This is a genomic window from Nocardia sp. GP40 (genome assembly GCF_050434125.1).
Taxonomy (GTDB): domain Bacteria; phylum Actinomycetota; class Actinomycetes; order Mycobacteriales; family Mycobacteriaceae; genus Nocardia; species Nocardia albiluteola.
In genome coordinates this window covers 170,014-226,578 of the sequence record NZ_JBNPVW010000004.1, presented here as the reverse complement: position 1 = coordinate 226,578, position 56,565 = coordinate 170,014, and the positions used below count along the sequence as shown (strand labels likewise).

Annotated in this window: 53 protein-coding genes and 2 pseudogenes (2 of these 55 cut by a window edge); 20 read left to right on the top strand and 35 right to left on the bottom strand. The window is 69.6% G+C overall.

All coding sequences use genetic code 11. The features are described 5' to 3' along the window. On the bottom strand, nt 1-1,150 hold the 5' portion of the coding sequence (locus ABH933_RS14230) for a molybdopterin-dependent oxidoreductase (RefSeq protein ID WP_429422818.1). The gene continues 548 nt to the left of window position 1, outside the view; only the first 1,150 of its 1,698 coding nucleotides appear in the window; its start codon is at nt 1,148-1,150; its stop codon lies off the left edge, out of view. 236 nt (nt 1,151-1,386) lie between these two features. On the opposite strand from ABH933_RS14230, the gene ABH933_RS14225 reads away from it, so the two are divergent. Beyond that, on the top strand, nt 1,387-2,622 hold the full coding sequence (locus ABH933_RS14225; RefSeq protein ID WP_429422819.1) for a S1C family serine protease: 1,236 nt from the start codon (nt 1,387-1,389) through the stop codon (nt 2,620-2,622). A gap of 90 nt (nt 2,623-2,712) precedes the next feature. Here the strand turns inward: ABH933_RS14225 and ptsP are convergent, their stop codons facing one another. The 4 genes from ptsP to ABH933_RS14205 all read right to left on the bottom strand — a co-directional run bounded on the left by ptsP (nt 2,713) and on the right by ABH933_RS14205 (nt 8,014). Beyond that, nucleotides 2,713-5,445 carry a phosphoenolpyruvate--protein phosphotransferase gene (gene ptsP / locus ABH933_RS14220; RefSeq protein WP_429422820.1) on the bottom strand — a complete coding sequence of 911 codons (2,733 nt, stop codon included), beginning with the start codon at nt 5,443-5,445 and terminating at the stop codon, nt 2,713-2,715. A 316-nt stretch (nt 5,446-5,761) separates the two neighbouring features. Next, nucleotides 5,762-6,382 (bottom strand): dihydroxyacetone kinase subunit DhaL, encoded by a 621-nt coding sequence (gene dhaL, locus ABH933_RS14215; protein WP_429422822.1) that lies wholly within the window; start codon nt 6,380-6,382, stop codon nt 5,762-5,764. 2 nt (nt 6,383-6,384) lie between these two features. Continuing rightward, nucleotides 6,385-7,386 (bottom strand): dihydroxyacetone kinase subunit DhaK, encoded by a 1,002-nt coding sequence (dhaK, locus tag ABH933_RS14210; RefSeq protein ID WP_429422824.1) that lies wholly within the window; start codon nt 7,384-7,386, stop codon nt 6,385-6,387. Nucleotides 7,387-7,399: 13 nt separating this feature from the next. Next, on the bottom strand, nt 7,400-8,014 hold the full coding sequence (locus ABH933_RS14205; RefSeq protein WP_429422826.1) for an MIP/aquaporin family protein: 615 nt from the start codon (nt 8,012-8,014) through the stop codon (nt 7,400-7,402). 156 nt (nt 8,015-8,170) lie between these two features. Here ABH933_RS14205 and ABH933_RS14200 point away from each other — a divergent pair, with 156 nt between their 5' ends. Continuing rightward, nucleotides 8,171-8,926, top strand: coding sequence for an IclR family transcriptional regulator (locus tag ABH933_RS14200; protein WP_429422828.1), 756 nt, complete (start codon nt 8,171-8,173; stop codon nt 8,924-8,926). Between the two features lie 117 nt (nt 8,927-9,043). Here the strand turns inward: ABH933_RS14200 and ABH933_RS14195 are convergent, their stop codons facing one another. The 3 genes from ABH933_RS14195 to ABH933_RS14185 form a co-directional block, all read right to left on the bottom strand. Beyond that, nucleotides 9,044-10,834 (bottom strand): AMP-dependent synthetase/ligase, encoded by a 1,791-nt coding sequence (locus ABH933_RS14195; RefSeq protein WP_429422830.1) that lies wholly within the window; start codon nt 10,832-10,834, stop codon nt 9,044-9,046. Between the two features lie 352 nt (nt 10,835-11,186). Then, nucleotides 11,187-12,017: an SDR family NAD(P)-dependent oxidoreductase gene (locus ABH933_RS14190; protein WP_429422832.1), complete on the bottom strand. Its 831-nt coding sequence runs from the start codon at nt 12,015-12,017 to the stop codon at nt 11,187-11,189. Next, nucleotides 12,014-13,525, bottom strand: a complete 1,512-nt coding sequence (locus tag ABH933_RS14185) for a flavin-containing monooxygenase (protein WP_429422834.1) — start codon at nt 13,523-13,525, stop codon at nt 12,014-12,016. Before ABH933_RS14185 ends, ABH933_RS14190 begins: the two co-directional genes overlap by 4 nt. Nucleotides 13,526-13,646: 121 nt before the next feature. Between ABH933_RS14185 and ABH933_RS14180 the strand changes: the two genes are divergently transcribed. Continuing rightward, complete coding sequence (locus tag ABH933_RS14180; RefSeq protein WP_429422836.1) at nt 13,647-14,261, top strand: TetR/AcrR family transcriptional regulator; 615 nt, start codon at nt 13,647-13,649, stop codon at nt 14,259-14,261. Nucleotides 14,262-14,390: 129 nt separating this feature from the next. Here the strand turns inward: ABH933_RS14180 and ABH933_RS14175 are convergent, their stop codons facing one another. The 3 genes from ABH933_RS14175 to ABH933_RS14165 form a co-directional block, all read right to left on the bottom strand. Next, complete coding sequence (locus ABH933_RS14175) at nt 14,391-15,992, bottom strand: MFS transporter (RefSeq protein WP_429422838.1); 1,602 nt, start codon at nt 15,990-15,992, stop codon at nt 14,391-14,393. A 6-nt stretch (nt 15,993-15,998) separates the two neighbouring features. After that, the gene (locus tag ABH933_RS14170; protein ID WP_429422840.1) at nt 15,999-16,499 is read right to left on the bottom strand and encodes a hypothetical protein; all 501 of its coding nucleotides are present in this window, start codon (nt 16,497-16,499) and stop codon (nt 15,999-16,001) included. Between the two features lie 276 nt (nt 16,500-16,775). Beyond that, entirely contained in the window at nt 16,776-17,777 is a 1,002-nt protein-coding gene (locus ABH933_RS14165) for a glycine betaine ABC transporter substrate-binding protein (RefSeq protein WP_429422842.1), read from the bottom strand. A 243-nt stretch (nt 17,778-18,020) separates the two neighbouring features. On the opposite strand from ABH933_RS14165, the gene ABH933_RS14160 reads away from it, so the two are divergent. The 4 genes from ABH933_RS14160 (at nt 18,021) to ABH933_RS14145 (ending at nt 21,516) form a co-directional block, all read left to right on the top strand. Continuing rightward, nucleotides 18,021-18,917, top strand: coding sequence for an ABC transporter substrate-binding protein (locus tag ABH933_RS14160; RefSeq protein WP_429423204.1), 897 nt, complete (start codon nt 18,021-18,023; stop codon nt 18,915-18,917). A 79-nt stretch (nt 18,918-18,996) separates the two neighbouring features. Then, nucleotides 18,997-20,142 (top strand): ABC transporter ATP-binding protein, encoded by a 1,146-nt coding sequence (locus tag ABH933_RS14155; RefSeq protein WP_429422845.1) that lies wholly within the window; start codon nt 18,997-18,999, stop codon nt 20,140-20,142. 4 nt (nt 20,143-20,146) lie between these two features. Then, nucleotides 20,147-20,827: an ABC transporter permease gene (locus ABH933_RS14150; protein WP_429422847.1), complete on the top strand. Its 681-nt coding sequence runs from the start codon at nt 20,147-20,149 to the stop codon at nt 20,825-20,827. Continuing rightward, a complete protein-coding gene (locus tag ABH933_RS14145; RefSeq protein WP_429422849.1) occupies nt 20,824-21,516 on the top strand; it encodes an ABC transporter permease in 693 nt (230 codons plus the stop codon). Before ABH933_RS14150 ends, ABH933_RS14145 begins: the two co-directional genes overlap by 4 nt. A 20-nt stretch (nt 21,517-21,536) precedes the next feature. Here the strand turns inward: ABH933_RS14145 and ABH933_RS14140 are convergent, their stop codons facing one another. The 5 genes from ABH933_RS14140 to ABH933_RS14120 all read right to left on the bottom strand — a co-directional run bounded on the left by ABH933_RS14140 (nt 21,537) and on the right by ABH933_RS14120 (nt 24,923). Beyond that, complete coding sequence (locus ABH933_RS14140) at nt 21,537-22,196, bottom strand: response regulator (RefSeq protein WP_429422851.1); 660 nt, start codon at nt 22,194-22,196, stop codon at nt 21,537-21,539. Next, a complete protein-coding gene (locus tag ABH933_RS14135; RefSeq protein ID WP_429422853.1) occupies nt 22,163-23,284 on the bottom strand; it encodes a sensor histidine kinase in 1,122 nt (373 codons plus the stop codon). Before ABH933_RS14135 ends, ABH933_RS14140 begins: the two co-directional genes overlap by 34 nt. Nucleotides 23,285-23,289: 5 nt before the next feature. Then, complete coding sequence (locus tag ABH933_RS14130; RefSeq protein ID WP_429422855.1) at nt 23,290-23,775, bottom strand: hypothetical protein; 486 nt, start codon at nt 23,773-23,775, stop codon at nt 23,290-23,292. Nucleotides 23,776-23,845: 70 nt separating this feature from the next. Beyond that, complete coding sequence (locus ABH933_RS14125; RefSeq protein ID WP_429422857.1) at nt 23,846-24,673, bottom strand: SDR family oxidoreductase; 828 nt, start codon at nt 24,671-24,673, stop codon at nt 23,846-23,848. Nucleotides 24,674-24,773: 100 nt separating this feature from the next. Further along, nucleotides 24,774-24,923, bottom strand: coding sequence for a hypothetical protein (locus ABH933_RS14120; RefSeq protein ID WP_429422859.1), 150 nt, complete (start codon nt 24,921-24,923; stop codon nt 24,774-24,776). On the opposite strand from ABH933_RS14120, the gene ABH933_RS14115 reads away from it, so the two are divergent. Next, the gene (locus ABH933_RS14115) at nt 24,922-25,416 is read left to right on the top strand and encodes a hypothetical protein (protein WP_429422861.1); all 495 of its coding nucleotides are present in this window, start codon (nt 24,922-24,924) and stop codon (nt 25,414-25,416) included. The two genes, ABH933_RS14120 and ABH933_RS14115, sit on opposite strands and share 2 nt — an antisense overlap. Before the next feature lie 40 nt (nt 25,417-25,456). Here ABH933_RS14115 and ABH933_RS14110 read toward each other — a convergent pair whose 3' ends face one another. Together ABH933_RS14110 and ABH933_RS14105 are read right to left on the bottom strand one after the other, a co-directional pair. Beyond that, nucleotides 25,457-26,653 (bottom strand): DUF1501 domain-containing protein, encoded by a 1,197-nt coding sequence (locus ABH933_RS14110; RefSeq protein ID WP_429422863.1) that lies wholly within the window; start codon nt 26,651-26,653, stop codon nt 25,457-25,459. A 15-nt stretch (nt 26,654-26,668) separates the two neighbouring features. Then, nucleotides 26,669-27,976 (bottom strand): DUF1800 domain-containing protein, encoded by a 1,308-nt coding sequence (locus ABH933_RS14105; RefSeq protein ID WP_429422864.1) that lies wholly within the window; start codon nt 27,974-27,976, stop codon nt 26,669-26,671. 103 nt (nt 27,977-28,079) lie between these two features. Here ABH933_RS14105 and ABH933_RS14100 point away from each other — a divergent pair, with 103 nt between their 5' ends. Together ABH933_RS14100 and ABH933_RS14095 are read left to right on the top strand one after the other, a co-directional pair. Beyond that, nucleotides 28,080-28,757, top strand: coding sequence for a response regulator transcription factor (locus ABH933_RS14100; RefSeq protein ID WP_215918238.1), 678 nt, complete (start codon nt 28,080-28,082; stop codon nt 28,755-28,757). Next, nucleotides 28,754-30,058 (top strand): annotated as a pseudogene (locus ABH933_RS14095) (sensor histidine kinase); the annotation flags it as partial. The gene ABH933_RS14100 and the pseudogene ABH933_RS14095, both read left to right, overlap by 4 nt. Before the next feature lie 102 nt (nt 30,059-30,160). Here the strand turns inward: ABH933_RS14095 and ABH933_RS14090 are convergent. The 8 genes from ABH933_RS14090 to ABH933_RS14055 form a co-directional block, all read right to left on the bottom strand. After that, entirely contained in the window at nt 30,161-31,642 is a 1,482-nt protein-coding gene (locus ABH933_RS14090; RefSeq protein ID WP_429422867.1) for a glycoside hydrolase family 27 protein, read from the bottom strand. A gap of 32 nt (nt 31,643-31,674) precedes the next feature. Continuing rightward, a complete protein-coding gene (locus ABH933_RS14085) occupies nt 31,675-32,871 on the bottom strand; it encodes an NAD(P)-dependent malic enzyme (protein WP_372452063.1) in 1,197 nt (398 codons plus the stop codon). Nucleotides 32,872-33,410: 539 nt separating this feature from the next. Beyond that, a complete protein-coding gene (locus ABH933_RS14080; RefSeq protein WP_429422871.1) occupies nt 33,411-35,015 on the bottom strand; it encodes an FAD-binding protein in 1,605 nt (534 codons plus the stop codon). A gap of 51 nt (nt 35,016-35,066) precedes the next feature. Further along, nucleotides 35,067-35,333 carry a hypothetical protein gene (locus tag ABH933_RS14075; protein ID WP_429422873.1) on the bottom strand — a complete coding sequence of 89 codons (267 nt, stop codon included), beginning with the start codon at nt 35,331-35,333 and terminating at the stop codon, nt 35,067-35,069. Nucleotides 35,334-35,373: 40 nt separating this feature from the next. Further along, nucleotides 35,374-36,228: a PHP domain-containing protein gene (locus ABH933_RS14070; RefSeq protein ID WP_429422875.1), complete on the bottom strand. Its 855-nt coding sequence runs from the start codon at nt 36,226-36,228 to the stop codon at nt 35,374-35,376. Between the two features lie 57 nt (nt 36,229-36,285). After that, a complete protein-coding gene (locus tag ABH933_RS14065) occupies nt 36,286-36,861 on the bottom strand; it encodes a suppressor of fused domain protein (RefSeq protein WP_215918233.1) in 576 nt (191 codons plus the stop codon). A 73-nt stretch (nt 36,862-36,934) separates the two neighbouring features. Beyond that, nucleotides 36,935-37,429, bottom strand: a complete 495-nt coding sequence (locus tag ABH933_RS14060) for a general stress protein (RefSeq protein ID WP_215918232.1) — start codon at nt 37,427-37,429, stop codon at nt 36,935-36,937. A gap of 12 nt (nt 37,430-37,441) precedes the next feature. Continuing rightward, nucleotides 37,442-38,398 (bottom strand): HpcH/HpaI aldolase/citrate lyase family protein, encoded by a 957-nt coding sequence (locus ABH933_RS14055; protein ID WP_429422878.1) that lies wholly within the window; start codon nt 38,396-38,398, stop codon nt 37,442-37,444. A gap of 303 nt (nt 38,399-38,701) precedes the next feature. Between ABH933_RS14055 and ABH933_RS14050 the strand changes: the two genes are divergently transcribed. From ABH933_RS14050 to ABH933_RS14040, 3 genes are all read left to right on the top strand, one after another. After that, nucleotides 38,702-40,252 carry a lytic murein transglycosylase gene (locus ABH933_RS14050; RefSeq protein WP_429422880.1) on the top strand — a complete coding sequence of 517 codons (1,551 nt, stop codon included), beginning with the start codon at nt 38,702-38,704 and terminating at the stop codon, nt 40,250-40,252. 111 nt (nt 40,253-40,363) lie between these two features. Further along, entirely contained in the window at nt 40,364-41,212 is an 849-nt protein-coding gene (locus tag ABH933_RS14045; RefSeq protein WP_429423206.1) for a lytic transglycosylase domain-containing protein, read from the top strand. A gap of 29 nt (nt 41,213-41,241) precedes the next feature. Then, entirely contained in the window at nt 41,242-42,378 is a 1,137-nt protein-coding gene (locus ABH933_RS14040; RefSeq protein WP_429422882.1) for an Mrp/NBP35 family ATP-binding protein, read from the top strand. Between the two features lie 205 nt (nt 42,379-42,583). On the opposite strand, the gene ABH933_RS14035 is transcribed toward ABH933_RS14040, so the two are convergent. After that, nucleotides 42,584-43,501 carry a phosphotransferase gene (locus tag ABH933_RS14035; RefSeq protein WP_429422884.1) on the bottom strand — a complete coding sequence of 306 codons (918 nt, stop codon included), beginning with the start codon at nt 43,499-43,501 and terminating at the stop codon, nt 42,584-42,586. Between the two features lie 5 nt (nt 43,502-43,506). Then, nucleotides 43,507-44,796 carry a hypothetical protein gene (locus ABH933_RS14030; protein WP_429422887.1) on the bottom strand — a complete coding sequence of 430 codons (1,290 nt, stop codon included), beginning with the start codon at nt 44,794-44,796 and terminating at the stop codon, nt 43,507-43,509. A 117-nt stretch (nt 44,797-44,913) separates the two neighbouring features. Between ABH933_RS14030 and ABH933_RS14025 the strand changes: the two genes are divergently transcribed. From ABH933_RS14025 to ABH933_RS14005, 5 genes and pseudogenes are all read left to right on the top strand, one after another. Beyond that, nucleotides 44,914-45,102, top strand: a complete 189-nt coding sequence (locus ABH933_RS14025) for a hypothetical protein (protein WP_429422889.1) — start codon at nt 44,914-44,916, stop codon at nt 45,100-45,102. A gap of 118 nt (nt 45,103-45,220) precedes the next feature. Beyond that, nucleotides 45,221-45,506 (top strand): annotated as a pseudogene (locus ABH933_RS14020) (DivIVA domain-containing protein); the annotation flags it as partial. A 901-nt stretch (nt 45,507-46,407) separates the two neighbouring features. Continuing rightward, complete coding sequence (locus ABH933_RS14015; RefSeq protein WP_429422891.1) at nt 46,408-46,992, top strand: DNA-3-methyladenine glycosylase I; 585 nt, start codon at nt 46,408-46,410, stop codon at nt 46,990-46,992. Nucleotides 46,993-47,158: 166 nt separating this feature from the next. Continuing rightward, complete coding sequence (locus ABH933_RS14010; protein ID WP_215918224.1) at nt 47,159-47,326, top strand: DUF3117 domain-containing protein; 168 nt, start codon at nt 47,159-47,161, stop codon at nt 47,324-47,326. Between the two features lie 24 nt (nt 47,327-47,350). Then, nucleotides 47,351-48,199, top strand: a complete 849-nt coding sequence (locus ABH933_RS14005; RefSeq protein WP_429422893.1) for a putative RNA methyltransferase — start codon at nt 47,351-47,353, stop codon at nt 48,197-48,199. Nucleotide 48,200: 1 nt separating this feature from the next. Here ABH933_RS14005 and glgA read toward each other — a convergent pair whose 3' ends face one another. After that, on the bottom strand, nt 48,201-49,355 hold the full coding sequence (gene glgA, locus ABH933_RS14000) for a glycogen synthase (RefSeq protein ID WP_429423207.1): 1,155 nt from the start codon (nt 49,353-49,355) through the stop codon (nt 48,201-48,203). Nucleotides 49,356-49,471: 116 nt separating this feature from the next. Between glgA and glgC the strand changes: the two genes are divergently transcribed. Continuing rightward, the gene (gene glgC, locus ABH933_RS13995; protein WP_429422895.1) at nt 49,472-50,686 is read left to right on the top strand and encodes a glucose-1-phosphate adenylyltransferase; all 1,215 of its coding nucleotides are present in this window, start codon (nt 49,472-49,474) and stop codon (nt 50,684-50,686) included. A 113-nt stretch (nt 50,687-50,799) separates the two neighbouring features. Here the strand turns inward: glgC and ABH933_RS13990 are convergent, their stop codons facing one another. The 6 genes from ABH933_RS13990 to ABH933_RS13965 all read right to left on the bottom strand — a co-directional run bounded on the left by ABH933_RS13990 (nt 50,800) and on the right by ABH933_RS13965 (nt 55,638). Then, entirely contained in the window at nt 50,800-51,027 is a 228-nt protein-coding gene (locus ABH933_RS13990; protein WP_215918221.1) for a hypothetical protein, read from the bottom strand. Between the two features lie 88 nt (nt 51,028-51,115). Further along, entirely contained in the window at nt 51,116-51,355 is a 240-nt protein-coding gene (locus ABH933_RS13985) for a hypothetical protein (RefSeq protein WP_215918220.1), read from the bottom strand. 156 nt (nt 51,356-51,511) lie between these two features. Further along, nucleotides 51,512-53,173 (bottom strand): ABC transporter permease, encoded by a 1,662-nt coding sequence (locus tag ABH933_RS13980; RefSeq protein WP_429422898.1) that lies wholly within the window; start codon nt 53,171-53,173, stop codon nt 51,512-51,514. Beyond that, nucleotides 53,170-54,111 (bottom strand): ATP-binding cassette domain-containing protein, encoded by a 942-nt coding sequence (locus ABH933_RS13975; RefSeq protein ID WP_429422900.1) that lies wholly within the window; start codon nt 54,109-54,111, stop codon nt 53,170-53,172. The genes ABH933_RS13980 and ABH933_RS13975 overlap by 4 nt, the downstream gene beginning before the upstream one ends. 33 nt (nt 54,112-54,144) lie before the next feature. Further along, complete coding sequence (locus ABH933_RS13970; protein WP_429422902.1) at nt 54,145-54,867, bottom strand: TetR family transcriptional regulator; 723 nt, start codon at nt 54,865-54,867, stop codon at nt 54,145-54,147. Nucleotides 54,868-54,990: 123 nt separating this feature from the next. After that, complete coding sequence (locus ABH933_RS13965) at nt 54,991-55,638, bottom strand: O-methyltransferase (RefSeq protein ID WP_308166654.1); 648 nt, start codon at nt 55,636-55,638, stop codon at nt 54,991-54,993. Between the two features lie 351 nt (nt 55,639-55,989). On the opposite strand from ABH933_RS13965, the gene sigE reads away from it, so the two are divergent. After that, nucleotides 55,990-56,565, top strand: partial view of an RNA polymerase sigma factor SigE gene (gene sigE / locus ABH933_RS13960; protein WP_215918434.1) — the 5' portion only. 63 nt of this gene lie beyond the right edge of the window; the window shows 576 of its 639 coding nt (coding positions 1-576); its start codon is at nt 55,990-55,992; its stop codon lies off the right edge, out of view.

The window sequence follows — 56,565 nt, the reverse complement described above, 5'->3', positions numbered from 1 at the left end:
GGGGGCTGCCCGCGGTGAAACCGTCGACGCTGCGCGAGAGCACCATGTCGGCGTCCGCGTGCGGCCCGGCCTCGGCGAGCAGATCCGCGAGCGGGTATCCGAGCCACAGCGCGTTGCCGATCAGATCGCCGCCCACCGGATTCGACACACACGTCAGGGTCACCAGCCGCTCGATGGGCTTGCGAGCCTTCAGATCCGCGTAGTTCAACCGGATTTCGCGATCGACCATGCCGTGCACGCGCAGCGACCAGGTCTCGGAGCTGACCTGCGGGACGATCAGGGCGGTGTCGATGCGGTAGAAGTCGTGATTGGCGGTGAGATACGGGGTCAGGCCGGGGATTCGGAGATCCGCCGCGGGATCGACCGCCGGCAGCGGGGTGGGGGGCGCGGGCAGCTGGACGGTGGCGCGTTCGGCCGAGACGCTGTGCAGCACGGAGCCGACGATCCGGCCCGCGATCTCGGCGGCGGCGGCCACGACGCCGACACCGACGATGCCGAAGAGCACTCCGCGGCGAGCCATGTCGTCCCGGCGTCCCGAAGCCGTTGCGCCGGTACCGGTCTCGGGCCGATCGGCGTCGGTGTCCGGTCCGGCCGCTTCCTCGAGACCGGTGGCCGGTCCGGTCGCCTGCCCCGCCGGGGGCGCGGCGGCCGCCTCGTACGCATCCACGCGCCGAATCAGCCAGCGCAGCACCACGATTGCCAACGCCACCCCGATCAGCGACGGCAGCGCCCACGTCCACGGCGCGGCGGGCCGATTCACGGCCACGTACGCGGCCACCACACCGAAGACGCCGAGCAATACCGAACCCAGCGGCCGGCGCTGCTGCTCGATGCGCCCGGCGAATCCCGCCACGACGACCGCAGCCGCCGTCATCAGGATGAACAGCACCAGCTTGTCGTTGGTGCCGACGATGCCGATGACCCATTCCCGCACCTTGTCGGGAGTATGGTCCACCACCGTGCCGCCCAGGGCGGTCATGGGCGCGCTGCCCGAGCCGACCGGCACCGCCACCAGCTCGGCCGCACCCACCGCAAGGCCCGCCGACACGATGCCGCAGGCCGTGCGGAATCCCGAGCCGGATCCGCCGCCCGCCGCCGCGGAGCCGGGCTTCCCGGCGCTACCGCGCAGGTCGAGGCCAGAAGACGTCATATGCCGAGCGTACTGCGGTTTTCCACCGCCGAGACCGGCTCACGGGACCGGAACCCGGGTCGTCACGGATTCGTCAGAAATACCCCCGCCCGCCCCGGATGAACCCGGGGGCGCCCGGCGTTAGTAGCCATAGCGTGTGATTCCACGCACCGTGGTCGTTGCACGGTGTCTCCCCAGCTGCCTCTCAGGAATTGCGCGCTTAATGGATCCAGAGGGTTCCTGACCAAAAGGACGTGATGACCGTGTATCCGAATCAGGGGAGCTGGCCCGGGCAGCAACCGGGCCCGTACGGAGCACCTCCCGGGCCGTACCCGGCCCAGGGTGGCCGCCGGCCCCGCCATGGGCTGAACTTCACCGCCGTGGCCGCGCTGGTGCTCGCCCTTGCCGTGGGTATCGGGCTGGTGACAGCGCGATTCAGCGTGCACAACACGTCGTCGCTCCCGCCGATGGCGCAGTCGCCGGGCATCGTCACCCAGCCCATCGGTAACCAGACCGGTTCGGCGGATCTCACCGCCGCAGTCAACAAGGTCGTCCCGGGCATCGTCATCATCAATACCGAGCTCGGATACCAGAACGGCACCGCCGCGGGCACCGGGATCGTGCTGAGCCCCAACGGCGAGGTCCTCACCAACAACCACGTTGTGGAGGGCGCCACCAAGGTCGCGGTGACCGACGTCGGCAACGGCAAGACCTATGCGGGCACGGTCGTCGGCTACGACCGCACCAACGATATGGCCGTGGTGCGCATGTCGGGCGCCTCGGGCCTGCAGACCGCGCCGCTGGGCAATTCGGACAGGATCTCGGTCGGCGACAACATCGTCGGCGTCGGCAATGCCGGCGGTACCGGCACCCCGACCGCGGCCGCCGGACAGGTCACCGCGCTGAACCAGTCGGTCACCGCGTCCGACGCCGGGGCGGGCACGGCCGAGCAGCTGACCGGGCTCATCCAGGTCGCGGCCAATATCCAGGAGGGCGACTCGGGTGGCCCGCTGATCAACAGCGCCGGACAGGTCGTCGGCATCGACACCGCCGCGTCGGCCGCGCAGGGCTTCCACCTCGGAGTGCCCGGCGGGCCGGGCATCAGCATCCAGAACGGACAGCAGACCGGCGGTCAGGGCTTCGCCATCCCGATCAACAAAGCGGTCGGCATCGCCAAGCAGATCCAGTCCGGAAACGCCTCCGGCACCATCCACATCGGGCAGTCGGCCTTCCTCGGGGTCGGGGTCGCCGACGCCAACGGCGGGGGCGCGCTGGTGCGCAACGTCTTCCGGGGCGGATCGGCCGCGCAGGCCGGCATCGTCCCCGGCGACGTGATCACCGGCGTGAACGGCACGAGCGTGGATTCCGCAACGGCACTGACGAATACGATGGACCAGCATCACCCCGGCGACAAGGTGACGCTGCGGTACACCGATCCGAACGGGCAGAGCCAGTCCGGGCAGGTCACCCTCGCCCAAGGACCGGTCGGGTAATCGATCCGGGGGGCCCGGCCATCCCGTGACATCCGGGAATCCTCCGATGTCACGGGATGGCGAGCCCGGCGCCCCGCGGCGCCCTCATCGTCAACCCGTACACCCCGGCGACGGCTCGGCGCTTCGGTGTGGTTTCATCAACGCCCGGACCTGCGCGGCCGATTCGAGCGTGAGTGCCCACCTGGCCAGTGTCGTGCACTCGGCGAGGGGCAGCTCGCGCACGGCCGCCTTGGTCAGCGCGACGGCCGGCGGGGCGACACTGAGTTCGGTGACACCCAGGCCCAGTAGCAGCGGGATCGCGGCCGGATCCGCGGCGATCTCACCGCAGACCGCGACCCGGGTGTCCCCCGCGCCCTGGCAGACCTGGTCGATCAGGTGCAACACACCGGGGTCGAGTGGATCCGCCAGGGCCGCGACGGTGTCGTTACCCCGTTCGGCCGCCAGCGCATACTGGGTCAGGTCGTTCGTGCCGATGCTGAAGAAATCCACGTAGGGTGCGAACGCCGCGGCCTTGGCGGCGACCGCGGGAACCTCGACCATGATGCCGAGCTCGATCGAAAGATCCTGCGGGACAAGCTCGTTCAGTAACTCCCGGGCGGCGCGGACCTCCTCGACCGCGCTGATCATCGGGAACATCACGCTCACCGGATGATCGGCGGCGACCCGGACGATCGCGCGCAGCTGATCGCGCAGCAGCGCGGGATGGGCCAGGGCGAGCCGGATTCCGCGCAGCCCCAGGAAGGGGTTGGCCTCGCGCGGCTGCCGGATGTACGGCAGCGGTTTGTCGCCGCCGACGTCGAGGGTTCGCAGAATGACCCGGCGATCGCCGAAGGTGCGCGCGATCTCCCGGTACACCCGCTCCTGTTCCTCCACCGTCGGTGCGTGGTCCCGGTTCAGGAACAGGAATTCGGTTCGCACCAGTCCGGCCAGATCCGCGCCGGCCCGCACGGCGTCGGCCGCGTCCGCGACGCTGCCGACATTGGCGGCCACGTGGATCTCCGCCCCATCGAGGGTATGTGCCGGCAGCCGCGCCGCCGCGTCCGCGACGCGCTGCCGCTCGCGCTGTTCGGCTGCGCGAGTGGTGAATTCCGCGAGGGTGCCCGGGTCGGGATCGACGACCAGTAGCCCGGTGCCGCCGTCGAATGCCACCGTGGTCCCCTCGGCCACGGTGAGCACGCGCGGTCCGGCGCCGACGATCGCGGGAATTCCCTTGGAGCGGGCCAAGATGGCACTGTGTGCGGTCGGGCTCCCCTCGGCCAGCACGATTCCCATGACGATCTCCCGGTCCAGCGCCGCCACCTGGCCCGGGCTCAGCTCGGCCGCGACCAGAATGCCGGGGCGGCCGACGGTGTCGCCGCTGTGGCCGAACAGCGCCATGAGCACCTGATCGCGCACCGCGCGGATGTCGGCGGCGCGCGCCCGCTGGTACTCGTCGGGCAGGCGCGCCAATTCGCCTGCGGCATCGTCGAATACGGCCGCCCAGGCACTCTCGGCAGCCGCGCCGCCGACCACCCGCGCGCGGATCTCGCCAATCAGCTCGTCGTCCTCGAGCAGGAGCAGATGCGCCCGGAAGATGTCGGCCTCGGGTCCGGCGAGCCCGGAGGCGTCCGCGCGGTCGATATCGGCTTCGATCCGGCCACGGGCCTCCGCGATCGCGGCGTCCAACCGATCCCGTTCGGCGTCGGGATCCCCGGCAGGATCCCTCGGCAGCTCGAATTCGACCGTGTCCAGCCGCCAGGCGGGCCCGATCGCGATTCCCGCGGACGCCGGGAACGGGCCCGCGGTTCGTGCGGCGGGCACGCCGTCGATGCCCACCGCCGCGCTCGTGGACCGCTCTCCTGTCATCGGGGCACCCTCGTCGCCGATCCGGTTGCGCGTCACCGCGATCCGATCCGCAGCGGTGTCGAGGGCATCGGATGCCGTCGCCGCGATCGCGATGCCGTGCCCCGGGCCGGCACTCGGATCGAGTGACGACCCCTCGGCGGGCTCCTCGCCGAATCGATCCTCCGCCATCGCGACAACCCGGTCGACGACCGCCCGGGCGTCGGGACCGGTCGCGGAGATCTCGACCATGTGCCCGGCCAGCACCCCGAGCGCCGCGACCCGGGTGAGGCTGATGCCGGAGGCCGGTCCCGCGCCGGTGGTCAGGTTGCGCAGCAGCACCCGCACCTCGCGGCCGCGGATCGCACCGACCAGCATGGATGCGGGGCGCGCGTGCAGGCCGTGCGCATTGGTCACCCGGAAGGTCGCCACCGCGCTGCCGGCATTATCCTCGATATCACCGCCGGAGCCGTCCGCGGATTCGGCCGACCGCACAGCATCGCGCCCGCGAGACGCGCCGAGGGTTCCGGAACTTTCTGCGGCAGAGTCGGATTCGCGCAGTGCGCCCGAGCCCCCGGAAGTCGCGCCGACCGCGGCAACGTCCTGCTGCAGTTGAACCCGCTTGCCCAGCAGCGCATTGTCCGCCTCGTCGGCTGCCTCGTCCAGGTCGGCGCCGCCGGCCGCGGAGACCGCGGCGGCAATCAGTCCCTCGACGATGGGCGCCGCGCACAGCCGCGTCCGATGGGGAGATTCCAGCAGGTCCAAGGCCAGCTCGGCCGAGAGCACGGCGCTGCCCAGATCCATCAGGATCAGCGCGCCGTCGCCGGAATCGGCGGCGGCGATGGCCTCAGCAACGGCGACGGCGTCGGTGCCGAGGGTGGTCTCGTCCAGGCCCGCGGCGATCTCGATGCGAACGGGCGCGCCGTGCAGCATCTCACCCGCCAGCGCGACAGCGGCCTGCGCCAACGGATTACTGTGGGACACAATGACAATGCCGATCATGGGCACCACCCCGCGGCGCGCACGGTCCGCCCCGGCCCGGACACTCGGGACGACCACCCCGTATCAACCGGGTCGATAGCGGACCCACCCGCTCGGCAGCGGCATTCACCCGGCCGTGAGCACCGAACCCGCGGCCAGCGGGTTCCGATCCGCGCTGAATCCGTTGCGCGGCAGTCCGGGCGAGGCGCCAGAAAATCCTCAACTCGCCCGCCGACGCCCCTCAGCCGGAGCCGGCGGGTTCCGGACCGCACCGAATCCGTTGCGCGGCAGTCCGGGCGAGGCGCCGGACAGTCATCAACTCGCCCGCCGACGCCCATCACCGCACCGCCCCGCGTGCCGCCCGGACCAGCAAGACAGCACTGGTCGCGCCCGGATCCTGGTGTCCGACACTGCGTTCGCCCAGATAGGACGCGCGCCCCTTGCGCGCCTGCATGGGTATGGTCGCCGCGCAGCCCGCCTCGGCGGCCGCCACCGCGGCATCGAGCGCATCGCCCAGATCCGCTCCGGCCGTGAGGCCCTCATCCAGCGCATCCGCCGCCGGCGCCAGCGCGTCGAACATCGTCTTGTCGCCCGCCTCGGCCTTGCCGCGCGCCACCACGCCGTCGAGCCCGGCCCGGAACACCTTCGCGAAATCCGCCGTGCCCAGGGCATTCTCGCCGCAGGCCACGGCGGCCCGCAGGAAGAAGGTGCCGTACAGCGGGCCGCTGGCGCCGCCGACCGAGCGGATCAGCACCATGCCCGCCTGTTTCAGCGCGGCGGCCGGGTCGGTCGGTGCGGCCTCGTCGAAGGCGGCGGCGACCGCGGCCGTCCCCCGGCGCATATTGCTGCCGTGATCGGCATCGCCGATGGCCGCGTCGAGTTCGGTGAGGCGGTCGGCGTTCTCGTCGACGAGCGAGGCGAATTCACGCATCCACCGGACCGGATCGAGATCCGTCATTGTCACACTCCCCAGCGCAAGGCCGGCGTGCGCACCGGCGCGTCCCACAGGTTCAGCAGGTCGTCGTCGACCTTCGTCAGGGTGACCGAGCATCCGGCCATCTCCAGCGAGGTGATGTAGGGGCCGACCAGCGAGCGGGCGATGACCACCCCGTGCCCGCGCAGGATCCGCGCCACCTCGTTGTACATCACATACAGCTCCAGCAGCGGCGTGCCACCCATGCCGTTGACGAAGCAGATGACGTTGTCGCCCCTGGTGTACGGCAGATCGGACAGGATCGGCTCCACGAGCATCGCGGCGACCTCCCGCGCCGGGGCGAGCGGCACGCGGTGCCGGCCGGGTTCGCCGTGGATGCCGATCCCGATCTCCATCTCGGCCTCGGCCAGCTCGAAGGTGGGCTTGCCCGCGGCGGGCACGGTGCAGGAGGTCAGCGCCATCCCCATGCTGCGCGAGTTCGCGTTCACCGCGTCCGCGACCTGCGCGACATGTGCGAGCGGGCGGCCCTGCTCGGCGGCGGCGCCGGCGATCTTCTCGAGAATCACCGTTCCGCCGACCCCGCGACGACCCGCGGTGTAGGTGCTGTCCTGCACGGCCACATCGTCGTTCACGACCACGGCCATCACCTCGGCGCCGGTCTCGGCGGCGGCGAGCTCGGCCGCCATCTCGAAGTTCATCACGTCGCCGGTGTAGTTCTTCACGATGTGCAGCACGCCCGCCCCGGAATCGACGGCCGCGGTCGCGGCGAGTATCTGGTCCGGCACCGGCGAGGTGAAAACCTCACCGGCACAGGCGGCATCGAGCATTCCGGGCCCGACGAACCCGCCGTGCAGCGGTTCGTGCCCGGATCCCCCGCCGGAGACCAGTCCCACCTTGCCGGGCGCGGGCGCATCGGCCCGCAGCACCAGCTTGTTCTTCTCGTCGACCCGCAGCTCGGGATGCGCCGCGGCGATCCCCGCGAGGGCCTCGGCGACGATGTCCGCCGGATCGTTGATGAGCTTCTTCACTGCACTCTCCTTCTCACGCGGCGGTTTCGGCCGATTCGCGGACCGTTCCGACGGCATGGATGCGGGTCAATCCGTACGCTGCCACGGCGGCGGCTCCGGCGAGGAATTCAGCGGCCAGATACACCGGAGCCTGGGTCCAGGCGACGTGGCCGCCCCACAGCTGCTGCACCAGCATCGGGCCCAGCGTCCGGGCGGGATTGATCGACGCGCCGGTGGCCGGGGCGACCTGCCCGGCGCCCACGCCCTGCCCGTAGGCCGCCACGCCCAGCCCGACCTCGCTGGCGCGGCGCCCCAGCACGCCCAGGATCGCCAGCGATCCCAGGAGGGAGCCGGTCAGCTGCGCGGCCAGGTAGACGGGCACCTCCCGCCACGGGAACTGCCTGGTCAGCGCCAGTGCCAGCGTCACCGCCGGATTGATGTGATTGCCCGAGACATGACCGAACGCGTACGCGGTCGCGACGACGACCGTGCCGAAGGCCAGTGAGATCATGCCGAGGTCTGCCATCGTGAAGGGCGCGTTACCGTTCACGATGAGGGTCGCCGGTACCGCGCCGACGCCGATGAATACGAGGAAAGCCGTGCCGAGCACTTCCGCCGCGAGCCGCTGCGGCGTCCGCATTCCATCCATGGGAAACTCCAGATGCATTTTCGAACTAGATTCGATAATGTCGAATGATGTTCGAAGAGTACGCGGGTGTTGCGTAGCTCACAAGACCCGGACCGCGGCGGATTTTCCGACGCCGGCCGGCACGGTCCACACGATCCATCGGATACGGGAGTCCGCATGATCCAATCGGTCGATCGAGCGGTACGAATCCTGTTCGCGCTGCAGGGTTCCCGCCGCATGACGCTCTCGGAACTGGCCGGCGAGCTGGGCCTGGCCGCCACCACGGTGCACGGCATCGTCCGCACCCTGGCGGCCCACGGCGTCGTGGTGCAGGAGTACGGCGGCGGGCGGTATCAGCTCGGTCCGGCGGTGCTGCGCATGGGCAACGTGTACCTCGACACCCTGGACCTACGCTCCCGCTCCCTCACCTGGGCCCACGAGCTGGCCCGCGGCACGGGCCTGGCCGTGCGCGTCGGCGTCCTGTTCGGCGACGACATCGTCATCATCCACCACGAGCCCCGCCCCGACGGCACCCGCCAGATGCCCGAGGTCGGCATCGAGATCCCCGCCCACGCCAGCGCGCTGGGCAAGGCGATCCTGGCGTTCCTGCCCCGCACCGAATCCGGCCCGCTGCGCAGCATGACCGGCGAGACGATCACTTCGGTCACGGCCCTGGCCGACCACCTGAAGCCGGTCACCGCCTCGGGTGTGGCCTACGAATGCGACGAGGCCGTGCTCGGCGAATCCTGCGTCGCCGGAACGGTTTTCGATCGAACCGGCGCCCCGGTCGGCGCGGTCGGAGTGGTCATCCCCACCACCGACTGGCCCGCCCCGGTGCCCACCATCGACGCCGTCCGCACCGCCGCGCGCACCATCTCCCGCGAACTGGGCTCCACCCACTGGCCCGCACCCCGGCGGGACCAATCCGAGTAGCCACATCCGGCGAATCAACTTCGCACGGAGAGCATTCGGTGGCGCTGGAGCGAAAGCGCCGACGGCCCACCCGCACAAGCGGATGGGCCGTCGGATTCAGTTGTCACACAGCGAAGCTCAGCTGTAGATCGCATCCACTTCGGCGGCGCAATTCTTCATCACGACCGCGCGCTTCAGCGACATCTTCGGGGTGAGCTCGCCGCTCTCCTCGGTCCAGTCGACCGACAGGATGCGGATCTTCTTGATGGCCTCGGCGTGCGAGACGAGCTTGTTGGTCTCGGCCACGGCGGCCTCGACGTCGGCCACCAGGTCCGGGTTCTCGATCAGCTTCTCGAGCGGGGTGTCGGCGGGGAGGTTGTGGCGCTCCTTCCAGCCGGGCAGGGCGTCCTGGTCGAGGGTGATCAGGGCGCCGATGAACGGCTTGCCGTCCCCGACGACCATGACCTGGCTGATCAGCGGGTTGGCGCGCAGCGAATCCTCGAGCATGGCCGGGGAGACGTTCTTGCCGCCCGCGGTGACCAGGATTTCCTTCTTGCGGCCGGTGATGGCGACGAAGCCGTTGTCGTCGATGGCGCCCAGATCGCCGGTCTTGAACCAGCCGTCGACGAACGCGTCCTCGGTGGCCGCGTCGTTACCCCAGTAACCGCTGAACACGACCGGGCCGCGAACCAGCAGCTCGCCGTCGTCGGCGATCTTCGCGCCGTGGCCCGGGAGCGGGTGCCCGACCGAGCCGACGCGGATGTGCGCGGGGGTGTTGACCGTGATGGCGGCGGTGGTCTCGGTCAGGCCGTAGCCCTCATAGATAATGACGCCGACACCGCGGAAGAAGTGCCCCAGCCGCGAACCCAGCGGGCCGCCGCCGGACACCGCGGACTTGCACTGACCGCCCATGGCCGCGCGCAGCTTGGAATACACCAGCCTGTCGAACACCGCGTGCTTGAGCTTGAGCACCAGCCCCGGCCCGCCGGTCTCCAGCGACTGGCTGTACTCGATGGCGGTGTCGGCCGCGATGTCGAAGATCCGGCCCTGGCCGCCGTCGTGCGCCTTCTGCTTGGCGCCGTTGAACACCTTCTCGAACACGCGCGGCACCGACAGGATGAAGTCGGGCTTGTACTGGCCGAACTGCTCGACCAGTGTGGACCAGTCGGCGGTGTGGGCCACGGTGACTCCGGCGTCGAAGGCCGCGAGGGCCACCGCGCGGGCGAAGACGTGTGCCAGCGGCAGGAACAGCAGCGACCGCTTGCCCGCGCGCAGCTGGTCCGGCATCGTCGAGCGATCCGCGGCGGACTCGGCATACAGGTTCGAATGCGAGAGCATCACGCCCTTGGGGCGTCCGGTGGTGCCGGAGGTGTAGATCAGCGTCGCCGGGGAGGCGGCCTTCACCTGCGCGCGGCGCTCGTGCACGATCGCATCGTCCAGCTCCGCGCCGCGAGCGGTCAATTCGGCGACCGCACCCTCGGACAGCAGCAGGGTCTCCTTCAACTCCGGCAGCGCCGAGGAGATCTCGCCGATCATTGTGTGCTGCTTGGCCGTCTCGACCACCAGCAGCTTGGTCGCGGAATCCTGCAGGATCCACTTGGCCTGCTCGGCCGAGGAGCTGTCGAAGATGGCGACGGTACAGCCGCCGGCCGCCCAGACGGCGAAGTCCAGCACCACCCAGTCGTACTGGGTGGAGGCCAGGATGGCGACGCGATCACCGAGTTCGATGCCCGAGGCGACCAGCCCCTTGGCCACGCCCGTGACGGCCTGCGCGAACTGCTTCGCGGTCACATCGGTCCAGCCGCCCTTGCCATCCGGCCTGTTGAACACCACCAGGCCGGGCGTGCGCTCGGCGTGCCGGAAGACGCTGTCAGAGACATTCACGTCCTCGGGGATGGTGTAGGTAGCCGGGACTTCGAACTCTCGCATCGGTGCCCTTCCACGTGGTTTACTCGCCAGTAATCTACGCCACTCGCGCCGCGGTCCCGCACCCGACCGTCGAGCGGGCCGCGACCGGGCCCTCCCCCGGCTCGAGGCCGCCAGAAACCTATCCTATGGGCCGGTTTTATGCTGGTTACAGCGATTCGCCGAGGAAGCCCGCGAGTTCACGCACCGCGGCGGCCGCCGGGGCGACGAGCGAAGCCTGCAGCTGGGCCACATGCGCCTCGCTAGCGCTCGGCTCCGCCAGGAGCGAGAGCCCGGCTGTATCCGACTGCTCGCTTCGCTCGCGGGCGGCGCGGGATCGTTGGGATCGGCCCAGGGCGCGACTAGGCCGAGGTGATCACGGTAGGAAGCGCCGGGTCACGACGGAGGAGATGCGCTGATAGTAGGAGGCCGTGGTGCGCACGAACAGGTCCAATGCCTTGGCCTCCCAGCCGATCAGCACGCGGCCCTGCCCCTTGGCCACGGCCTCGGTGATAGTCCGCGCCGCCATTTCCGGGGTGTGCAGGGCCAGATGCTTGTCGAAGAAGGCCGCGAAGCCCGCCGCGTCGATCCCCTCGGCGTACGTGCCGTTGCGCGCGACCGCGGTCTTGATGCCGCCCGGATGCACGCAGGTGACCCGGACCGGCCGCTGCTCGACGAGCATCTCCTGCCGCAGGGCCTCGGTGAAGCCGCGCACGGCGAATTTCGCCGCGTTGTAGGCGCTCTGGCCGGGCACCGCGATGAGACCGAACAGGCTGGACACGTTGATCACGTGGCCCGCACCGGATTCGATCAGATGGGGCAGAAATGCCTTGGTGCCGTTGACGACTCCCCAGAAGTCGACATCCATGATGCGTTCGATGTCCTTGAACGCGGAGTCGACGACGTTGCCGTGATAGGCGATACCGGCATTGTTGTAGATCTGGTGCACGACGCCGTAATGCTTGTGCACCGTATCGGCGTAGAGCAGCACGGCCTCGCGCTCGGCGACATTGAGCCGGTCCGATGTGACCTGCGCGCCCAATGCCTCACAGCGGCGGACGGTTTCGGCCAGGCCCTCGGCGTCGATGTCCGACAGCGCGAGCTTCGCCCCGCGCCCGGCCAGGTTCTCCGCCAGCGCGCGTCCGATGCCCGAACCGGCGCCGGTGATCACGCAGACCTTTCCGGTGAAATAAGCGTCGCTGCTCACTGATGTGCCATCACTTTCGTTTCGTACGCCGACATGTCGAATTTTTCCAGCATCCGCCGGAAGCGGAACGTGAAGTCCGGCCACAGCGTGGTGTTGTTGCCGTGCTTGTCCAGATACCAGCTCGCGCAGCCGCCGGTGCTCCACACGCTGCCGACCAGCTTGCCCTGCAGCTCCCGGTTGAACGTGTCCTGCACGTCCTTGCGGACCTCGACCGTGCTCAGGCCGAGGCGATCGATGGTGGCGATCGCGTCGGCGACGTAGGCGATCTGCGATTCGATCATGTAGACCATCGAGGTGTGGCCCAGGCCGACGTTCGGGCCGAGCAGGAAGAACATGTTGGGGTAGTTGGCGATCGAGGTCCCCTTGTAGCCCTGCTGGCCGGACTCGTCGAAAACCTCTGCCAGCGTGCGGCCGTCGCGCCCGGAGATGGTCTCGAACGCCGGGGAATCGGTGACGTGGAAGCCGGTGGCCACGACGATGGCGTCGACCTCGCGCTCGGTGCCGTCGGCGGTCACGATCGATCCGGCGCGGATCTCGCGGATGCCCTCGGTGACCACGTCGACGTTGTCCCGGCCCAGCGCCGGGTAGTACTCGTTGGAGATGAGCATGCGCTTGCAGCCGATGCGGAAATTCGGCGTGACCTTCTCGCGCAGCTGCGGATCGGGCACCTCGAGGCGCAGCTTGGCCCGGGCGACCGTCTCCAGCGCTAGCATCGCGGGCGGGAACTTCGCTAGGCCCACGACCTGTGTCTCGCGCGCGGCATAGATCGCCGCCCGCGACAGCCGCTGCACACCCGGCACGTATTTGAAGGCCAGCCGCTCGGGCAGCGTGTACGGCCGGTCCATGCGGGGCAGCAGCCACGGCGCGGTGCGCTGATACAGATCCAGCTGCGCCACCTTCGGCGCGATGGAGGGCACGATCTGGATCGCGGAGGCGCCGGTGCCGATCACCGCAACCCGCTTACCGCTCAGATCGGCCTCGTGGTCCCAGCGGGCGGAGTGGAAGATCTGGCCCTGGAACTCGTTGATGCCCTTGATATCCGGCAGATTCGGCTCACACAGCGCGCCGACCGCGGAGATGACGATATCGGCGGTGAATTCCCCCTGGCTGGTCTGCACATCCCAGCGCGCCCGCGCCTGGCTCCACTGCGCGCCCAGCACCTCGCAGTCGAAGATGTGCTTGTCGCGCACGCCGTACCGGTCGGCCACGCCCTGGATGTACTGCTGAATCTCCGGCTGCCGGGAGAACGACCGCGACCAGTCCGGGTTCAGCGCGAAGGAATACGAATACAACTGCGAGGGCACGTCGCAGGCCGCGCCGGGATAGGTGTTGTCGCGCCAGGTACCGCCGACATCACCGCCGCGCTCGAGCACCACGTAGTCCCGGACACCCTGCTGGCTGAGCCGGATGGCCATGCCCAGGCCCGAGAACCCACTGCCGACGATGAGGATGTGCACGTGGCGGACATCCGGATCACCGACACCGCTGTCTGTAACCTTGCGACTCATGTACTCGAGGGTAGGGGCTTATTGATCGCGAGTCAACAACGGGGATGGTGAGCCGGCGGAGCTTGCGGAGCCGGCGGGGTGGGTGAGCTCAGTATTGACTCATGTTCAGTAAGATAGGGGCGTGAGTGGAAAAGATCCCGGTAAACGGGTGCGTCTGAGCCCCGAGGAGCGCCGTCACCAGCTCATCTCGCTCGGCACCCGGATGCTGCGTGATTGCGCCCTCGAGGACATCTCCATCGGTGAGATCGCCAAGCAGGCGGGCATCTCGCGCGGCCTGCTGTTCCACTACTTCTCCTCCAAACAGGAGTTCCACCTCGCGATCGTGGCCAACGCCAATGCCGAACTGCTGGCCCGCACCGCCCCCGACCGCACCCTCGAGCTGGGCGCCATGCTGCGCGATGCGGTGCGGCGCTATGTCGACTACGCCAGCGATAACCGGACCTCGTACCTGGCCCTGCTGCGCCGGCCCGCCGGCGCCGAACTGATGGCGCTGGCCGATGCCACCCGCGCCGCCCTGGCCACCCGCATCCTGGCCGAAGTTCCGCTGCCCCAGGACGATCCGGCCCGGCCGCGGCTGGCGCTGGTGGTGCGCGGCTGGATCGCATTCGTCGAGGAGGTCACGCTCAGCTGGCTCAGCGCCGAGACCATCACGCGCGAGCAGTTGATCGAAACGCTGGTCGAATCGCTGCCCGGGCTGGCGGCCGATCCGGTCCTGGCCGCGGCGCTGCGCGACTGACCGATGCCCCTGGGATAGCGGGCTTCTGCGAACGCCCCGGCGCTCCTACGGTTGAGACAGGGCCGGAGCAAGCGGCCCGGGGCGCGGAGGGGTCGTTCCGGACCTTGCTCCGGCCATCGCCCGCCTCGCTCAGGTCTCGTATTCGTACCCCGAACGATCGTGCCGCGGTAGCGAAACCGCCGTCACGACCGCCGCGACCAGCACCATGATGCCCGAAACCAGCAGGGCCACCTCGAGTCCGCTATGGAAGGCGGCGTAGGTGGCGTTGATGACCTGGTTGACGATCGGCCCGTAGGCCTGCGAGGCCGCCTGATCCCCGCCCGGGGGCACGTTGCCGGTCTCGATCGCGTCGATCACGATCGATTGGAAGTTGAGCGGCACCCCGAGCTGGTTGAGCCGGGAGGTCAAGTCCAAGTTGAGAAACGAGTTGACCAGCGAGCCCAGCGCGGCCACGCCGACGACCGCGCCGACCTGACGCATGGTGTTGGTCGCCGCGGCCGCCATGCCCGAATGCTCGGCGGGCACGCCCGAGAGCACCGCCGAGGTCAGCGGCACCACCGCGATGCCGAAGCCCAGTCCCGCGACCAGCAGCGACAACGCCAGCGGCACGAATTCCACTGTCACACCGAGAAATTGCCGTGTGAGCAGCAGCCCCGCCGCACCCAGCAGGCAGCCCACGATCATCGGGGTGCGGGACCCGCGCACCGCCACCCAGAACCCGGCGAACAGCGCGCCCACGATGATCGCCACGGCCATCGGCGCGAAGACACCCGCGATCTTCCAGCCCGAATAGCTCTGCACCTCCTGCAGATACAGCGCGGTGAAGAAGAAGATCGAGAAGATGCCGAAATACACCGCGAACGCGACGATCAGCGCGCTGCGCACCAAAGGCCGCTTCAGATAGGCGAAGTCGAACATCGGGTTCCGCGCGCGCATCTCGACCAGCAGGAATCCGACCCCGGCCAGGCCACCGATCACGAACAGGGTGAGCACCGAGGCGGCGCCGTACCCGACCTGCTCGCCCGAGATACCCGCGTAGATCACGCAGCCCAGAAATGTTGCGCCCAGCACGAATCCGGCGATGTCGACCGGTCCCGGCTGCGGATCCGCGCTCTCGGGCACGTAGCGCACCGCCGCGGCCAGCACCAGCACGCCCACGATCAGGTTGAACCAGAACACCGCCCGCCAGCCGAAGGCGCCGACCAGCAGTCCGCCGATGACGGGCCCGGCCGCCAGCGCCAGCCCCGACACCGCCGCCCACGCTCCCAGCGCCCGGGCCCGCTGCCCGCGATCGGGGAAGATGTGCCGGATCACCGACAGCGTCCCGGGTTCGGAGGCCGCGGCGCCCAGCCCCATCACCGCGCGCCCGGCGATCAGCACGCCCACGCCGCCGGCGACGGCCGAGAGCACCGAACCGGCGCAGAAGATCACCAGCCCGCCGATCATCACGCGCTTGCGGCCCCACCGATCGCCGAGCGAGCCCGCGGTCAGCATCAGGCTGGCGAAGACCAGCGTGTAGGCGTTGACCACCCACTGCAGCGAGACCACCCCCGCGTGCACGTCGGATTGGACGTTGCCGAGGGTCACGCTGACGATCGTGGTGTCCAGGAAGGTCACGAACAGGACCGCGGTGACGGTGAGCAGCGCGACGCGCGGCCGGTCGGCCCGCTCGTTCACGACCTCACCGGTGATGCTGCGCCACAGCGGTTTCGAGGCATCGGCCCAGGACATCGGGGCTCACTTGGCCGGCGTGGGCGTCGGCGTCGCGGTCGCACAGGCCGGGGGCGGATTGCCCTCCATGGTCAGCAGCGCGCAGAAGGTGGAGGCCGTGACCTTCCAGCTGCCGTCGGTCCGGATCGCCGAGCCCGGCTGCCCGACGAGTGCGGGCTTGCCGTTGAACAGCACCGTGAAGGTGACGGTGGCGTGGTCCGCGGTGGCACTGACATTCGATACCGTCGCGGTGGTGCTCTTGGCCATCGGGGTGCCGGCCTGCGCCTTGATCGTGGCCGCGAAGGCCTGACCGTTCTCCAGGAGTGCGATCTTCTCGTCGGCCGTGGTCTTGCCGTCGAAGAACTGCTGGTAGAGCTGGGTAACGGCCTGCGTGGCCGTGGCCGCCGGGGTGGTAGCCAGGCTGCTCGAGGATTTGTTTCCGGAGCCGCCGCAGGCGGCGGTGGTGGCCAGTACGGCCGACAGCGCGCAGACGGTGAACATGCGCGCCGCGAACGTCCCAGTGAACATGCCTGCGCCTCCCTCGGGTGGCTATTCCGACGGGCGTCCGTCTGGCGCGGGCATCGCCGCCGGACCGCCGTCGCACGCCGTGGTGGCACGCGGCGACGGGTGCTTGATCAACTCCCTAGACAGTACTCGCCGGAACCGGACGGCGCGCCCCGATTGGCGGCGGTCGTTACGGCACCGAATTCGACGGAATCCCGGACAACATCCCCGGCGCGGCCCGGCCGGATCCGGGTGCGGTACAACCGGATCACCGGCGCGGCGCGTGGAATCGGCGCGGAACTACAGGTTGTGCTCGTCCAGCCAGGCGTTGGCCGTGGCGCCGGGATCGGCGTGGTCGTCGCGAATCCGGCGGACCATCTCGGTCAGCTTGTCGGTGGTCAGTTCGCCCGCAACGTAATTCAGCTTCTTGATCTGCGTATCGGTCAGCGCGCCCTGCCGGAACAGCGGGACCACGTTCTGCGCGCGGAAGGCGTACTCCGGATCGGCCACACCGACCACCGCACCCGGCCCGCCCGGCAGCAGCGCGGCGGGCGCGGTCAGCACCGCGGCCTGAACCCGGCCGTCCCGCAGGGCATTCCGCGCCGCGGTGTCGTCCGGCAGGACCGTGTAGTGCGCGATATCGCAGCCGTAGACCTGCCGCAGCGGTGTGAGCACATCCCGTCGCGGATCCGGCGCGGGGCGCAGCGGATCGAGTTGGTGCCCGGTCGCGATGCCGACGGTCAGTTCCCCGCAGTGCGCGGCCAGATCCTTCAGCGAGTGCGGAAATCGCCCGGCCGCTGCGGGCGCGAGCACGAACTGTGCGCGCAGATCGGTGCCGTCGGCGATATCGGAGATCGCCAGGCCCTCGGGCAGCGCCCGGCTCAGCGCATCCGACACGCTGGGGGTCGGCGTTGTCGCGGCTGCCTCGCTGGAACCAGCGGGCGCGCTGACGGTACTCGAATCGGCGGCCGCGCTCGGATCGGGAATTCGCGCGGGCGATCGGGAATCCAATGCCGCGAGCAGATCGCCGCTCTCGTCCCCCACCACTGCCACCCGCCCGGCATCGAGGGCCGCGAGATAGTCGGTGCGCCGCCCCAATCGCGCGTCGACGACCGTGCGCGCGCCCGTGCGCGCGAGCGCCCCGGCATAAATTTCGGCAATTAATTCACTCTGAGCCGAATCCCCCGCACCCACCGCGATCGGGGCGGCCGAAGCACCGTGCGAACACGATGCGACCAGCGCGGACGCAATGACGGCGACCATGACACCGGCCGCGGCCCGCACCGACGTGGTCAACTCCATCCGACGACACCCACTCTCGATTGGATAGTAAGAACGACTCGCGGCTGCAAAGATGGACAGCCAGTAGCGGCCGCCCCGCCGACGAATCGTAGCCGGGGCGCACCGGACCACACCTGGCAGCGCCGGGCCCCTGGAAGGACAGCAGTGAAATCCTCGATCACCTCCTCTGCGCGCCGGCGCGGATTGCGTCCCGCGTTCACCGCCGTGCGATTCGTCGCCACCGCGGTCGCGCTGGCCGCGGCGATGGCCCTGTCCGCGTGCGGTAGCAGCTCCAACCCGCTGGCCTCGGGATCGAACGGCTGCGACGGCGACGCCAACAAGCTCACCGTGGGCTCGGCGAACTTCCCGGAATCGGAGACCGTCGCCGACGTGTACGCCGAGGCGTTGCGCGCCAACGGTTTCAGCGTCGACACGAAGCTGAACATCGGCAGCCGCGAGGCCTACATTCCGGCGCTGAAGCAGTGCTCGATCGGCGTGATCCCCGATTACACCGGCAACCTGCTGCAATATCTGGACAAGTCCGCGACCGCGACCGATCCCGGCGCGGTGAATGCGGCCCTGACCAAGGCCCTGGGCGATCAATTGGCATCGGCCACACCCGCACCCGGCCAGGATTCGGATGCGGTGGTCGTCACCCAGGCCACGGTCGACAAGTGGAATCTGCATTCGATCGCCGATCTCGCATCGCACTCGGCGGAGGTGACCTTCGGCGCGCCGCCGGAATTCTCCGAGCGCTCCGATGGCCTGCCCGGCCTGAAGGCCCATTACTCGCTGAACGTCGCGGCCGACAAGTTCGTCCCGATCAGCGACGGCGGCGGCCCCGCGACCGTGCGCGCTTTGACCAGCGGACAGGTGGTCGCGGCCGATATCTTCACCACCTCGCCGGCAATCAAACAGAACAATCTGGTCGTGCTGGCCGATCCCCAGCACAATTTCGCGCCCCAGAACGTCGTGCCGGTATTCAATGCCAAAAAGAAGTCCGACAAGGCGGTCAAGGTCCTGGACGCCGTCTCGGCGAAGTTGACCACCGATCAGCTCATCGCGCTCAACGAGCAGGTCTCCGGTAACGCGAAGGTCGAGCCCGCGGCGGCGGCGAAGTCGTGGGTGACCACGCAGGGCTTGGACAAGCCGGTCGGATAATCGTGGGCGAGATTGCGAGCGAACCGATGACACAGCCGGCATCGGGCGCAGCGGAGCCGAGCGCCGGCGAGGTGAAGCTTTGACAGATATCGAGTTCAGTGGCGTCAGCAAGGTCTATCCGGACGGCACGGGGGCGGTCACGAATCTCGACCTGCGCATCGAATCGGGGTCCTTCACGGTCTTCGTGGGCCCCTCGGGCTGCGGTAAGACCACCTCGATGCGCATGATCAACCGGATGGTCGTGCCCACCGCGGGCACGATCACCGTTGCGGGCGAGGATATTTCGAAGATCGACCCGGTCAAGCTGCGCCTGGGCATGGGCTATGTGATCCAGAGCGCCGGGCTGCTGCCGCATCGCAGCGTCCTGGACAACGTCGCCACGGTCCCGGTGCTGCGCGGGCAGACCCGCCGCGCGGCCCGGAACGCCGCGCTGGAGGTGCTGGACCGCGTCGGCCTGGACCGGGCGCTGGCGGGCCGGTATCCCGCGCAACTGTCCGGCGGCCAGCAGCAGCGCGTGGGCGTGGCCCGGGCGCTGGCCGCGGATCCGCCGATCCTGTTGATGGACGAGCCCTTCAGCGCCGTGGATCCGGTGGTGCGCGAGGAACTCCAGGCCGAAATGCAACGGCTGCAGGCGGATCTGCACAAGACGATCGTCTTCGTCACGCACGACATCGACGAGGCGATCAAGCTCGGTGACCACATCGCGGTGTTCGGCCGCGGCGGCGTGCTGCAGCAGTACGATCCGCCGGAGGTGGTATTGGCCCAGCCCGCAACCGATTTCGTCGCCGATTTCGCCGGGCGCGACCGCGGCTATCGCGGGCTGTCGTTCCGCAGCGCGTCCGGGGTCGAGGTGCACGAGATCGAGACCGCGACACCCGAGCAGCTGCCCGAGCGGCGGCTGGTAGCCGGCGCGTGGGTGCTGGCGGTCGACGCGGAGAAGCGCCCGCTGGGCTGGGTCGACGTCACCGGCCTGGAGAAGATCCGCGCCGGGCACGCGCTGGCGGACAGCATGGCCGCGGGCGGCTCGCTGCTCACCCCTGGCGGCGATCTGCGCCTGGCGCTGGACTCGGCGATCTCCTCGCCGTCCGGATGGGGTGTGGCCGTGGACGATTCGGGAGCCGTCGTCGGCGGCGTGCTGGCCACGGAGGTCATCGACCAACTGGCGCAACAGCGTTCGAGCGAGGACACCGCCCGCAATCAGCTCGTCGCCGAACAGGGGTTGTAGTCGGGTGAAGTATCTGGTCGACAACTTCTCCGATATCGCCGGATTCGCGCGCACCCATCTGTATCTGGCGCTGGTGCCGCTGCTGATCGGGCTGGTGATCGCGATTCCGCTGGGCGCGCTGGTGCGGCGGGTGCCGTGGCTGCGGCGGATCACGGTCACCACCGCGAGCCTGGCCTACACCATTCCGTCGCTGGCCCTGTTCGTGATCATTCCGCCGCTGGTGGGCATCGCGGCCATCGATCCGCTGAATGTCGTTATCGCGCTGAGCATCTACTCGCTGGCGCTGCTGGTCATCGCGGTGCCGACGGCACTGGACTCGGTGCCCGCGGCGGTGCTGGATTCGTCCGACGCCATCGGATTCACCCGGATGCGGCGCGTGATCACGGTCGAATTCCCTTTGGCCATACCGGTTTTCGTGGCAAACCTGCGGGTGGTCGCGGTGACGAACATCTCCATGGTGACCGTGGGTGCGCTGATCGGGGTAGGCGGTCTCGGCAAGCTGTTCACCCAGGGCTATCAGCGCAACTATCCCGACGAGATCGTCGCGGGGATCATCGTGGTGCTGGTGCTGGCGCTCGTGGTGGACCGCGTGCTGTTCCTGCTCGGACGCTGGGCCACACCGTGGTTGCGGACCGGCCGGCGCCCGAGCCGCACGCTCCTGTCCCCGAAAGGCGCCGGCGCATGAACCTTTTCATCGATGCGTGGCATTACTTCACCACGTCCGGGAACTGGAGCGGCCCGGCGGGCATCGGGCACCGGATCGTCCAGCACCTGTGGTACAGCTTCCTGGCGATCGCCCTCTCCGCGGTGATCGCCGTGCCGATCGGGCTGCTGGTCGGCCACACCCGCCGGGGCGGCGGCGCGGTCGTGGGCTTCGCCAATGCGATGCGCGCGCTGCCGACGCTGGGCGTGCTGACCTTCGTAGTGCTCGGGCTCGGGCTGGGACTGCTGCCGCCGCTGCTCGCGCTGGTCACCGTCGGCGTCCCGCCGCTGCTGGCGGGCGCCTACGCGGGCATCGCCAATGTGGATCCGGACGTGGTCGACGCCTCGCGCGCGATGGGCATGCGGGAGCGCCAGGTACTGCTGCGGGTGGAGGTGCCCAACGCCATGCCGGTGCTGCTGACCGGCCTGCGCTCGGCGACGCTGCAGGTGGTGGCGACCGCGACCATCGCCGCCTACGTGAACCTGGGCGGGCTGGGCCGCTACATCTTCGACGGCATCAGCCTCTACAAGTACGACCGGGTGCTGGTCGGGGCGTTGCTGGTGGCCGTGCTGGCGCTGGTGCTGGACGCGATCATGGCCATGGTGGTGTGGTTGAGCGTGCCGGGTACCGGCCGATTGCGCCGTCGCGCAACGGTTCCCGTGTCGCAGTAGGATGACTACACCGTACGAGCTCAGCCCGCGAGTCCGGTGCGGTGGGCGAACGCGATGGCCTGGCCGCGGTCGCGTACGTCGAGCTTGGCGAACAGCGAATTGATGTGGCTCTTGACTGTGCTGAGGCCGATGAACAGCTCCTTGGCTATCTCGGAGTTGTTGCGGCCCTGGGCCATCAGGCGCAGCACGTCGAGCTCGCGGTCGGTCAGATCCGCCCGCGCCGCGGGCGCGGGCGCGCCGAGCGCGGACACCAGCCGGGCGCCCACGTCGGCGGCCAGGGTGGTGTGGCCGCTGGCGACCGAGCGGATGGCCGCGGCGATCTCCGCGCGTCCGGCGTCCTTGGTCAGGTATCCGCGAGCACCCGCCCGCAGCGCCCCGGCAATGGAGGCGTCGTCGGCGTAAGTGGTCAGCACCAGCACCGCGGTCTGTGGATGGTCGGCGGTGATCGCGGCGGTGGCGGCGACGCCGTCGATGCCGGGCATGCGCAGATCCATCAGCACCACCCGCGGCGCGAGCGTGCGGACCAGCTCCACCGCCTCCGCGCCGTCGCGAGCCTCCCCGACCACCTCGACGTCCGGCAGCAGCGACAGCACCGTCGACAGGCCGTCGCGCACCGTGGTCTGATCGTCCGCCACCACCACCGAGATCACCGGCGCGGCACCAGAACTCGCACTCTCCACTCTCGACCCTCCTTCCGTGCGTCCACTGTGCCACCCACCGCCGCGATGCGCTCGGTCATTCCGAGCAGGCCCGCGCCCACCCCGGAGACGCTCAGCGAACTGCGAAGGGCGGTAACCGGATTGGACACCTCCACCGCGAGGCTCCCCTCCTGGCCTCGGATCGTCACCGTAACCGGTTGTCCGGGAGCGTGTTTGCGGGCGTTAGTCAGCGCCTCCTGCACGGCCCGGGCGACAGCGACCGCGGCCTGCTCGTCCATGCCGCGCAACTCGGCGTCGACCAGCAGCCGCACCTGTCCACCCGCGGCGCGATGGTCCTCGGCCAGCCGCGCCAGCTCGGTGGCGAGATCGAGGCCGTCCGCGCGCAGCGCGTTCACCACCCCGCGGGCCTCCTCCAGCCCCGACACCGCCAGCCGGTGCGAGGCCTTGACCCGCTCCGCGGCGCGCGGCACATCGCCCGCCTCCAGCAGCGCGTCCGCGGCGTCCAACTGCAACACCAGCCCGCCCAGCGTGTGGGCGAGCACGTCGTGGATGTCGCGGGCCAGCCGCCCGCGCTCGGCCATCGCCGCGGCGCGATCACGCTCGGCGCGGATCACCCGGTTCTGCTCGACCAGCAGCCGGTTCTGCTCGTCGACCGCGCGGGACTGACGGCGGCCGTAACCCGCGACGACCATCACCGCCAGGCCCCCCAGCAGACCGAGCGCCCCGGCTCGGGATTCGGGCGCGGTGAGGACCGATAGGCAGGTGCACACCGCGGCCAGCGCCGAGATGCCCAGTCCGATCACGACCGGCTCGGTACCCAACGACATGGCGGCGAATACCGCGACCATCACCGTGATCGACGACCCGGCCAACCGGGCGGCAGTCAACCCTCCACCGATCACCATGGCGCACAGGATGATTCGGTTGGTCACCGCCGAATGCGCGGGCGCCACGAGCCAGACGACCCAGCCGAGCCACGACAGCGCCGCGCCCGCAATCACCCACGGCTCGTTCCACATCCCGGCATAGAGCGACCACGACACCACAGCGACGAACCCGAACAGGCGCAGCAACCTGTTCAGGCCCGTCGGCGACCCGGCAATGCTCATCGGATTCAGTGTGCCCCAACAGGCCGCAACTGGTCGGCACGCCGCATCAGCACGGCGGTCCGCCCGGCCCGGTTCAGCGCCAGCATCAGCAGGATTGCCCCGGTCGACGCGACGATCTTCGCCCCGTCCGCGGTGGCCCACACGTCCACGCCCACGCGCACCGCGAGCATCACGAACCACAGCAGCGAGCCGATCAGCCCCGTGCGCGCGGCCGGCGAGCCGTCCACGTTCCGGACCTGCGACAGCATCCCCATCCCGACACCGACCGACAGGCTCAGCATGGCCTCCAGCACCAGCAGCGCCACCGCCGTCGTCCCGAGCGCCGCTCCGGCCAGGCCGGTCCGCATGCTGACGACACCGATGACCGCGAGGATGATCGGCCCGCGCCAGATCCGCGCCCGCTCCAGCGTCTGCCACTGCGTCTGCCGGTAGACGATCCATCCGAGCACCAGCACCGCGAGCCCGATTTCGAGAACATTCCGCGAGGTCATAGCTCTACGATCGGCCTCGCGGGCGCATCCACCCACCACCCGCGGGTGGACCCGGGGTGGATTTCGGTGGTCAGGTGGGGATCTGCAGTTGTGGGGTGGTGCGGCTCAGGATCATGTCGGTGCGGGGCTGCAGGGCGGGGTCGATCGCCTCGGGCTGCGGGATCACCCAGTACCGGCCCTCGGCGATCTGGGCGAAGACCCGCTCCGCGTGGTCCTCGGGGGTGAGGCCGTTGGAGTCGGCATCGTGTTGCAGCCACTGCTGGAATCTCGCGACCTCGGGAGGCAGCCCAGCGGCGTCGCGCACAGTGAAGATCTCGCTCTTGACGTGTCCGGGCGTAATCACCGAGACCTGGATCGGCGCCTGTCTCATCAGCATCTCGTAGTGCAGGCTCTCGGTGAGTGCCAGCACCCCGAACTTGGTGACGCTGTAGGGGGCCATCAGCGGGCTGGGCAGCAAGCCGCCCACCGAAGACAGGTTCGCGATCCAGGCGCGGGTGCCCTGCTCGAGCATTCGGGGCACGAAGGCGCGAAGGCCGTTGACCGCACCGCCGATGTTGACCCGCAGCATGGCATCCCACCGCTCGGCCGGGATCTCCCACGACCAGCCGAACGCCATGATGCCCGCATTGTTGACGAGCATGTCGACCGCCCCGAAACGCGCGTACGCGGCCTCGGCCAGCGCCTCGACCGCGGCCGGATCCGAGACGTCGGTCGCCACCGGGAGCACCTCACCGGGCAGGGTTTCGGCAAACTCTCGCAACCGGTCGGCCGCAATGTCCGCCAGGACCAGCCGCATCCCCAGCTGCGCCGCATGGCGAGCAAGCCCGGCGCCGATACCGCTCGAGGCGCCGGTGATCACGGCAACCTTGCCACCGAAAAGTTCGGCCGGAGCAGTCACGATGTCTCCTCTCTGCCGGGCCGCAACAACGACCCGTGAATAGTTGGCAGCTAACCAGCGGAGAGCGTCGAAAATTACTCCAGATCCCGACAGATGGGACTCACACGCGGTCAACAGCCCGCTCACGGTAGTGGACAGCATCACCGCGCGGAAGACGTTCGATGATGGTCGGCGCGTTCGCCCCGGTGCAGACGATCAGCGGAAAAGTGTTGTGACGGTACAGATCAGCCGCGGTACGCTCGGTCGCCATGAGTGAAATTGCCTCGATGGCGGGATTTCTTGCGGCCCATGGGATATGGAGTGTTTCGGAGGGGGCGACGCTGGTTCCCATGCTCGGTTACGAGCAGACCGACGGTGACCGGGTGATAGAACGGTTGATGTTCGACGACGTCGCCGACGGTGCGCGGGCGGGGCAAGCCGCGTTGGCGGACGGGCGTGAGGGCTGGGTCCGGGCGGTGCTGGTTACCGACGCCTACCTGCATCTCGATCGCGGGAGGGTCGATGCACTGATCGTGGACGCCGTCGAATATCTTCCCGCTCGCTGGTCGATGCGCATGGCAGTTCCGTACCGCCCGCAGGCGGCTTCCGCGGGATTCGCGGTGTACCGGCCCAAGTTCGTGGAGACCGAGGGTTTCGACGAACCCGACTACGACGCGTTGGCCGACGCCTTCTTCTCCGGTGTCGATTCGCACGAGCAAGCGGCTGCGGTATGGAACGCGCATCTGCTCGACGAGTCCGTATGACCCGCCGGTGTGGGTAGGCTCGGTTCGGCGACCGGCGAATCTAGGCGATGATGCCCAGATCGCGGCGGCCCGTGCCTACGACCGGCGTGGGATCGGTGGACACCACCCGCTCCAGCAACTCGTGGTAGATGTCGCGGAAATCGACAGTGGTCTTCAGATCCCCGTCGTCGAGGTCGGTGAGGCTGGGTTCGTCGCCGTAGAAGCCGCCCTTGACCGGGGCGCCGGCCAGGAAGACCGGGCCGGCGGTGCCGTGGTCGGTGCCCTGGGAGGCGTTGGCGCGCACTCGGCGGCCGAACTCGCTGTAGGCCATCAGCACGACGTCGCGGCCGCGGGGATGGCCGGCCAGGTCGTTCAGGAAGCCCGTGACCGCGCTGTCCATGCGGCCCAATAGATCCTGCTGGGTTCCGCGCTCGTCGGCGTGGGTGTCGAAACCGCCCAGGCTCACCGAATACACGCGGGTGGGTACCCCGGCCTTGATGCATTTGCCGACCAGATCCAGCTGCGCGGCAAGCGCATTCGGCCCCGCGGCGCGCTTGGCGGTCGCGACCGGCGAAAGGCGCTGCGCCACGGTCTGTTCCGCGTTGTATCCCGCGCACACGTAGCCCTGCGCCGTCGAGTCGGCCGGGTCGGCCGCCGACAGGCCCGCGAGTTCGGCCTTCAGCTGCGTGGTCAGCGGCGCCGAGGACGGATCCAGCGCCGAGGCAGTGTGTTTCGCGCCCATCGCCAGGGTCGGCAGCACCGATCCGATATTGACCGCGCGCAGCGGATCGGTGCCGGTCACATCGAGCCAGCGGCCGATCCAGCCGGTGGACGAGGGTGTATCCGGATCGGCGGTCTGCCAGATGTCCATGGACCGGAAGTGGCTGTGATCCGGCTTCGGGTAGCCCACGCCGCGCACGATCGCGAGATTGTGCTTGCCCCAGAGCTCGGCCATGCCTTTCATGGCCGGATTGAGGCCCAGCTGCGCATCGAGGTGCAGCACTTCCTCAGGGCGATAGGACAGTTCGGGGCGGGCGTCGTGATAGGCGTTGTCGGCGTAGGGAATTACGGTGTTGATGCCGTCGTTTCCGCCGTACATCGTGAGCAGCACCAGGATTCCCGAGCCCGCGGCCAGCGGGGTGGTGCTCGCGCGCTGCTGGAGTTCGTCCCAGGTGATCGCGGAGGCGGCGCCCAGCACCCCGAGCGCGCCCAGCACGCCGGAGCCGACCAGAAAATTCCTGCGACTGACTTGTGGCATGGCGATTCTCGGCTTTCAGCTCGTCAGGTATTCGGGCGTGTTCACGGCGATCGCGGCCAGCCGGGCCGGATTCGCGACCGCCGCGCTCAGCACCTTGGCGCTGCGGTCGGACCAGGCGCCGATGCCGAGCAGATGCCCGGCGGCGTCCACGCGCTCGGAGGTGCCCGCGTCCGAAATCGGGCTCAGGTCGGCCTTTTTCAGCAGGCCCGTGATCGCCGAGAGCCGGGTCTGGGCGGCGGCGGTGGACATCCACGACTGACCGCTGGACCAGCCGCCCACATTCGGCGGATAGAAGGGCAGCTGTCCGAGGGTGCGCAACAGGTAGACGACGTGCCGGGCATCGGCATCCTCGGTCAGCGGCGCCCGGAACGCGCGCACCGCACCGATCAGCCATTCCACCGGGGCATGCACGACCGTGTTTCGGGCGCCGGTGAATTCGGGGTCGGACAGGATCGCGGTGATCAGCGCGGCGAGGTTGCGGCCGGGCCCGTACGCCGCGGTCAGGCGTTCCAGCGCCGCCGCCGACGGCGGATCGTCCGAGGCCAGCTGCTGCCACATGCGCCCGGCCACGAACCCGGCCGACTGCGGGTGGGAAAGCACCACATCGCAGTACTCCCGCGTACCCAGCGGACCCGTCACGCCGAGCAGGGTTTTCGTGCCGGAATCGTGGCGCTTGGGATCGAAGACCGCGGCCTCGTCCTTGATGACCCAGCCGGTCAGGGCCCGGGCGCCCGCGCGCACATCGGTTTCGGTATAGCCGTTGCTGTGCCCGAGCGCGAACAGCTCCATGAACTCCCGGGACAGATTCTCGTTGGGCGCCTTGGCGGTATTGGTCTGGCCGTCGAGCCAGCGCAACATCGCCGGGTCGGTCAGCATCGCGTAGGCCAGGGCCGAGAAGTCCCCGGCGCCCAGGGTGCGCAGCGTCCGGTTCTGCGCGGCCATCTGCACCGCGCTGCGGACCTTCTGCGCCGAAGTGGCGAAGTGGTTGTGCCACAGCAGGGTCAGCTTCTCCCGGACCGGCACCTGCACCGCGGCCATCCGCCGGAGCCACCATATGGTCAGCGCGTCCTGCTGCGCGTTGATCTCGGCGTTGTAATGCTTGCGATCCGCGATGCTCGCGTTCTTGCCCGTGTGCGCCGGCGGGGTGAATTGCGGCATCGGGGTGGCGCGGGCACCGGGATCGGCCTCGGGGTCCGAGGTCAGCGCGGCGTTCAGATACCCCGTAGGGTCCGTGACCGCGTCGATCTCGGGCCCAGTCGCGCCGAATCCCGCCCGGCGCAGCACCCGCGCGCTGCGCATCCACTGTGCTGATTGGCTGCCCATGAATCGAGTATCGGCCGCACAATGACCGGATCGGCGCCCGTCCGGGCCTTCCTTCAGCCAATCCTCAGCCCGGACCGATATTTCTCGCCGTGGACCGGCAAGAATGAAATGCGTGCAGAACGGTCGAATTCTGGTCATCGAAGATGCCGACGCCATTCGGGCGGCGGTCGCGTCCGGCCTGGGCGCCGCCGGTCACGAGGTGCTCGCCCGCCCCGACGGCGCCCAGCTCGAGCGCGATCTGAGCCAGTTCCGCCCCGATGTGGTGGTCCTGGACGTGATGCTGCCCGGGCGCGACGGCTTCGAGCTGCTGGAATCGGTCCGCGCGCGCTGCGCGGCGGGCGTGGTGATGCTGACCGCGCGCGACGGCGTCGAGGACCGGGTGCGCGGGCTGCGCGCGGGCTCGGACGACTACGTCGTCAAGCCGTTCGATCTGGCGGAGCTGGTGGCCCGGGTGGAGGCGCTGCTGCGGCGGATGGGCAAGCTGCAGACCAAGATCACGGTCGCGGATCTGATCGTCGATGTCGATTCGGGAATCGTGTTGCGCGGCAGGGAATCCGTGGCCCTGACCGCGACCGAGTTCAAGCTGCTGGCCTATCTGGCCGCGCACCGCGACCAGGTGGTCACCAAGACCCAGATCCTCACCGCCGTATGGGGTTACGAGGATTACGACCCGAATCTGGTGGAGGTGTATGTGAGCGCGGTACGTCGCAAGCTCGAGGAACACGGACCCCGCCTGCTGCACACGGTGCGCGGCATGGGCTACGCGCTGCGGGCGGAATGAAGACCGTCTCCCTGCGCCGCAGGGTAACCCTCACCGCCGCAGTCGTTTCCGGCATCGCGCTCGTGGTCGTCGCACTGGTCGTGAACAGCCTGTTCGGGGTCGTGGTCTCGCGCAGCGAGGACACCACCCTGGCCGACCGGATCCAGCTGGCCCGTCAGCTCGCCCAGCAGGGCACTCCGCCGGCCGAGTTGATCACCCGCGTGGACAACCGCTCGGTGCGCGCGCGGCTGGTGCTCACCGACGGGCGCGCCTACGGCAGCCTGACCCCGCGCCGAGAGGCCGAGACCGTGGCCAAGACCCGTCAGGTGGTGCTGACCGGCCGCGGTGCGGCCAACCACGCGCACCTCACGCTGCAGGTCGACACCCCGCTGCTAGCCAAGATCCAGCAGCAGCTGGGATGGGTGCTGATCGGCGCAATCGCGGGCGCGCTGGTGCTGCTCGCGGGCGGGCTGTGGTTCGGTGTGCGGCGCGCGCTGGCGCCCCTGGACGCGATGACCCGGCTGGCCCGCGACATCGCCCGCGGCCACCGCGGGCGGCGCCTGACCCCCGCCAGCACCAATACCGAACTCGGCCGCACCGCAAGCGCTTTCGACGAAATGCTCGATGCGCTCGAGGGTGCTGAGGCGCGGGCGCGCGACTCCGAACAGCAGCTGCGTGCCTTCGTCGGCGACGCCGCGCATGAGCTGCGCACGCCGGTCGCGGGCATCCGCGCCATCGCCGAGGCGGTGTTGCATCAGCCCGCGGACGCCGATCCGGAGGAGCGCCAACGCATGTATCTGCTGCTCGCGCGCGAGGCGCAGCGGGCCGGTCGGCTGGTCGAGGATCTGCTCGACATGGCACGCATCGACGCGGGGCTGCACCTGGACTTCGAGGCGGTGGACCTGTACGAGCTGGCGCAGGTGCAGCTCGATCGGATCCGGATGCTGCATCCCACCGTCGATTTCGCGCTGAACGGTGCATCCGTGCCGGTCCTGGCCGATCCCGACCGCGTCGGGCAGGTGCTGGTGAACGTGCTCGGCAACGCCTGCCAGGCCATGCCCGAGGGCGGAAGGGTCGACGTGCAGGTTGGTGTCGTGGGCGACTGCGCCCGGATCACGATCTCCGACACCGGCCCCGGCGTGCCGGTCGCCGATCGCATGCGAATATTCGACCGGATGGTCCGCCTGGACGAGGCCCGCCAAACCCGCTCCGCCGGTGCGGGATTGGGGCTGCCCATCGCTCGCGGCATCGCCCGCGCCCACGGCGGGGATCTGGTGTGCGCCGAGCCGATCGACGGTGTCGGCGCGACATTCGTGTTCACCATGCGCATGCCGAGAGCCGAGGAGCACTCGCCGCGGCGTATTTTCCGACGAATTCTTGTATTCCGCCGCGGGCGCAAGAGGGCCGATAGCGCTGCACCGCAATCAGGTCGACGAGGCCGGATGCACGCGCAGTATTACGGTGTCGTGCGCGGCGACCTCGTCGGCGACAGCGCCGGTCGACTGTACCTGGTCCCCGGTCCACAAGTTTCGGGACACATAGCGATCCGCGGCCGGTAGTCCTAATGCATCGAGCGGAACAGAAATTCGAGTATCGGAATCGCCGTTGTTCCACAGGGCAACAGCGACCGAACCGTCCGAAAGTGTCCTGCGCCAGACCTTTCCGCCCGTTTCCGGAACAACCGTCGCCGGTCCCGACGGATCCTGATCCACCGCAATCACTTCCGAATCGGTGAGCAGCCGCCAGGTCGTCTCGTCCATGTACGGCAGCGCATTGCCCGCGATCAGCGGGGCGGCCAGCATGGACCACATGCCGAACTGGGTGCGCTGCTCGGCGGGGGTGAGCCCGGGATAGGTGGTGCCAGGCACGCCCGCCACACCGACGTCGAGCATGTCCGGGTCGGGCCAGTGGTCCGGCCCCGAACGGGCGACCGGGGTCGCCGCGACGTCCAGGATTTCGCGGATGCCCTGGCCCCCCGCCGTTCCCATCCCCAGTGCCCAGCCGGGATACGCGTCGTTGGTGGTGCGCCACAGCGTGCCGATGCCGGACCAGTCGTAGACCGCGCCCGGCGGCGCGCCGGGCACATCGCTGTTGGGATTGATGCTGTAGACGATCGCTCTCCCGGTGGCGCGCAACGCGTCCCGCATCCGGGTGAACGCCGCGACCTGCCGATCGAGATTGGAATCCGGTGCGCACCAATCGTATTTGAGGTAATCCACCCCCCACGAGGCGAACGTGCGGGCATCGAGCACCTCGTGGCCCGCACTCCCCGTGCTGCCCGGGTAGGTGCCACCGAGCTGCGCGCAGGTCCGCGCGTTCGGGCTCTGGTAGATCCCGAACTTCAGCCCGCGCGCGTGTACATAGTCCGCCAGCGCCTTCATCCCCTGCGGAAACCGCGTCGGATCCGCTTGCAGCGCACCCGATGTCGTGCGTCGCGGGGTGAACCAGCAGTCATCGACGACCACGTACCGGTAGCCCGCGGCGCGCATCCCGCTCGCGACCATCGCATCGGCCGCCGCCTCGACCGCCCGCGCGTCCACGCCGCAGCCGTAGCCGTTCCAGGAGTTCCAGCCCATCGGCGGGGTCGGCGCCACACCGGCGATCGCCACCGGGGATGCGCTCAGCCGCACGCTGTCGTCGACTGGCGCCGATGCCACACACCCCACGAGCAGCAGCACCGCGAGCGCGATAGCCAACGGCCCCACGACCATCGCCCCCGGGCGCCGCGCGCCCGCCGCGCGGTGCGCTGCATCGCCGACCGGAGTGAGCACCCGAGCATCAGCAGTATCCACCGCCGGATCGTCGATCCGCTGATCGGCGACGACCGGCCCGGCGACAGACACCGGACCGTCCGGCACCGCACCACCGTCCCCGGATGGCGCGGGGCGCCCCACCCGCCGCGGCATGGGGCGCCCCTTACCTGTTACCACTTCGATTGCTACGCAACGCCTTCCGCGCGCGCCTCGGCCGCGACGGCCTCGGCCACCGCGGGGGCGACCCGCGGGTCCAGCGGGCTCGGGATGATCTTGTCCACGGCCAGCTCGTCGCGCACGACGCCGAAGATCGCGTTGGCGGCGGCCACCTTCATGCCCTCGGTGATACGGCGCGCGCCCGCGTCCAGCGCGCCCTTGAACACGCCGGGGAAGGCCAGCACGTTGTTGATCTGGTTCGGGAAGTCGCTGCGGCCGGTGGCCACGATCGCGGCGTACTTGCTCGCCACGTCGGGGTGGATCTCCGGATCCGGGTTGGACATGGCGAACACGATCGCCTCCGGGGCCATCGAGGCGATCAGGTCCTCGGCGATGGTGCCCGCGGACAGGCCCATGAACACGTCGGCGCCCGCGAGCGCGTCGGCGGCGGTGCCGCTCAGGCCGCGCGGGTTGGTGCGCTGGGCCAGCTCGGCCTTGACCTCGTTCAGGTCGCCACGGGCGGTGCTGACGATGCCCTTCGAGTCGAGCACGACCACATCGGAAACGCCCGCGGCCAGCAGGATGTTCGCGCAGGCCACACCGGCCGCGCCCGCGCCGGAGATGACGACCTTCAAGCCCTTGATGTCGCGGCCCTGCACGGCGGCGGCGCCGTTGAGCGCGGCCAGCACCACGATCGCGGTGCCGTGCTGGTCGTCGTGCATGACCGGGCAGTCCAGCGCCTCGATGACACGCTTCTCGATCTCGAAGCAGCGCGGGGCCGAGATGTCCTCCAGGTTGACCGCGCCGAAGCTGGGCCGCAGCCGGATGATGGTCTCCACGATCTCGTCGACGTCCTTGGTGTCCAGGACGATCGGAATCGAGTTGAGCCCGGCGAACTTCTTGAACAGCGCGGCCTTGCCCTCCATGACCGGCAGCGAGGCGCGCGGGCCGATATCGCCCAGGCCCAGCACCGCGGTGCCGTCGCTGATGACCGCGACCAGTCGGTCGGTCCACGTGTACCGCTTGGCGAGCTCGCCGTCGGCCGCGATGGCCCGGCTCACCTGCGCCACGCCCGGGGTATAAGCAATCGACAGATCGCGCTGCGATTCGAGCGGCGCGCTGAGTTCCACCGAGAGCTTGCCTCCGAGATGGCCGGCGAAAATCTCATCGTGCGTGATCTCGGACAGGCTGGAAGTTGCATTCGGTGCGTCAGTCACAGATGACACGATTTCACTCCTGCTCGGTGCGGGCTAAACCGGGGGACGGTTACCGTCGGGTATGGAAAATAGGGGTTTTACGGGTTACTCGCTGGTGCGGACAAGACGCTCGCGCTCGTCTCTCAATACCGTTCAGTAGTTACATTGCGGCAAGTCGCGCAGGGTATTTCGAGACACGTTTGCGTATTGCGGCACAAGATCCATCGAGCGAGAAACCGGACGGGTGGTCCGGGCAATGCCTTCGGGGATAACTAGGCGGCGGAGCGTGCGGAACCGCCGGTGCAGGTGGATCCAGTGGCGAACCGCGGACCGGAGCCGTGCGTCACGGATCGCCGTTCACCAACCATCCCGGGCCGGGCGGTGGCGTCGGCCGGGATCCGGAACATTCTGCCAGTAGGTCGCGGACTTGCCAAATCACGGTTCGGACGGTGGTGCATTCCATCGTCCGACGGTAGGTGACCCGAATTACCCCCGGGTTAGTGAAGACTCGCAGCCCTGCGACATCTCGGTGAGCAGTCGCACCGGCCGCGGCGGCCCCGGGTGAGCCGTCACACCGAGGCCAGATCCGTCGGTTGAGGGCTGCCGTGCAGCACGCCCTCGTCGTCCGGGCGCACCCACACCGCGTCCAGGCCCCCGGCGAGCAGCCGCGTGCGCCACCGCTCGTCCGGCACCGGATGGTCGGTGCGCCGATGCATGCCGCGCGATTCGGTGCGGGCCAGCGCGCTGTATTTCGTCCACCGCGCCACCGCCAGCAGCGCCGCCGCCTCCCGAGCCCGCACCCGGTCCGGACCACTGCCGCCGAGATCGAATTCGGTGGCCGGCCAGATGGCGTCGAGTTCGGCAATGCTATTGCGCAGGCTGCCCGCGCTGCGCCAGTAGCTGCGCCGCAGCGGCAGCGTGTGCTCCTGCACCAGGCCGATCACCGCGCGCGGATCGATGCCCGGCACGCTGTGCAACCCGGCGCCCCGGACCGGCCGGGCCGGACCCCGGCGTCCCCGCCCGCGCGCGAATCTCGCCGCGCCCATCCCGGCCCACACCCCGGACGACACCGCCCAGGCCCCGCCCTGGCCGCCGAATCCGCCGACCGCACCGGTGATCGGCTCGCGCGCGGTCACATCGCCCGCGCCGAACAGGCCCGGAACCGTGGTGGCGCAATCGAATCCGATCAGGCGCACGCCACCGGTCCCCCGCACGGTGCCCTCCAGCACGGCGCGCAGCGGCACCCGTTCGGGATCGAGGCACAGCATCCGCCGCGCCGGGCCGGCCTCGGACATCAGGCCCTCCGGGTCGGCCTGGGCCAGTGCATAGACCCGTCGTCCGTCCGCCAGGGCCGCGAAAGCGTCGGCGCGCGAACCGAATCCGCCACCGCCCAATACCGCGCCCGACTCGTCGCAGAGGATCGCGAAATGGTGGGACAGCTCGGGCGGCGCCGGACTCGCCCCCTGCCGGCGCGCCCCGGCCGCGCCCCACGGCGTGACCGCCCCACCCGCCGGGACCAGCGAGTAGGCGCTGGAAAACTCCATTCCCGACAACTCGCCCCCGGCCTCGACGGCCATCAGCAGCCCGTCACCGGTGTCCACATCGGTCCCGGCGCCGCCGGAGCGGAATGCGCACCCGCCGGTCGCCAGCACCACCGCACCCGCGCGCGCGGACCAGACGCGGTCGCCGTCGCGGACCTGCACGCCCGCAGCGCCCGCCACCACGCCCTCGTCGTCCGCGAGCAGCTGCAGCGCCGGGTGGAAATCGAAGATCCGCACCCCGGCCAGGACGAGGGACCTGCGCATCCGGGTGAGGTAGTGCGCCCCGTTCAGGAAGACCCGGGCGGACCGGCCCGCGCGGTCACCCGGGAGGCGATACCCCCAGCGGGTCATCTGATCCACCCGGCGATGAGTCTCGGCCAGCACCCGCGTCATCCATTCCGGATCACCGAGCCCGCCGCCGGCCTCGAGGCCGCGCGCCACCGCCTCGTCGCGCGCCGGCCCGGGCGGAATATTCCACAGCGACACAGTATTTTTCGCGGTCGGCCCGCTACTTCCGCAGCGCGCTTTGTCGAACAGGATCACGCGCGCTCCGGCGCGCGCCGCGGCCAGGGCCGCCCACACGCCCGCGGGTCCACCACCCAGCACCAGCACATCGCTCTCAATCGCGGTCACGATTAATAAGGTTCGGGCACAATTCACCGAACCGCAACCATCCCGGATGGGTTAATTCCACCACTGCGTAACCAATAGATAACCTGCGGCCAGAAAAACAACTAAAGATCCGGAAAAGGCGGCAAAACCCCGACGCCTATCGGTAAATACCTGCGCTGTCACGGCCACTATCGACAATCCGATATGCCACGCCACCATGCGCATCCCCGGCCCCGGGTAGCCGCGCAGCGCACCCAGCACCGCCGAACCGGCCACCACGAGCGTCAGCACCACCATTCCGGCAGCAACTACCCCGCTCAGCCCCCGCAGCACTCTCATGCCGTCCACCCTCCCGCGCGGAGGGGGCATCGCACATCGTTCACGCCGAGACCACCGGCACTCCCGTGGCCTTTCCGGCCAGCTTCTCGAATTGCGCCGGGTCCGTGGTGCATTCGCCGAGGCGAATGGTCTTGTTGGCGCCGTGGTAGTCCGAGGAACCCGTCGTCAGCAGGCCCAGCTCGGCCGCGAGGGACCGCAGCGTCTCGCGATCGGCCACGCTGTGATCGGGATGGTCCACCTCGAGCCCGCCGAGCCCGGCCGCTGCCAGCTCACGGATGTCGTCGAGCGCCAGCAGCCGCCCGCGCGTGCGGGCCCGCGCATGCGCCACCACCGCGACTCCGCCCGCGGCGGCCACCATGTCGACCGCGCTCGCCAACGGCGTATCGGCCTTCTCCGCGTAGTACCGCCCGCGCGGGGCCAGGAGATCCACGAATGCCGCGTCCACCGTCGGCACCACGCCTGCGGCCACCAGGGCGCGCGCCAGATGCGGCCGTCCGGCCGCCGGTCCCGCCGAGGCCAGCACCGCATCGGGATCGACGGGCAGGCCGTCGGCGGCCATCCGCTCGGCCATCGCCCGCACCCGGGCCACCCGCTCGGCGCGCAGCCGCTCACGCTCGCGCGCGAAGGCCGCATCGGCTGGATCGAACAGGTACGCCAGCAGGTGCACCGGCACCGGCCAGCCGTCCTCCCCCATGCCCTGGCACGACATCTCCATCCCCCGCACCAGGCTCATGCCCGGCGGCAGCGCCTCGACGGCCTCGGCCCAGCCCGCGGTGGTGTCGTGGTCGGTGATCGCGATCACGTCCAGCCCGGCCGCCGCGGCATTGCGGACCAGCTCCCCGGGCCTGTCGGTGCCGTCCGAGGCCGAACTGTGGGTATGAAGGTCGATGCGCACCCTGTCCATATTGCCCAAACGATCTCGACGCGCCGAGCGGGCCCGGTGATCGCGCGGTCAGAGCTTCGCCGCGCCCCGATCGGGATCGCGGATATCGATGCCCGCCTCGGCCCAGGCCTCGCGCAAGGCCGCCGCGCCGCGCAGGCGCACCCATGCCGCCTCGGTCGCGGTGATGGGTGCGACCGACAGGAAGCGCACCGGGTCAGCGGGTTCGGGCAGCGGCAGCTCCGGGATATCGCCCGGACCGAGCAGCGCCGCGGTGAAGGTCGCGTTGTCCCACAGCGGTTCTCCCAGATCCAGCAGCGCATCCGGTTGCAGCACAATGCCTTCCACCGCCGGCGAGGCGATCAGTACGCCCAGTGCCCGGGTCAGGCCCGCGGGCACGCCGCGGCGCGCGTGCAGGGTCAGCACCAGTTCCGCCCGCGGGCCACGAGTCGGATCCACCACGGCCGCAGTAGGATCCGTCATCGGATGCCGCGCGCCGCCCAGGGTGACGTAGTGCACGAACTCACCGTCGGGAATGCGCAGGATCTCGATCGGCTCGAGCCCCAGGAAAGTCACCGAGGCCGAATCCGCCGACGGCACCCCGAAATGGCCCAGCACCGACGCCCGGACGGTATCGACGACATCCATGCGCTCGAGCCTACCCAGCCCTGAGCTCACCCACCCCGCCAGCTCCGCAAGCTCCGCCGGCTCTCCGTCCCCGTTAGATGGCCAGCCGGGCCAGCATGTCGCGCGCCTGCTCGGCCGCCTTCGGCTCGCACAGCACGTCGTAGCGGCCCGCCACCAACTGCATGGTGGAGGCGAAGTCGCGCTGGCCGCGGGTGGCCGCGTAGGGAATCGAGGTGGAGATCACACCGAAGATCACACCGCCCACCAGGCCGACGATCAGCGGGCCGACCGCGCCGCCGGTGGTGAACAGGCTCAGCAGCAGTCCCAGGAACAGGCCCAGCCAGGCGCCCGAAACCATGCCCCCGCCAATGACTTTGCCCCAGGTCAGCCGGTAGAGGACCCGCTCGACCTGCATCAGGTCGACCCCGACGATGGTCACATTCTGCACGGGGAATTGATTGTCGGCCAGATAGTCGACCGCCTTCTGCGCCTCGGCATAGGTCGGGTACGACCCGACCGGCCAGCCGGACGGCGGTGTCGGCAGGCCCGGCCCCCGATTACGGTTCGTGTTCCCCAGCGGGTTGGTCATAACTCAATAATGCTAGTTCGCGGTGGGGGAAGGGGCTACGAAACGTGTGGTTCGCGCCATTCCCGCGGCGCGGCCCTTCTCGGCGATGACCTGAGCCATTTTCGCGCTGGCCTCGTCGATCATTTCCTCGCCCAGCATCACCGCGCCGCGCGCCCCGCCCTGTTCCGAGGTGTGATACGCGTAGGCGTCCAGAATTTCCTCGGCCCGGTCGTAATCCGCCTGACGCGGGCTGAAAATCTCGTTCGCGACCTCGATCTGGGTCGGATGCAGCACCCATTTCCCGTCGAAACCCAGTGCCGCCGTGCGCGCGGCGGCGCGGCGGAACGCGTCCAGATCCCGAATCTGCAGATACGGGCCGTCGATGGCCTGCAGGCCGTGCGCGCGGGCGGCGAGCAGGATGGTCATCAGAATGTGGTGATAGGCATCGCCGGTGTCGTATCCCTCGGGCTGCTCGCCCACCACCAGCGTGCGCATATTGATGCTGGCCATGAAGTCGGCCGGGCCGAAGACCAGCGTCTGCACCCGCTGGCTCGCGGTCGCGATCTCATCGATGTTGCGCAGCCCGAGGGCGTTTTCCAGCTGCGGCTCGATGCCGATGCGCCCGACCTCGAGGCCACACGCCTTCTCCAGCTGGGTCAGCAGCAGATCCAGCGCCCGCACCTGCCCGGCATCGATCACCTTGGGCAGCAGGATCGCGTCCAGCCGCGCCCCGGCCCCCTCGACGACGGCGATCACATCGGCGTAGGTCCACGCGGTGGTCCAATCGTTGACCCGCACCACCCGGATCTGCTCGCCCCAGCCCGGCGAATTCAGCGCCGCGACGATGTTCGCCCGGGCCGCGGCCTTGGCCGCGGGCGCAACCGCATCCTCGAGGTCCAGGAAGATCTCGTCGGCCGGCAACCCCTTGGCCTTCTCGATCATTCGCGGATTACTGCCGGGGACGGCGAGCACCGAACGGCGGGTAGGCATGCGCGACTCCTCCACATCTGATTCGCGGTGAGTCTAACTACGGCAAACCGCGCAGCTCCCTCTAGCCTGGCACCCGAACGTCGACATGCCCGGCAGGCACCGACGACCCCGCGCGGCCGGACCGCGCGACCGGAAGAATCCGATGAAAAGAGGGGTCGAGTACCGGTTTCGCGACAATTCAGTGGCAACTGACCGCATATATCGATAGCGACAAGCTGACCGATGGGTAACCTGGATCACGTTGTCATTCAGCGGCGGGTGGTCGAGGGTCCGCTGACACGACCAGAGGGGATAGGTGTGCCGATGCGAATATCTGGAGCGGTTACCGCATCGGCGCTGGTAGTGGCCGGTTTAGTAACCTCAGGCTCGGCGGTCGGTACAGCTCCGCACCCGAGTGCGCCCACCGCGCCCGAGCCCCGGCTCGCCGCCGCCACCGACGCCTCGGCAGCGCCGGGCCAGGATCCCGGTGTCGGGCTGGTACCCGCCGCCCCGGAACCGGCGCGCAAACTTACCGCGATGCCCGCGTCGACCGATGGCCTGGGGTTGTTCGACGGCACCGTGCCGCTGCAGGATTTCTCGCTACCGGACGGCCCCGGAGCCTTCGGAATCCCGCAGATCGTGCTGGCCGCCTACCGCAACGCCGAGCTGGCACTGCAGTCCTCCGATCCGGGCTGCGGGCTGAGCTGGAATCTGCTGGCCGGCATCGGAAAGGTCGAGTCCAACCACGCCGGCGGCGGGCGCACCGACGCCGACGGCACCACGGTCGGGGTCATCTACGGTCCCGCACTGGACGGCACACTGCCGGGCAACGAGGTCATCAGGGCCGCCGACGGCAACTACGTGCGCGCGATCGGCCCGATGCAGTTCCTGCCCGGCACCTGGTCCCGGTACGCCACCGACGCCAAGGGCAACGGGCACCCGGACCCCAACAACGTCTTCGATGCCGCGCTGGCCGCGGGCAAATACCTGTGCTCGGGCGGACTGAACCTGCGCGATCCGCAGCAGGAGCTGCGGGCGGTGCTGCGCTACAACGATTCGGTCGCCTATGCCTCGCAGGTGCTGAGCTGGTCCGATGCCTACCGGACCGGCGGTGTGCCGACCCAGGTGAGCATCTCCCCCGACCTGATCCCACCCGACACCATGCCCGAGGGCGCGGGCTCGCAGATGACCGCGGCCGACTCGTCGGCGCCCGACACCGCCCCCGCACCCGTAGTCACGACCACCCCGTCCACACCCACCCCGGTGATGATCAACATCCCGGGCCTGCCGCCGATCCCCTGCGGGATCTTCTGCCCTCCGCCGCAGCCCAATCCCTGCGACCCGGCGGCGGTACCGTCGCTGCCTACGCCGGGCGACAAGGTGACCGGCGAACAGCGCTGGGCCCCCGGCATACTCGGCAATCAGGCCAATTCGGTCGAACCGCTGCGGCCGGGCGGACAGCTCACCCCCGGCGGGCAGACGGCACCGAATGCCCAGCAGCCCAACAGCCAACCGGCTGGCATCCAGCTGCCCGGCGGCGTGCAACTGCCCGGCGGCATCCAGGTGCCCGGCGGCGTGCAACTGCCCGGCATTCAGCTTCCGGGTGCGCAGCCGCCGCAGTCCCAGCAGCCCGCCGTCTGCACTCAGCCGCAGGCTCAGGGGCAGCCGGGGCCCGCCCAGCCGAACACGCAGGCTCCCGCCCTCGCGGGCACCCAGCAGGCCCAGAATCCGCCCAAGGCACCGGAATCCGGCCCCGCGCCGTCGAAGACGCCCGAACCGGGTCCTGCCGTCCACACGCCGCCGGTCGCGCCGGCTCCGCCCGCCATCACCCTGCCGTTCAACATCGTGATTCCGCCGCCTCCGGTCGGCCGATAACGATAAACACCAGGGACGATTACGAAGGGGTAACGAAAAGATCTCGGATGCGGTAACCTTCCATCGTTGTATCGCGCAAGGCTCGTAGCGAGCATGGGAGGTCACCACACCGTGGGACGTCACCGCAAGCAGCCGGAACCCCTGGTCCGGCGCGGATCCGTAGTCGCCCTGGCCGGTCTCGTCCCCGCGGGGGTCGTGGCCGTCAGCACCGCCTCCGCCGCGGAGGTGAATACCGCAGAGTTCACGGCTTTGGCTGTGGCACACCATGATTCGGCGAATCGGCAGGCGCAGGCGGCGCGTGCGACCGCACCCGTAGCCGACGAGGTCATGCACATGGCAAGGCATCAGGGGCCGCCGGTCGTGGAATCGGTTGCGCTGCCGAGCGATCGCGCACAGTCCACGGCGCCCGCCGGTCCGAACGGCCTGCCGGGCGTGGCCTACGCCGCCTACCAGAACGCGGAACACATTCTGGCGCAGGACGATCCGCAGTGCCACATGCCGTGGGAGCTGCTCGCCGGTATCGGGCAGATCGAGTCGCACCAGGCCTACGGCAAGCTCGACGCCGACGGCAACCCGCTCGAGCCGATCTACGGCCCCGAGCTCAACGGCAGCCTCTACGGCAACAATGTCGTGCCCGAGACCGACGGCGGCGCCCTGGACGGCATGGCCAGCTACGCCCGCGCGGTCGGCCCGATGCAGTTCCTGCCCGACACGTACCGCAAGTACGCGGGTGACGCGCGCGGCACCGGCATCTCCGACCCGCAGAACATCTACGACGCCTCGCTCACCGCGGGCAGGTATCTCTGCGCGAACGGCCTGGACATGAACGATCCGTCGCAGCAGACGCGGGCAATCATGCGCTACAACAACTCCATGGCCTACGTCGCGAACGTCATGGCCTGGGAGAGCGCCTACAAGACCGGCGCCACACCGGTGGCCGCGAACCTGCCCCGAATCTGAGGAAATCCGGCCCTCGCTAGACTCGGCTCATGCCAGTGGTAACGGAATCGGATGTGCGGGGCGCCCTCGCGAAGGTGATCGACCCGGAGATTCGCAAGCCGATCACCGACCTGGGCATGGTCAAGAGCGTGAGGGTCGGCGGCGACAGTGCCATTTACGTGGAGGTCTACCTGACCACCGCGGCCTGCCCGATGCGCACCGAGATCAGCGAGCGGGTCCGCCGCGCGGTCGCCGACGTGCCGGGCGCGGGCGCGGTCAGCGTCGAGCTGGACGTCATGAACGACGAGCAGCGCACCGAGCTGCGCAAGCAGTTGCGCGGCGATGCGGCCGAGCCGGTGATCCCCTTCGCCCAGCCCGGCTCGCTGACCCGGGTGTACGCGGTCGCCTCGGGTAAGGGTGGCGTCGGAAAATCCAGCGTCACAGTGAATCTCGCGGCGGCCATGGCCGCGCGGGGGCTGTCGGTCGGTGTGCTGGACGCGGACATCTACGGTCATTCGGTGCCCCGCATGCTCGGCACCGACCAGCGGCCCACCCAGGTCGAGCGGATGATCATGCCGCCGGTCGCGCACGAGGTGAAGGTCATCTCGATCGCGATGTTCACCCAGGGCAACACCCCCGTGGTGTGGCGCGGCCCGATGCTGCACCGCGCGCTGCAGCAGTTCCTGGCCGACGTGTTCTGGGGCGATCTGGACATCCTGCTGCTGGATCTGCCGCCGGGCACCGGCGATGTCGCGATCTCCATCGCCCAGCTCGTCCCGAACGCGGAGATCCTGGTGGTGACCACCCCCCAGCCCGCCGCGGCCGAGGTCGCCGAGCGCGCCGGGGCCATCGCCCTGCAGACCCGCCAGCGCATCGCCGGCGTCGTGGAGAACATGTCGTGGCTGGACCTGCCCGACGGCAGCCGCATGGACTTGTACGGCTCGGGCGGCGGCCAGGCCGTCGCCGACCGCCTCACCCAGGCCGTCGGCGCGAATGTCCCCCTGCTGGGCCAGATCCCGATCACCCAGGACCTGCGCGAGGCGGGCGACTCGGGCACCCCCATCGTGCTGAGCCACCCGGACAACCCGTCGGCCCAGGCGTTGAATGCCATCGCCGAGAAGCTGGCGGTGCGCCGCCGCGGCCTGGCGGGCATGTCGCTGGGCATCGACACCACTCGCCACCTGTAGCCGCTGGCACGCACTGACACCGGCCGTTCCAGCGGCATTGCCGGTCCGGTCGATACCGCCCGCGTGTGGCCGCTCAGCCGCCGCGCCCGCGACCGGAGTTCACTGGCACGCGGTGAGCAGCCGTTGATCTCGACCACAGCCTGCCGGGTTGTACGCCATACCTCCCGAGCGGTCGCCAGCCGGTCACGGTGGCGAGGCGAATCCATCAGAGGATGTGCCAGCGGATCTGGGTGCCCTCGCGTAATGCGGCTATGCGGCGCAACACCTCTCGGGCGCAGGGTGTGCCCGGGGCGGATTTGTAGGCGTTGGTGGTGATCATGCGGAGTTCGCGCAGGTCGCGGAGCCAGGGGTAGGCGGGCCAGTCGCGGACGTCGAAACCGTAGTCGCGGCAGAACTTCTCGTATTCGATCGAAGGGTGCGCGAAGCGGCGGCAGTGCACCTCGACCGTGACCAGATCCCATTCCGGCTGGCCCAGTGCGACACTCTCCAGATCGCACAGCACCGCCTCTGCGGTGGTGCTGTCCCACAGCATGTTTCGATGATGGGCGTCGCCGTGGATGAGACCCGGCGGCAGCGCGAAGGCGATCTCGGGGGCACGGGCGGCCAGGCGGGCCCGCTCGGCGCGCAGCAGCATGCGATCCGACGGGGACAGGATCCGGCTGGCGTCGATGGATTCGGCGATGCGGGCGAAGGTGTCGCGCAGATGCCGTCCGGGCAGCCGCTGCGGCGGGCGGGTGCGCAGCGCGTGCAGCAGCGACAGGGGCGCGGCCAGGTCCGCGGCGACGATCTCCCGCGACGGCGGCAGATACCGCCAGAAGGTGACCGCGCAGCCGTCGAACTCGAGCGGCTGACGCGTCGGCGCCGGCGGCACCACCGGCACATCCTGCCGTTGCAGCCACCGAGCCAGCCCGACGACGTCGACCGGCGGCCGCCCGCCACACGGCCGATCGATCTTCACCACGACCGGCGAGCGGACCAGCCGGTACACCGCATTGGTGTGATGACGCAGCAGCCGAGCCCCGGCCGGATCCAATCCGGCCGTGCGGCAAGCTCGTTCGAGGATTCGATGGGTGCGCTGCGGGGTGAACTCGGCGGCGGCCGCCGGCTCCGCCGGTTGCGACATCGCGATCACCGACCCCGTCCCGTCTCGGCGGACATCAGCTGCCGCAGCTCGTCCGCCGCCGGACGGCCGCGGCCGTCCGGCGCGATGGCGTCCACCACCGCGGCCGCCCGGGTCAGCACGATCGTGGTGCGATGTTCCGGGGGCAGCGTGGTCAGCACCTGCACGGCCAGCTCGCAGGCCTGATCCACCGCACCCTCCAGGGCATAGCCGATCGCGGCGTCGAGTTCGATGAGTGCCGGGTCGATCAGCACGTCCGGGCTGTTCCGATACAGCGCCAGCGCCCGCTCCTGCACCCGGCGCGCGGCCCCGGTGCGCCCGAGATTGGTCAGGATGCCGGATTGGTAGAGCAGCAGCCGCTTTTCGCCGAACCGGAACGCCTCGTCCGAGGCGGCGTCGCCGAGTTGGCCGGTATGCCGCACCGCCCGCGCCAGGGCCAGATCCGCCCCGTCGGCGTCGCCGAGCCGGGCCAGTGCCCGCGCCTCGGCCGCGGCCGCCAGGGCGGTGGCGTCGTCGGCGGCGCCGGGCAGCTGCGCCTGTGCCGCCCGCGCGAGCATGACCGCCTGTTCGGGGGTGCCGTAGTAGTACGGCAGCATCGCGTGCTGTGCCCGCACCCGGGCGCGCAGCCGCAGGTTGGCCGTGTCGTCGGCGGCCATCCGCGCGGAGCCGTACCAGGTGTTGGCGCGTTCGATCTGCCCGAGCTTCATCAGCGCGTCCGCCACCAGCAGACCCAGCACCGCGGTGACCTCCGAGAGCCGGGACTGGATGGCCGCGGGCTGCCGCTGCGCGGCGATCCCCTGCACCTCGAGCACGTCCGGCAGCACCGTGGCCAGCACCCGGGCGGGCGGGGTGCGGGTATAGGCCAGCATTCTGCCCGCGGCCCGTTCCTCCATCAGCTCGACCATCATCGGGCCGACCGTGCAGGCCGACACCGTGCGGTCGACGACTGAGCGGGCATCGTCGAGCCGGGCCAGCAGGGCCGCGTCGTCACCGGGCGCGGGTACTGCGGGCGCCGGCGCGACGCGACGCGCGGGCAGCCGACGCGCACCCAGTGCGGCCTCCCCCTCGGCCAGGATCTGCTCGAAGCGTTCGCGCACCTCCGGACCGACCTGCACCAGCAGGGTGTCAAGCAGCTCCTGGGTGAGCGGGCGCGGGGTGACCGCGCTCAGACCGGACCGCCAGTTGGCGACGGTCGTCATCTCCACGCCGAGATGAGCCGCGAACTCCCGCACCGACTTTCGGGTAGCTTCCTGCAGCGCGGCCGCTTCGAAGCCGGTCCACGGCCGACCCAACACCATGGGAAGTCCTAGTAATTGTTAATTCCGTGTTGCGCGCTGTCGTGCCAACAGTAGGCCAACACCAACACCAACGCTGCGCGATTTCGCATCGGAACGAGAACGACGAAAGTTGTTGGCATGTACCCACCGTCCTCGGATACCAGGGATCTGTGGTTGATCAACAGCCGCGATTGCTCGCACGATCCGGGCGAGCTCACCTACGACCGCGCCCGATTCCTGCTGACCGTGCACGCCGGGCACGGCGGCGGATGCCGCCAGTATCTCGCCGCTGCCGCCTACTGTTTCCGGCGCACCGGGGAGCGGTGAGGGGAGGGGAACGCCGGGCCGGTGGCGCGGGGGCGGCGAGCCGACCGGGCCCGCGCAGCGGGTGGAGCCGGGGGAACCGGCCCGGCGTCCCTCGCCCGGTGCCCCTATTCTCGAACCCATGCTCACGATGCTGCTGTACGTGCTGATCGTCGGATTGGTGGCGGCGCTGCTGTTCTTGATCGCCAGCGCGGTATTCGGGCGCGCCGAGGAACTCGGCCCGTTGCCGGAGGGCACGACCGAGACGGTCCTGCCCGCCGAGCACATCAGCGGCGCCGATGTCCGAGACCTGCGCTTTCAGCAGGTATTTCGCGGTTACAAGGCCGGCGAGGTGGACTGGGCGCTGGCCCGGCTGGCGGCCCGCATCGATGAACTGGAGGGCCAGCTGGCCCGGGCACGGGGCGAGTCGCCACGGTCGGCCTCGACGGCTTCGGTGGAACGGACCGGGGCCGTGCCGAGCGCGTGGACCGGCGCCACCCCAGCCGTTGCGCAGCCCGCCACCCCCCGCCCGGCGCAAGCGGACGAACGCGGCGCGCCGGTGTCCGGCGAGGAGCGCACGGTCCGGACCGAACGTCGGCCCGCGGGCGGTGCGGAACGTCCGGTCCGGACAGATCAGCAGAGTGCGTCCGGCGAGGAGCGAACCGTCCGGACCGAACGCCAGGGCGGTCCCGGGCCGACGGCGGGGAACAACGGGACGCCGGCGGCCCGACCGGGATTCGATCCGACCGCGCAGTCCGGCGGCACTCACCCCGGCACGGGCGCGATTGCGTGGCCCGGACCGGCCGGAACCGGACCGTGGGAGCCGCCCGTCTCGGCGAACGGCATCGCCCAGCCGCAGCCGGCGCCCGAGCACACCGGATCGTGGTCCGCGGGACTGCTGCCCGCGGTTCCGTCCGGATCGCCGCATCCGGCGGTGCCGGAGGTATCGCGCCCCGAGCAGGCCGCAGGCGCGGTGGCTCCGGGCGCCGAGCACGCCGGGAGCGCCCCGTCGACCGGCAGCCTGGCATTGCCCCCGGTCGCTCCGGCGCAGTCCGCGTTCCTGCAGCCACCCGCCCACCCCGGCGGTGCCGGAACCCCGTCCGGGCAGTCGTAGGCGCGAATGCCTGTTCCACCGCGCCGACCTCGGTCGATGCACCGCCGGGGCGAGTCTGTCGGTGCCGGGTCATACCCTCGACCCATGATGCCGACCGCGCACGTATCGCCGCCGCAGCCCAATAGACACTGTCGGCGAAGCCGTCCGCAATCCGCGCATGGCCGGAGCGAATGCGGAGGTACGCCCATCGAACGGCCCGCCGAGCGGAGCGCACGGTGAGCCCCGCGCCACGCCCGGCCGAGCCGGAGTCCGACGGCAAGGTGCGGTGCGGATGGTCCGAGTCCTCGGCGCTCTACCGGGACTATCACGACGACGAGTGGGGCAAGCCGCTGCACGGTGACGACGCACTGTTCGAGCGGATGTCCCTGGAGGCGTTCCAGTCGGGGCTGTCGTGGATCACGATCCTGCGCAAGCGCCCGGCGTTCCGGGCGGCGTTCGCCGATTTCGTGATCGACCGGGTGGCCGAGTTCGGCGAGGCGGATGTGGAGCGGCTGCTTGCCGATCCGGGCATAGTGCGCAACCGCGCCAAAATCGAGGCCAGCATCGCCAATGCGCGCGTCGCGCGCGAGCTGGACATCGGTCTGGACAAACTGCTCTGGTCGTTCGCGCCGCCGCCGCGCCCGCGGCCGGCCGCACTGACCGACGTGCCCGCCGTCACACCCGAATCGGTCGCTCTCGCAAAGGAACTCAAGCGGCGGGGTTTCCGGTTCGTCGGCCCGACGACCGCATATGCGCTGATGCAGGCGACCGGAATGGTCGACGATCATGTGGCCGATTGCTGGGTCTCCGCAGGCGGGTGACCACACGCCCGGCTGGTCGGTTTTGGAACTCAGGTACCCGCCTCGATCACCGATAGGGAAGAATGGGCTGGGTGTAGCCCTCCCACATGGGTGGGCTACCTGTTGGTGACAACACGAGTTCCAAGAAAGTGCGCAGAAGACCGCGCGGATCTGGAGGGAGCAGAGGATGGCGGCCATGAAGCCCCGCACCGGGGACGGTCCCCTCGAGGCAACCAAGGAAGGGCGTGGAATCGTCATGCGGGTTCCACTCGAGGGTGGCGGGCGGCTGGTCGTCGAGCTGACGCCCGAAGAGGCGGAGGCTCTGGGCAAAGAGCTCATGCAAGTCACGGGTTAGCAGCAGCTCGACACACCCGAAGTGGTGGAGTCGCAGCTAGCTGCGGTCGCGTCCCTGCTGGCCTGTCCCGAATGCGGTGACATTCTGGCCGTCCGCGATCGCTCGTTGTTCTGCGCGCGCGGACACGGTTTCGATATCGCCCGGCAGGGATACGTCAGCCTGCTGACGGGTGCGTCGACAAAGATGTCCGGCGATACCGCGGCCATGCTCGATGCACGGGCCGCCTTTCAGGATGCCCGGCACTTCGCGCCGATCGCCACCGCGGTGGCGACGATCTCCGCCGAAGGCGCGGGCACACGATTCCCGCACTCCATACTCGAAATCGGCGCCGGTACCGGCTATTACCTCGCGGCCGCCCTGGACGCCACGCCGGACGCGCACGGGATCGCCTTGGACGTGTCCAAGCCCGCCGCCCGGCGTGGCGCCCGCGCGCACCCCCGGGCCGCCTCGATCCTCGCCGACGTCTGGCGCGGCCTGCCGATCCGGGACGGGCTGGTCGATGTGGTGCTCTCGGTCTTCGCGCCCCGCAACCCGGACGAGGTCGCCCGGGTGCTCGCACCGGGGGGTTCGTTCATCGTGGTCACCCCGACGCCCCGCCATCTCTCGGAACTCATCGCCCCGCTGGGGATGATCGGCGTCGACGCGACCAAGGACGACCGGCTCGCCGAGGCGATGTCCGGCCGCTTCGACCGGGTCGACAGCGCGCTCATGGAGTATTCGCTGCGGCTCACCCACCCGGATGTGGGCAATGTGGTGGCCATGGGTCCGTCGGCGCATCACGCGAGCGACCCGCGTGCGGCACGGATCGCCGCGCTGCCCGAGACGGTCGAGGTCACCGCCTCGGTCACGGTCTCGCGGTACCGGGCTCGATAAGTCAGCCCTTGCGGATCCGGTCGTACAGCCGCAGGGTCGCGGCGGCAACCCGGGCCCAGTCGAATTCTGCGACCGCCCGGGCACGCCCGGCCGTGCCGAGCGCGGCGGCCAGTTCCGCATCGCCCGCAACGGCGTTCACCGTCGCTGCCAGCTCGTGCTCGAAATCCGCGGCCCGGTCGGCGTCGTAATGCACCAGGCGACCGGTCGAATCGGCCACGACCTCCGGAATCCCCCCGACATCCGAGGCGACGACCGCGGTGCCGCAGGCCATCGCCTCCAGATTGACGATGCCCAGCGGCTCGTACACCGAGGGGCAGACGAATACCGTTGCCGCGGCCAGGATCTGACGCACCTGCTCCGCCGGCAGCATCTCACGCACCCAGAACACCCCGCCGCGGCGCTGTGCCAGCTCGGCCACGGCCGCGGACACCTCAGCCTCCAGCTGCGGCGTGTCGGGCGCGCCGGCGCACAGCACAAGCTGGATGCCGTCGTCGAATTCACGGGCGGCGGCCAGCAGATGGGACACGCCCTTCTGCCTGGTGATCCGCCCGACGAACGCGGCGATCGGCAGGTCGGTGCGCACCCCCAGCTCGGCGAGCACGTCGCGGGCTTCCTCGACGGGCCCGCCCGGATGCCAGATGTTCGCATCGATCCCGTTGTGTATCACGTGGACTCGATCGGGGTCGATGGCCGGGTAGGCGTCGAGCACATCCAGTCGCATGCCCGCGCTGACGGCGATGACGGCATCGGCGTGCTCCATGGCATTGCGTTCGGACCACGAGGACAGCCGGTATCCACCGCCGAGTTGCTCCGCCTTCCAGGGCCGCCGCGGCTCGAGCGAATGTGCCGTGAGCACATGGGGTATGCCGTACAGCGTGGCGGCCAGATGTCCGGCCAGGCCCGTGTACCAGGTGTGCGAATGCACCACGTCCACACCCTCGGCGGCATCGGCCATGCGCAGCTGCGCCGACATCATCTGCAGCGCGGAATTGGCCGCGTACAGCATCGGATCGGGCTGATGGACCACCGCATCGTTGCGCGAGACGCCCATGCAGTGCACGCTCACCTCGCACAGCCCCCGCAGCTGAGCAGTGAGCTCGGTGACGTGAACACCGGCCCCGCCATACACCTCGGGGGGATATTCACGGGTCATCATCGCGACTCGAAGCCGGTCGCGCTCCTCGGGGGCGGCGCCCAAAGTCACCGGTCCAACCTAATCGTTCACCTCCGTCATGACCACCCGTCCGACACTAGGACGGTAGGTTGGAACACGTGAGGAGCCAGCCGCACGTACTCGGGATAGTGCTTGCCGGTGGTGAGGGCAAGCGCCTGTTCCCGCTCACGAAGGATCGCGCCAAGCCCGCGGTCCCCTTCGGGGGCGCGTACCGGCTCATCGACTTCGTGCTGTCGAACCTCGTGAACGCGGGATTTCTGCGGATATGCGTTCTCACCCAGTACAAGTCGCACTCGCTGGACCGTCACATCTCGCAGACGTGGCGGCTGTCGGGCTTCGCCGGCGAGTACATCACTCCGGTGCCCGCCCAGCAGCGCCTGGGCCCGCGCTGGTACACCGGCAGTGCCGACGCGATCATGCAATCGCTCAACCTGATCTACGACGAGGACCCCGACTACATCGTGGTCTTCGGCGCGGACCACGTGTACCGGATGGATCCCGAGCAGCTGGTCGCGCACCACATCGACTCCGGCGCGGGGGTCACCGTGGCCGGCATCCGGGTGCCGCGCGGCGAGGCGAGCGCGTTCGGCTGCATCGACTCCGACGAGTCCGGGCGCATCACCCAGTTCCTGGAGAAGCCGGCCCACCCCCCGGGCACCCCCGACGACCCGAACGTGACCTTCGCCTCGATGGGGAACTACGTCTTCACCACCAAGACCCTGGTGGACGCGATCCGCGCGGACGCCGACGATTCGGACTCCGACCACGACATGGGCGGGGACATCATCCCCACCCTGGTCGGCAAGGGCGAGGCCGGCGTCTACGACTTCGCCGAGAACGACGTGCCCGGCTCCACCGACCGCGACCGCGGCTACTGGCGCGACGTGGGCACCATCGACGCCTTCTACGCCGCCCACATGGACCTGGTCTCGGTGCACCCCGTCTTCAACCTCTACAACAAGCACTGGCCGATCCGCGGCGCCGCCGAAAACCTCCCGCCGGCCAAATTCGCCCGGGGCGGGCTGGCCCAGGAGTGCATCGTCGGCTCCGGCAGCATCCTGTCCGCGGCGACGGTCCGCAATTCGGTGCTGTCCTCCAATGTCACCATCGAGGACGGCGCCACCGTCGAGGGCAGCGTGCTGCTCCCGGGTGTCCGCATCGGCCGGGGGGCCATCGTCCGGCGCGCGATCCTGGACAAGAACGTCATGGTCGGTGAGGGGGAGACCATCGGCATCGATCTCGCTCGCGACCGCGAACGGTTCGCCGTCAGCAACGGGGGAATCGTCACCGTCGGCAAGGGCGTCTGGGTGTAGCCCTCACTCCTATCGGGGACGGCTACTTCGACGTCAGCAGGCCCTGGGCGCGGTGCTCATTCCCATCGGGGACGGCTACTTCGACGTCGGCAGGCCCTAGGCGCGCGCGGTGCTCATTCCCAGCCCGACGGCGGGGTGTTGGGGGTGGCCGTGCAGAACGGGTAGCAGACGGCGGGGGTGGTGGGCGCGATGACGCTGCTGTTGCTGTGCTTGTTGCCGTAACCGCTGACCAGCAGCATCACCAGCAACGCGAGGAAGACCGCGAACCCCAGGACGACGATGACCAGCGTGATCCAGCCGCGTGGCAGGACTTCGAAGAGAATCGCCCGCTCGTACACCATCGTTCATCACCCCACGACTGAACCACTCACTGCCACAATGATATCGGTCCACAGTACGTGCGGATCGGCCAGCGGCGTAGGCATTCCGTCAAGACGTGGGGGGCGGCGGCGTTCGCAGCGGCGACGGCGAGTCGCCGCAGAAGGGCGCGCAGGTGCCCGGGGTGGTCAGCACCGGGGACTTCTGCTCGGTGAAGTGCGCCCCGCCGACCAGCAGCAGAACCAGCAGCGCGATGAACACCAGCAGCCCGAACATGACCACCATCGGTCCGAGCCAGCCGGTGGGCATGAAGTCCCCGAGCTCGTTCTGGAGCTCGTCGAAATCGGCCATCCTGTCTCACCCATCGACCGCCGAGGCCGCGCGACGACACGTGTATGGTGCGCAGAGCAATCGGGCGATCGACCAGAACAGTACGCTCCCCCGCGACCGGGGAGCGTACTGCCGGTGAACTCTTTCCTCGCCGGTGAGCCGACGGGGTCGGTCTGCTCAGCGTAGATCGCGTCGGCGGAACGCGACCAGGCCGATCCCGGCCAGCACCGCGGCGATCACCACCAGCACGACTACCGGCGTCGCCGTGAACGGCGCCGAGGGCAGCTTGGGCAGGTGGCTGTACGGGTCGATGTCCAGAACCCATTGCGGCATGCCAGCTATCGACCCGAGCAGGTACAGCGCCACCCCGGCGGTGAAGACACCCCAGGCCAGGCTCGCCCACCGGGGCAGCAGCCCGAACAGCAGCACCGCGGCGCCGGCGAACAGCCAGACGGCGGGCAGCTGCACCATGGCCGCGCCCAGCACCCGCGGCAGCTTGCCGCTCACATCCTGCGCGGCGATACCGTAGGCCAGCCCGCCCAGCAGGCCCGAAACACCCAGCACGATAACGGGTCCGAGCAGCGCGTACAGCAGATGGGATGCGACCCAGCGAATCCGCCCGACCGCACCGGTCAGCACGATCTCCGCGCGATCGGCGGACTCCTCCGAATTCAGCCGCAGCACCGCCGAAATCGCGTAGGCGGCCGCGGCCACGCCGAGCATCTGATAGCCGGTGGTGATGAAGGCGTCCTCGAGCCCCGAAGCGCCGCCCATGCGAGTGACGATGTCCTCCACGGATTTACTGCCGCCGATCTCGTTTCCGATGCCGTGGATGATGCTGCCGATCACCAGTCCGTACAGTCCGAGCCCGACGGTCCAGGCGATCAGCGTGCCCCGCTGCAGCCGCCAGGCGAGCCCGAACGGCCCGGCCAGGTTCTCGCTTGCCGCCGGCGCACCGGGACGCTCGGCGATCAGCCCGGCCCCGATATCGCGGCGGCTCAGCAGCGCGTAGGCCACGCCGGTCAGCACGATGGTGGCCGCCACATGCAGCAGCAGCACCCACCAGTGGTCACCCGAGAGCGCTCGCACCTGAATCGACCAGCCCTGCGGCGCAAGCCAGCTGAGCGGATCGGCCGGCCCGTTCGCGGCACGGGCATCGCCGATGGCCCGCAGCGTGTAGGTCACCGCCAGCACGACGAACGCAATGCCCCGGGTGGTGCGGGCACTGGCGGACAGCTGTGCGGCCACCGCCGCGACGGCGGCGAAGACGATGCCCGATCCGGCCATGGCCAGGCCGAACGCCAGCGCACCGTGCCCGTCCACGCCCGCGCCCTTGATGCTCGCCGCGCCGAGCAGGCCGGTGGCCAGCGCGCCGAGGCAGGCCACCAGCAGCGCCGCGGTGAGATTGGCCAGGCGCCCGAGCCGGGTCGAGGCGAGCAGCTCCTCGCGGCCGGTCTCCTCCTCGGCGCGGGTGTGCCGGATGACGGTCAGGATCGTCGCGATCCCGATGATCGTGAAGAACATTCCGGCCTTCCACAGCCCCGCGGCCGCGCCGGAGGTCTCGTTGTAGGCCGGGCCGTACATCGCCAGCTGGGCGGGGCTGGTGTTGACCGAATGGACGAAGTGCCGGATCTGATCCGGCGTGGAATACACCTTCTGGGTGGCCTTGACATAGACGCTGCCCAGCGGCAGCGACAGCAGGATCACCCACAGCGGCAGCACGATTCGATCCCGCCGAAGATACAGCCGGAACAGTCGCCAGGTCCCGGTGAATTCCGAAGCGCCGCGCGATGTTTCAGTGGCCCGTCCGGCCGGGCCGGAGAGTGTCGCGGCGGTCATTTCGACGCCTCCGCGAGCTTCTGCGCGCCGGCCGAACCGTCGACGGCGGCGTGCCCGCCGACCGAATAGTGGCGCAGGAACAGCTCTTCCAGCGTCGGTGGCTGGCTGACCAGGCTGCGCACCCCGGCATCGCCGAGCACACGGATGAGCTCGCCGAGGTGCTCGCTGTCGACCTGGCAGCGCAGCGTGTGGTCCTCGACGGAGATGTCCTCGACGCCCGCGATCCGGCTCAGATCGCCCGGGTCGCCGATCAATTCGGCCTTGATCGAGGTACGGCTCAGGTGCCGCATCTGGGCCAGCGACCCGCTCTCCACGGTCTTGCCGGCCCGGATGATGGTCACCCGGTCGCACAGCGCCTCGACCTCGGACAGGATGTGACTGGACAGCAGCACCGTCACCCCGCGCTCGGCGGCCTCCCGGGCGCATTCGCGAAATACCTGCTCCATCAAGGGATCCAGACCGGCGGTCGGCTCGTCGAGCAGCAGTAGTTCGCAGTCGGAGGAGAAGGCCGAGACCAGCGCGACCTTCTGCCGGTTGCCCTTGGAGTAGGTGCGCGCCTTCTTGCGCGGATCGAGCTCGAAGCGCTCGATCAGTTCAGCTCGGCGGGTGGGGTCCAGCCCGCCGCGCATGCGCGCCAGCAGGTCGATGGTCTCCCCGCCGGACAGCGACGGCCACAGCGTGACATCGCCTGGGACATAAGCGATATCGCGGTGCAGCGCGACCGCGTCGGCCCACGGGTCGCGGCCGAGTACCTCGGCGTCGCCGGAGGTACGGGCCAGGATCCCCAGCAGGATGCGGATGGTGGTCGACTTACCGGCCCCGTTCGGGCCCAGGAAGCCGTGCACCTCCCCCTCGGCGACGTCCAGATCGAGACCGTCGAGGGCACGTACCTGTCCGAAATACTTGTGCAGCTCCCGGACAACGATTGCCGATGACATCGAATCTCCTGTGTCTGCGGCACGGATTCGGGTTCAGCCGTCCGTGCCGGATGTATGTGTGGGTGGGTTGTCTGATGTGGAATCCGCTTGCGCGGTCGCGCCGTCGCGGTGTGCGAGCAGCGTGTCCAGCGCCATCGAGTCGGTCAGCAGGCCGTTGGTGTAGATCTCGACCATGGGCAGCATCACCAGATCGGCGTACTCGCGCAGCATCTTCCGGTGGTCGGTCGGACCCTGGTGCTGTGCGGCATAGAGCTGCATGAACATCGCGAACCCACCACCGTTCAGCAGGCCCATGACTCGCGCGGTCGCCTTGATATCGCTCGGCGCGCGCAGTGATCCGTTATCGATACCCACCCGCAGGTAGGTCTCCATATCGCCGACCATGTGCTCGAACAGCTCGACCATCAGCGGACCGCCGTCCTGCAGGCTGCGCAGCAGGTAGGCCAGCTGCGGAGCGAACTCCTCGACATCGGCCAGCGCCTGGAGCAATCCCTGCGGCGAGGGATTCTCCATGTACTTCATCTTTTCCCGGCGAATGAACTCCCGGACCTGATCGTCGCACGCCTGCCGCAGCCCGTCCTTGGAACCGAAATGGTGGTTGACCAGGCCGGGCGACACCCCCGCCGCGGCGGCGATGGCGCGGACACCGACCCCGAAGCCCTGCCCACCGAACAGGGTCGTGGCGGCATCCCGGATGCGGGCGCGCGTGTTCAGATCCTCGGGGGATCCTTCCGGTACGGCTGCTCCTTTAAACACATGTTCAGTATATTAAACAGCCGTTCAATCGTCACGCAAGACTCGCCGGGAATCTCTTCGATTTCTTTATCGCCGCAGGTCAGGAACGGTAGCGACGGTAACGACCCACGCGTGTCGCGGCGGCTACCCCCGTGACGCGCAGAGCAGCCCGTCCCCCACCGGGATCAGCACGCTCGTGAGGCTGGGATCCTCGGCGATGGCCCGGGTCGCCGCGCGCACCGCCTGCGCGCCGGCGTCGCGCTGGGTCGGATCGGGGACCCGCCCGCCCAGCAGGGCGTTGTGCAGCATGATCGCGCCGCCCTCTCGCAACAGCCGCACCCCCTGCTCCACGTACTGTGGATGCTCGAGCGGGGCCGCATCGATGAACACCAGGTCGTAGGCTCCATCGGCCAGGCGCGGCAGCACGTCCAGGGCGCGGCCGTTGATGAGCCGGGTGCGGGCCGGGGTGATCTCGGCCGCCCGGAACGCATCGCGCGCGGCGCGCTGATGTTCGGGCTCGGAATCGATGGTGGTCAGGGTGCCGTCCTCGCGCATCCCGTCCAGCAGCCACAGGCCGCTGATCCCCGCGCCGGTGCCCACCTCGACCACCGCCCGCGCGCCCAGCAGCTGCGCGTACATGCTCAGCAGCGCGCCCACCGACGGCGGCACCGGCGCCGCCCCCAATTCGGTGGCCCGCTCACGCGCGGCGACCATCACCTCATCCTCGACCACGGATTCCTCCACGTAGGCGAGGTTGCGCTGCAGGGCCGATGCGGCGGAATTGAGACTCACGGCTATGAGGCTAACGGCGGAACCGGCCCGGAGCCTGTCGTGACAGATCCGATGAACCAATTTTTCTCAGGTGTCGTTCAGCCTTCCCATATCAACAGCACATCGAGACCACGTTAAGTAAGCACTACGCAAAGGCCGTCCGATCGGCGGCCGGTGCCGGGAACAACCGGGCAAGGGCTGCGGTTGTACCCGTCGAATGACAGCTTCTGTCATCTGTGCCGGCCACGGTCCCGAGTAGGAGGTAACCCCATCCACAAGGTCGATGCGGCGCGTGAGTACGCCACCCTGCCAGAGGCGAGCCTGTCGATCGACGGTGTCCCGGCCGACTTCGCCCTGCCCGCCACCGACGGCATCCCCGTCCTCGCGCCCGAACTCACCTCCGACGGCTCCCTCGCGCTCACCGAGGACGAGCAACTCTCGGGGACCGCGGCCTTCGACGCCACCGGCGATCGATCGATGATGCCGAGCTGGGACGAGCTGGTTCGCGAGCACGCCGACCGGGTGTACCGGCTGGCCTACCGCCTGACGGGCGATCCGCAGGACGCCGAGGATCTCACCCAGGAGACCTTCATCCGCGTCTTCCGCTCGCTGCAGAGCTATCAGCCCGGCACCTTCGAGGGCTGGCTGCATCGCATCACCACCAACCTCTTCCTGGACATGGTGCGGCGGCGCAACCGGATCCGCATGGAGGCCCTGCCCGAGGACTACGATCGCGTGCCGTCGGACGGCCCGGATCCCGAGCAGGCCTACCACGACGCGAACCTCGATCCGGACCTGCAGTCGGCGCTGGACGCGCTGGCGCCGGAGTTCCGCGCCGCGGTGGTCCTGTGCGATATCGAGGGATTGTCCTACGAGGAGATCGGCGCCACCCTCGGTGTGAAACTGGGCACCGTGCGCAGCCGCATCCATCGCGGGCGGCAAGCACTG

Excerpts from the sequence above, each read along its gene's own strand:
- ABH933_RS14225 (WP_429422819.1), top strand. The coding sequence starts at position 1,387 with ATGACCGTGTATCCGAATCAGGGGAGCTGGCCCGGGCAGCAACCGGGC.
- ptsP (WP_429422820.1), bottom strand. The coding sequence starts at position 5,445 with ATGATCGGCATTGTCATTGTGTCCCACAGTAATCCGTTGGCGCAGGCC.
- dhaL (WP_429422822.1), bottom strand. The coding sequence starts at position 6,382 with ATGACGGATCTCGATCCGGTCCGGTGGATGCGTGAATTCGCCTCGCTC.
- ABH933_RS14205 (WP_429422826.1), bottom strand. The coding sequence starts at position 8,014 with ATGGATGGAATGCGGACGCCGCAGCGGCTCGCGGCGGAAGTGCTCGGC.
- ABH933_RS14200 (WP_429422828.1), top strand. The coding sequence starts at position 8,171 with ATGATCCAATCGGTCGATCGAGCGGTACGAATCCTGTTCGCGCTGCAG.
- ABH933_RS14195 (WP_429422830.1), bottom strand. The coding sequence starts at position 10,834 with ATGCGAGAGTTCGAAGTCCCGGCTACCTACACCATCCCCGAGGACGTG.
- ABH933_RS14185 (WP_429422834.1), bottom strand. The coding sequence starts at position 13,525 with ATGAGTCGCAAGGTTACAGACAGCGGTGTCGGTGATCCGGATGTCCGC.
- ABH933_RS14175 (WP_429422838.1), bottom strand. The coding sequence starts at position 15,992 with ATGTCCTGGGCCGATGCCTCGAAACCGCTGTGGCGCAGCATCACCGGT.
- ABH933_RS14170 (WP_429422840.1), bottom strand. The coding sequence starts at position 16,499 with ATGTTCACTGGGACGTTCGCGGCGCGCATGTTCACCGTCTGCGCGCTG.
- ABH933_RS14165 (WP_429422842.1), bottom strand. The coding sequence starts at position 17,777 with ATGGAGTTGACCACGTCGGTGCGGGCCGCGGCCGGTGTCATGGTCGCC.
- ABH933_RS14160 (WP_429423204.1), top strand. The coding sequence starts at position 18,021 with ATGGCCCTGTCCGCGTGCGGTAGCAGCTCCAACCCGCTGGCCTCGGGA.
- ABH933_RS14145 (WP_429422849.1), top strand. The coding sequence starts at position 20,824 with ATGAACCTTTTCATCGATGCGTGGCATTACTTCACCACGTCCGGGAAC.
- ABH933_RS14135 (WP_429422853.1), bottom strand. The coding sequence starts at position 23,284 with ATGAGCATTGCCGGGTCGCCGACGGGCCTGAACAGGTTGCTGCGCCTG.
- ABH933_RS14130 (WP_429422855.1), bottom strand. The coding sequence starts at position 23,775 with ATGACCTCGCGGAATGTTCTCGAAATCGGGCTCGCGGTGCTGGTGCTC.
- ABH933_RS14115 (WP_429422861.1), top strand. The coding sequence starts at position 24,922 with ATGAGTGAAATTGCCTCGATGGCGGGATTTCTTGCGGCCCATGGGATA.
- ABH933_RS14120 (WP_429422859.1), bottom strand. The coding sequence starts at position 24,923 with ATGGCGACCGAGCGTACCGCGGCTGATCTGTACCGTCACAACACTTTT.
- ABH933_RS14110 (WP_429422863.1), bottom strand. The coding sequence starts at position 26,653 with ATGCCACAAGTCAGTCGCAGGAATTTTCTGGTCGGCTCCGGCGTGCTG.
- ABH933_RS14105 (WP_429422864.1), bottom strand. The coding sequence starts at position 27,976 with ATGGGCAGCCAATCAGCACAGTGGATGCGCAGCGCGCGGGTGCTGCGC.
- ABH933_RS14100 (WP_215918238.1), top strand. The coding sequence starts at position 28,080 with ATGAAATGCGTGCAGAACGGTCGAATTCTGGTCATCGAAGATGCCGAC.
- ABH933_RS14090 (WP_429422867.1), bottom strand. The coding sequence starts at position 31,642 with ATGCCGCGGCGGGTGGGGCGCCCCGCGCCATCCGGGGACGGTGGTGCG.
- ABH933_RS14075 (WP_429422873.1), bottom strand. The coding sequence starts at position 35,333 with ATGAGAGTGCTGCGGGGGCTGAGCGGGGTAGTTGCTGCCGGAATGGTG.
- ABH933_RS14065 (WP_215918233.1), bottom strand. The coding sequence starts at position 36,861 with ATGGATGTCGTCGATACCGTCCGGGCGTCGGTGCTGGGCCATTTCGGG.
- ABH933_RS14060 (WP_215918232.1), bottom strand. The coding sequence starts at position 37,429 with ATGACCAACCCGCTGGGGAACACGAACCGTAATCGGGGGCCGGGCCTG.
- ABH933_RS14055 (WP_429422878.1), bottom strand. The coding sequence starts at position 38,398 with ATGCCTACCCGCCGTTCGGTGCTCGCCGTCCCCGGCAGTAATCCGCGA.
- ABH933_RS14050 (WP_429422880.1), top strand. The coding sequence starts at position 38,702 with ATGCGAATATCTGGAGCGGTTACCGCATCGGCGCTGGTAGTGGCCGGT.
- ABH933_RS14040 (WP_429422882.1), top strand. The coding sequence starts at position 41,242 with ATGCCAGTGGTAACGGAATCGGATGTGCGGGGCGCCCTCGCGAAGGTG.
- ABH933_RS14035 (WP_429422884.1), bottom strand. The coding sequence starts at position 43,501 with ATGTCGCAACCGGCGGAGCCGGCGGCCGCCGCCGAGTTCACCCCGCAG.
- ABH933_RS14030 (WP_429422887.1), bottom strand. The coding sequence starts at position 44,796 with ATGGTGTTGGGTCGGCCGTGGACCGGCTTCGAAGCGGCCGCGCTGCAG.
- ABH933_RS14025 (WP_429422889.1), top strand. The coding sequence starts at position 44,914 with ATGTACCCACCGTCCTCGGATACCAGGGATCTGTGGTTGATCAACAGC.
- ABH933_RS14010 (WP_215918224.1), top strand. The coding sequence starts at position 47,159 with ATGGCGGCCATGAAGCCCCGCACCGGGGACGGTCCCCTCGAGGCAACC.
- glgA (WP_429423207.1), bottom strand. The coding sequence starts at position 49,355 with ATGATGACCCGTGAATATCCCCCCGAGGTGTATGGCGGGGCCGGTGTT.
- ABH933_RS13990 (WP_215918221.1), bottom strand. The coding sequence starts at position 51,027 with ATGGTGTACGAGCGGGCGATTCTCTTCGAAGTCCTGCCACGCGGCTGG.
- ABH933_RS13985 (WP_215918220.1), bottom strand. The coding sequence starts at position 51,355 with ATGGCCGATTTCGACGAGCTCCAGAACGAGCTCGGGGACTTCATGCCC.
- ABH933_RS13980 (WP_429422898.1), bottom strand. The coding sequence starts at position 53,173 with ATGACCGCCGCGACACTCTCCGGCCCGGCCGGACGGGCCACTGAAACA.
- ABH933_RS13975 (WP_429422900.1), bottom strand. The coding sequence starts at position 54,111 with ATGTCATCGGCAATCGTTGTCCGGGAGCTGCACAAGTATTTCGGACAG.